This window comes from Nostoc sp. ChiVER01, from assembly GCF_034531155.1.
Classification (GTDB): domain Bacteria; phylum Cyanobacteriota; class Cyanobacteriia; order Cyanobacteriales; family Nostocaceae; genus Nostoc.
The window spans coordinates 57,672-115,342 of record NZ_JAVRBS010000025.1 but is presented as its reverse complement, the minus strand read 5'-3'; the positions used below and the strand labels follow the sequence as shown (position 1 = coordinate 115,342).

The 57,671-nt window shown below is 41.6% G+C and carries 58 protein-coding genes and 1 pseudogene (2 of these 59 cut by a window edge); 43 read left to right on the top strand and 16 right to left on the bottom strand.

The window, feature by feature from the left end; genetic code table 11:
- From RMY00_RS26975 to RMY00_RS26910, 14 genes are all read left to right on the top strand, one after another.
- A protein-coding gene (locus RMY00_RS26975) for a LysR family transcriptional regulator (RefSeq protein ID WP_322650481.1) crosses the window boundary here: on the top strand, nt 1–539 show its 3' portion. Its footprint begins 346 nt before the window's first position; 539 of the gene's 885 nt are visible here — the last part of the coding sequence; the start codon falls outside the window, past its left edge; the stop codon is at nt 537–539.
- A gap of 79 nt (nt 540–618) precedes the next feature.
- Complete coding sequence (locus RMY00_RS26970) at nt 619–3,339, top strand: DEAD/DEAH box helicase (protein ID WP_322650480.1); 2,721 nt, start codon at nt 619–621, stop codon at nt 3,337–3,339.
- A gap of 101 nt (nt 3,340–3,440) precedes the next feature.
- On the top strand, nt 3,441–4,187 hold the full coding sequence (locus RMY00_RS26965; RefSeq protein ID WP_322650479.1) for a hypothetical protein: 747 nt from the start codon (nt 3,441–3,443) through the stop codon (nt 4,185–4,187).
- 29 nt (nt 4,188–4,216) lie between these two features.
- Complete coding sequence (locus RMY00_RS26960) at nt 4,217–4,435, top strand: hypothetical protein (RefSeq protein ID WP_322650478.1); 219 nt, start codon at nt 4,217–4,219, stop codon at nt 4,433–4,435.
- A gap of 73 nt (nt 4,436–4,508) precedes the next feature.
- Nucleotides 4,509–5,507 carry a bifunctional DNA primase/polymerase gene (locus RMY00_RS26955; protein WP_322650477.1) on the top strand — a complete coding sequence of 333 codons (999 nt, stop codon included), beginning with the start codon at nt 4,509–4,511 and terminating at the stop codon, nt 5,505–5,507.
- Between the two features lie 2 nt (nt 5,508–5,509).
- Complete coding sequence (locus tag RMY00_RS26950) at nt 5,510–6,004, top strand: hypothetical protein (RefSeq protein ID WP_322650476.1); 495 nt, start codon at nt 5,510–5,512, stop codon at nt 6,002–6,004.
- Between the two features lie 5 nt (nt 6,005–6,009).
- A complete protein-coding gene (locus RMY00_RS26945) occupies nt 6,010–6,432 on the top strand; it encodes a hypothetical protein (protein ID WP_322650475.1) in 423 nt (140 codons plus the stop codon).
- Nucleotides 6,433–6,475: 43 nt separating this feature from the next.
- Complete coding sequence (locus tag RMY00_RS26940; RefSeq protein WP_322650474.1) at nt 6,476–7,204, top strand: hypothetical protein; 729 nt, start codon at nt 6,476–6,478, stop codon at nt 7,202–7,204.
- On the top strand, nt 7,201–7,923 hold the full coding sequence (locus tag RMY00_RS26935; protein WP_322650473.1) for a hypothetical protein: 723 nt from the start codon (nt 7,201–7,203) through the stop codon (nt 7,921–7,923). Before RMY00_RS26940 ends, RMY00_RS26935 begins: the two co-directional genes overlap by 4 nt.
- 2 nt (nt 7,924–7,925) lie before the next feature.
- Nucleotides 7,926–8,522 (top strand): Mov34/MPN/PAD-1 family protein, encoded by a 597-nt coding sequence (locus RMY00_RS26930; protein ID WP_322650472.1) that lies wholly within the window; start codon nt 7,926–7,928, stop codon nt 8,520–8,522.
- Nucleotides 8,510–9,349: a ThiF family adenylyltransferase gene (locus RMY00_RS26925; protein ID WP_322650471.1), complete on the top strand. Its 840-nt coding sequence runs from the start codon at nt 8,510–8,512 to the stop codon at nt 9,347–9,349. The genes RMY00_RS26930 and RMY00_RS26925 overlap by 13 nt, the downstream gene beginning before the upstream one ends.
- Before the next feature lie 62 nt (nt 9,350–9,411).
- Nucleotides 9,412–10,095: a hypothetical protein gene (locus tag RMY00_RS26920; RefSeq protein WP_322650470.1), complete on the top strand. Its 684-nt coding sequence runs from the start codon at nt 9,412–9,414 to the stop codon at nt 10,093–10,095.
- Nucleotides 10,092–10,442 carry a hypothetical protein gene (locus RMY00_RS26915; RefSeq protein ID WP_322650469.1) on the top strand — a complete coding sequence of 117 codons (351 nt, stop codon included), beginning with the start codon at nt 10,092–10,094 and terminating at the stop codon, nt 10,440–10,442. Before RMY00_RS26920 ends, RMY00_RS26915 begins: the two co-directional genes overlap by 4 nt.
- Complete coding sequence (locus RMY00_RS26910; RefSeq protein ID WP_322650468.1) at nt 10,402–11,454, top strand: SAM-dependent DNA methyltransferase; 1,053 nt, start codon at nt 10,402–10,404, stop codon at nt 11,452–11,454. The genes RMY00_RS26915 and RMY00_RS26910 overlap by 41 nt, the downstream gene beginning before the upstream one ends.
- 500 nt (nt 11,455–11,954) lie before the next feature.
- Here RMY00_RS26910 and RMY00_RS26905 read toward each other — a convergent pair whose 3' ends face one another.
- Genes RMY00_RS26905 through grpE form a run of 4 tightly spaced genes read right to left on the bottom strand, consistent with a single transcriptional unit; the run spans nt 11,955 to nt 18,618 of the window.
- On the bottom strand, nt 11,955–14,405 hold the full coding sequence (locus tag RMY00_RS26905; protein WP_322650467.1) for a hypothetical protein: 2,451 nt from the start codon (nt 14,403–14,405) through the stop codon (nt 11,955–11,957).
- 21 nt (nt 14,406–14,426) lie between these two features.
- Nucleotides 14,427–15,944 carry a J domain-containing protein gene (locus RMY00_RS26900; RefSeq protein WP_322650466.1) on the bottom strand — a complete coding sequence of 506 codons (1,518 nt, stop codon included), beginning with the start codon at nt 15,942–15,944 and terminating at the stop codon, nt 14,427–14,429.
- A 17-nt stretch (nt 15,945–15,961) separates the two neighbouring features.
- Nucleotides 15,962–17,749 (bottom strand): Hsp70 family protein, encoded by a 1,788-nt coding sequence (locus RMY00_RS26895; RefSeq protein WP_322650465.1) that lies wholly within the window; start codon nt 17,747–17,749, stop codon nt 15,962–15,964.
- The gene (gene grpE / locus RMY00_RS26890) at nt 17,746–18,618 is read right to left on the bottom strand and encodes a nucleotide exchange factor GrpE (protein WP_322650464.1); all 873 of its coding nucleotides are present in this window, start codon (nt 18,616–18,618) and stop codon (nt 17,746–17,748) included. The genes RMY00_RS26895 and grpE overlap by 4 nt, the downstream gene beginning before the upstream one ends.
- Before the next feature lie 469 nt (nt 18,619–19,087).
- Here grpE and RMY00_RS26885 point away from each other — a divergent pair, with 469 nt between their 5' ends.
- The 10 genes from RMY00_RS26885 to RMY00_RS26840 all read left to right on the top strand — a co-directional run bounded on the left by RMY00_RS26885 (nt 19,088) and on the right by RMY00_RS26840 (nt 30,004).
- On the top strand, nt 19,088–19,228 hold the full coding sequence (locus RMY00_RS26885; protein WP_322650483.1) for a hypothetical protein: 141 nt from the start codon (nt 19,088–19,090) through the stop codon (nt 19,226–19,228).
- Between the two features lie 127 nt (nt 19,229–19,355).
- On the top strand, nt 19,356–20,339 hold the full coding sequence (locus RMY00_RS26880; protein WP_322650463.1) for a DUF5895 domain-containing protein: 984 nt from the start codon (nt 19,356–19,358) through the stop codon (nt 20,337–20,339).
- An 80-nt stretch (nt 20,340–20,419) separates the two neighbouring features.
- The gene (gene dnaN, locus RMY00_RS26875; protein ID WP_322650462.1) at nt 20,420–21,796 is read left to right on the top strand and encodes a DNA polymerase III subunit beta; all 1,377 of its coding nucleotides are present in this window, start codon (nt 20,420–20,422) and stop codon (nt 21,794–21,796) included.
- A gap of 66 nt (nt 21,797–21,862) precedes the next feature.
- Nucleotides 21,863–23,224 carry a DNA polymerase III subunit gamma/tau gene (gene dnaX, locus RMY00_RS26870; RefSeq protein ID WP_322650461.1) on the top strand — a complete coding sequence of 454 codons (1,362 nt, stop codon included), beginning with the start codon at nt 21,863–21,865 and terminating at the stop codon, nt 23,222–23,224.
- Between the two features lie 247 nt (nt 23,225–23,471).
- Entirely contained in the window at nt 23,472–24,392 is a 921-nt protein-coding gene (locus tag RMY00_RS26865; RefSeq protein WP_322650460.1) for a hypothetical protein, read from the top strand.
- Between the two features lie 11 nt (nt 24,393–24,403).
- Nucleotides 24,404–26,221, top strand: coding sequence for a 3'-5' exonuclease (locus RMY00_RS26860; RefSeq protein WP_322650482.1), 1,818 nt, complete (start codon nt 24,404–24,406; stop codon nt 26,219–26,221).
- Between the two features lie 271 nt (nt 26,222–26,492).
- Complete coding sequence (locus tag RMY00_RS26855; protein ID WP_322650459.1) at nt 26,493–27,275, top strand: hypothetical protein; 783 nt, start codon at nt 26,493–26,495, stop codon at nt 27,273–27,275.
- A 144-nt stretch (nt 27,276–27,419) separates the two neighbouring features.
- Nucleotides 27,420–28,379 carry a DNA polymerase III subunit delta gene (holA, locus tag RMY00_RS26850; RefSeq protein ID WP_322650458.1) on the top strand — a complete coding sequence of 320 codons (960 nt, stop codon included), beginning with the start codon at nt 27,420–27,422 and terminating at the stop codon, nt 28,377–28,379.
- Entirely contained in the window at nt 28,376–29,251 is an 876-nt protein-coding gene (locus RMY00_RS26845; RefSeq protein ID WP_322650457.1) for an AAA family ATPase, read from the top strand. The genes holA and RMY00_RS26845 overlap by 4 nt, the downstream gene beginning before the upstream one ends.
- 78 nt (nt 29,252–29,329) lie before the next feature.
- Nucleotides 29,330–30,004: a hypothetical protein gene (locus RMY00_RS26840; RefSeq protein WP_322650456.1), complete on the top strand. Its 675-nt coding sequence runs from the start codon at nt 29,330–29,332 to the stop codon at nt 30,002–30,004.
- Here the strand turns inward: RMY00_RS26840 and RMY00_RS26835 are convergent, their stop codons facing one another.
- Entirely contained in the window at nt 30,005–30,703 is a 699-nt protein-coding gene (locus tag RMY00_RS26835; RefSeq protein WP_322650455.1) for a hypothetical protein, read from the bottom strand. It lies immediately after the preceding gene.
- 41 nt (nt 30,704–30,744) lie between these two features.
- Nucleotides 30,745–31,923 (bottom strand): hypothetical protein, encoded by a 1,179-nt coding sequence (locus tag RMY00_RS26830; RefSeq protein ID WP_322650454.1) that lies wholly within the window; start codon nt 31,921–31,923, stop codon nt 30,745–30,747.
- Nucleotides 31,924–32,160: 237 nt separating this feature from the next.
- Between RMY00_RS26830 and ssb the strand changes: the two genes are divergently transcribed.
- Both ssb and RMY00_RS26820 read left to right on the top strand, forming a co-directional pair.
- On the top strand, nt 32,161–32,544 hold the full coding sequence (gene ssb, locus RMY00_RS26825; RefSeq protein WP_029631537.1) for a single-stranded DNA-binding protein: 384 nt from the start codon (nt 32,161–32,163) through the stop codon (nt 32,542–32,544).
- Between the two features lie 73 nt (nt 32,545–32,617).
- On the top strand, nt 32,618–33,037 hold the full coding sequence (locus RMY00_RS26820) for a hypothetical protein (protein WP_029631539.1): 420 nt from the start codon (nt 32,618–32,620) through the stop codon (nt 33,035–33,037).
- A 229-nt stretch (nt 33,038–33,266) separates the two neighbouring features.
- Here RMY00_RS26820 and RMY00_RS26815 read toward each other — a convergent pair whose 3' ends face one another.
- Both RMY00_RS26815 and RMY00_RS26810 read right to left on the bottom strand, forming a co-directional pair.
- Entirely contained in the window at nt 33,267–33,557 is a 291-nt protein-coding gene (locus RMY00_RS26815; protein WP_322650453.1) for a hypothetical protein, read from the bottom strand.
- 10 nt (nt 33,558–33,567) lie between these two features.
- Nucleotides 33,568–34,527, bottom strand: coding sequence for a ParM/StbA family protein (locus tag RMY00_RS26810; protein WP_322650452.1), 960 nt, complete (start codon nt 34,525–34,527; stop codon nt 33,568–33,570).
- A gap of 1,153 nt (nt 34,528–35,680) precedes the next feature.
- On the opposite strand from RMY00_RS26810, the gene RMY00_RS26805 reads away from it, so the two are divergent.
- On the top strand, nt 35,681–35,845 hold the full coding sequence (locus tag RMY00_RS26805; protein WP_322650451.1) for a hypothetical protein: 165 nt from the start codon (nt 35,681–35,683) through the stop codon (nt 35,843–35,845).
- A 211-nt stretch (nt 35,846–36,056) separates the two neighbouring features.
- On the opposite strand, the gene RMY00_RS26800 is transcribed toward RMY00_RS26805, so the two are convergent.
- From RMY00_RS26800 to RMY00_RS26785, 4 genes are all read right to left on the bottom strand, one after another.
- Nucleotides 36,057–36,269: a hypothetical protein gene (locus RMY00_RS26800; RefSeq protein WP_322650450.1), complete on the bottom strand. Its 213-nt coding sequence runs from the start codon at nt 36,267–36,269 to the stop codon at nt 36,057–36,059.
- A gap of 41 nt (nt 36,270–36,310) precedes the next feature.
- Nucleotides 36,311–37,462: a ParB/RepB/Spo0J family partition protein gene (locus RMY00_RS26795; RefSeq protein WP_322650449.1), complete on the bottom strand. Its 1,152-nt coding sequence runs from the start codon at nt 37,460–37,462 to the stop codon at nt 36,311–36,313.
- A gap of 3 nt (nt 37,463–37,465) precedes the next feature.
- Nucleotides 37,466–38,269, bottom strand: a complete 804-nt coding sequence (locus RMY00_RS26790; RefSeq protein WP_109013390.1) for a ParA family protein — start codon at nt 38,267–38,269, stop codon at nt 37,466–37,468.
- A 281-nt stretch (nt 38,270–38,550) separates the two neighbouring features.
- The gene (locus tag RMY00_RS26785; protein WP_322650448.1) at nt 38,551–42,246 is read right to left on the bottom strand and encodes an NB-ARC domain-containing protein; all 3,696 of its coding nucleotides are present in this window, start codon (nt 42,244–42,246) and stop codon (nt 38,551–38,553) included.
- Nucleotides 42,247–42,647: 401 nt separating this feature from the next.
- Here RMY00_RS26785 and RMY00_RS26780 point away from each other — a divergent pair, with 401 nt between their 5' ends.
- The 11 genes and pseudogenes from RMY00_RS26780 (at nt 42,648) to RMY00_RS26730 (ending at nt 48,800) form a co-directional block, all read left to right on the top strand.
- Entirely contained in the window at nt 42,648–43,421 is a 774-nt protein-coding gene (locus RMY00_RS26780; RefSeq protein WP_322650447.1) for an SDR family oxidoreductase, read from the top strand.
- A gap of 92 nt (nt 43,422–43,513) precedes the next feature.
- A complete protein-coding gene (locus RMY00_RS26775) occupies nt 43,514–44,473 on the top strand; it encodes a hypothetical protein (protein ID WP_322650446.1) in 960 nt (319 codons plus the stop codon).
- 6 nt (nt 44,474–44,479) lie between these two features.
- Nucleotides 44,480–44,938, top strand: a complete 459-nt coding sequence (locus RMY00_RS26770; RefSeq protein ID WP_322650445.1) for a hypothetical protein — start codon at nt 44,480–44,482, stop codon at nt 44,936–44,938.
- A 168-nt stretch (nt 44,939–45,106) separates the two neighbouring features.
- The gene (locus RMY00_RS26765; protein WP_322650444.1) at nt 45,107–46,102 is read left to right on the top strand and encodes an alpha/beta hydrolase; all 996 of its coding nucleotides are present in this window, start codon (nt 45,107–45,109) and stop codon (nt 46,100–46,102) included.
- Between the two features lie 145 nt (nt 46,103–46,247).
- Nucleotides 46,248–46,553 carry a 2Fe-2S iron-sulfur cluster-binding protein gene (locus RMY00_RS26760; protein WP_322650443.1) on the top strand — a complete coding sequence of 102 codons (306 nt, stop codon included), beginning with the start codon at nt 46,248–46,250 and terminating at the stop codon, nt 46,551–46,553.
- Nucleotides 46,554–46,630: 77 nt separating this feature from the next.
- Nucleotides 46,631–46,804 carry a rubredoxin gene (gene rd, locus RMY00_RS26755; protein WP_322650442.1) on the top strand — a complete coding sequence of 58 codons (174 nt, stop codon included), beginning with the start codon at nt 46,631–46,633 and terminating at the stop codon, nt 46,802–46,804.
- Nucleotides 46,805–46,866: 62 nt separating this feature from the next.
- The gene (locus RMY00_RS26750; protein WP_322650441.1) at nt 46,867–47,106 is read left to right on the top strand and encodes a hypothetical protein; all 240 of its coding nucleotides are present in this window, start codon (nt 46,867–46,869) and stop codon (nt 47,104–47,106) included.
- Nucleotides 47,096–47,299: pseudogene (locus tag RMY00_RS26745) on the top strand (helix-turn-helix domain-containing protein); the annotation flags it as partial. The gene RMY00_RS26750 and the pseudogene RMY00_RS26745, both read left to right, overlap by 11 nt.
- Nucleotides 47,300–47,544: 245 nt before the next feature.
- Nucleotides 47,545–47,691, top strand: coding sequence for a hypothetical protein (locus RMY00_RS26740; RefSeq protein WP_322650440.1), 147 nt, complete (start codon nt 47,545–47,547; stop codon nt 47,689–47,691).
- Between the two features lie 24 nt (nt 47,692–47,715).
- Nucleotides 47,716–48,528 (top strand): alpha/beta hydrolase, encoded by an 813-nt coding sequence (locus RMY00_RS26735; protein ID WP_322650439.1) that lies wholly within the window; start codon nt 47,716–47,718, stop codon nt 48,526–48,528.
- A 59-nt stretch (nt 48,529–48,587) separates the two neighbouring features.
- Nucleotides 48,588–48,800 carry a hypothetical protein gene (locus RMY00_RS26730; protein ID WP_322650438.1) on the top strand — a complete coding sequence of 71 codons (213 nt, stop codon included), beginning with the start codon at nt 48,588–48,590 and terminating at the stop codon, nt 48,798–48,800.
- Nucleotides 48,801–49,045: 245 nt separating this feature from the next.
- Here the strand turns inward: RMY00_RS26730 and RMY00_RS26725 are convergent, their stop codons facing one another.
- Entirely contained in the window at nt 49,046–50,266 is a 1,221-nt protein-coding gene (locus tag RMY00_RS26725) for a ParM/StbA family protein (RefSeq protein WP_322650437.1), read from the bottom strand.
- Here RMY00_RS26725 and RMY00_RS26720 point away from each other — a divergent pair.
- The gene (locus RMY00_RS26720) at nt 50,235–50,858 is read left to right on the top strand and encodes an SDR family NAD(P)-dependent oxidoreductase (RefSeq protein WP_322650436.1); all 624 of its coding nucleotides are present in this window, start codon (nt 50,235–50,237) and stop codon (nt 50,856–50,858) included. The genes RMY00_RS26725 and RMY00_RS26720 overlap by 32 nt on opposite strands.
- A 354-nt stretch (nt 50,859–51,212) precedes the next feature.
- Nucleotides 51,213–51,596: a nuclear transport factor 2 family protein gene (locus tag RMY00_RS26715; protein WP_322650435.1), complete on the top strand. Its 384-nt coding sequence runs from the start codon at nt 51,213–51,215 to the stop codon at nt 51,594–51,596.
- 49 nt (nt 51,597–51,645) lie between these two features.
- Here the strand turns inward: RMY00_RS26715 and RMY00_RS26710 are convergent, their stop codons facing one another.
- The 3 genes from RMY00_RS26710 to RMY00_RS26700 form a co-directional block, all read right to left on the bottom strand.
- Nucleotides 51,646–52,374, bottom strand: a complete 729-nt coding sequence (locus RMY00_RS26710; protein ID WP_322650434.1) for a hypothetical protein — start codon at nt 52,372–52,374, stop codon at nt 51,646–51,648.
- A 3-nt stretch (nt 52,375–52,377) separates the two neighbouring features.
- On the bottom strand, nt 52,378–54,345 hold the full coding sequence (locus tag RMY00_RS26705) for a M23 family peptidase (RefSeq protein WP_322650433.1): 1,968 nt from the start codon (nt 54,343–54,345) through the stop codon (nt 52,378–52,380).
- A gap of 111 nt (nt 54,346–54,456) precedes the next feature.
- The gene (locus RMY00_RS26700; protein WP_265277351.1) at nt 54,457–54,765 is read right to left on the bottom strand and encodes a hypothetical protein; all 309 of its coding nucleotides are present in this window, start codon (nt 54,763–54,765) and stop codon (nt 54,457–54,459) included.
- A 130-nt stretch (nt 54,766–54,895) separates the two neighbouring features.
- Here RMY00_RS26700 and RMY00_RS26695 point away from each other — a divergent pair, with 130 nt between their 5' ends.
- From RMY00_RS26695 to RMY00_RS26685, 3 genes are all read left to right on the top strand, one after another.
- The gene (locus RMY00_RS26695) at nt 54,896–55,594 is read left to right on the top strand and encodes a hypothetical protein (RefSeq protein WP_322650432.1); all 699 of its coding nucleotides are present in this window, start codon (nt 54,896–54,898) and stop codon (nt 55,592–55,594) included.
- 107 nt (nt 55,595–55,701) lie between these two features.
- The gene (locus RMY00_RS26690) at nt 55,702–56,256 is read left to right on the top strand and encodes a hypothetical protein (protein WP_322650431.1); all 555 of its coding nucleotides are present in this window, start codon (nt 55,702–55,704) and stop codon (nt 56,254–56,256) included.
- Nucleotides 56,257–56,485: 229 nt separating this feature from the next.
- A protein-coding gene (locus tag RMY00_RS26685) for a bifunctional 3'-5' exonuclease/DNA polymerase (RefSeq protein ID WP_322650430.1) crosses the window boundary here: on the top strand, nt 56,486–57,671 show its 5' portion. The gene runs 593 nt beyond the window's last position; 1,186 of the gene's 1,779 nt are visible here — the first part of the coding sequence; it begins with the start codon at nt 56,486–56,488; its stop codon lies off the right edge, out of view.

Below are 57,671 nucleotides of genomic sequence, written 5' to 3'. Positions count from 1 at the left end.
AACAGTTTTTAGATGTGGAGTTAGTATTGCAAGAATTAACGACAACTCAGCAAGAACAAGCGCTATTCAATCGCCGCATTCATGTAGGTTTTGCTCATCCACCATTAGAAGACAACACTCTCAATCAAGAATGTATTCAGCAAGAAGGACTAGTTTTAGCTTTGCTAGAAACTCATTTCTTAGCCAGACAAGAAAATATTTCAGTGCGATCGCTCTTGAACGAAAATTTTATTATGTTCCCCCGCCATTTGGGCCCCGGACTTTACGATCAAATCCTGAGTCTTTGCCAGCAAGGGAATTTTAGCCCAAAAGTGACTCAAGAAGCAATCCAAATGCAGACAATTATCGGGCTAGTATCAGCAGGAATGGGGATTGCGATCGTACCATCTTCTTTGCAAAATCTTCAAAGGGCTGGTGTAGTTTATCGCGCTTTAGAAGAAAAAACACCATTAGTAGAAACGGCTGTAGTGTGGCGACAAGAGGATATGACACCTGTTTTACGGGAGTTTCTACAAATCGTGAGAAGTGTATGTGGTTAATTAATCAGTTATGGCAATAACAAAAACCACTACTTTTGACTAACGCCTACCTGCTAAAACAGCAAGTAGGTAACTTTTTATGACCCAGCTTGAATGGTTACAAGCAAATAAACAGGTTTATTCTAAAGAATATGGTGTTATCCATATCGCTGCTATCATCGAGAAAAATCTTTACTTCAAAAAGGGAAGTGTAAATCAAATTATTTTTGACTGGGAGCAGGAGGCAAATAGCGGTAATTTATTACCTCTTAACCAAGCACCAACAGGTAAAAGTATTCTCTACCAAGAAATAGCAGCTATTCTTGATGGCTCAGGAAAACTACAAAGTTGCGATGTAATTCCTGCTCAAGAAGCTAAACTTTGTCCCATACCAGATGATATTCACCCTCTAGTTAAATATGCCCTGAGTCAGTCAGGAATTACCCAACTATATTCTCATCAAGTCGAAGCATGGGAGGCTTACAAAAAAGGGGAAGATATCATTCTCCAAACTCCTACCAGTAGTGGTAAAAGTATCTCCTTTTTAATTCCAATCGTTCACGAGTGCCTAAAAGGTAAATCAGCTTTAGTATTTTTTAACTTGAAAGCACTTGCATTTGATCAGGTAGAGAAAATCCGCTCGTTTGTTAGCCACCTGGATGAAGAAATTCGCCCCCAAGTTCTCAATATTAATGGTGATATTCCTCCCCAGGAGCGCAAACAACTTTATAGTCATCAACCGTCGATTTTATGCGTGACACCCGATGTATGGAACCACGAGCTGAACAACTATCAGTTTGACTCAAACTGGGGATTTAGAGAAACAATCAGAAAAATTTCAATCATCGTCTGTGATGAAGCGCATTTCTATCAAGGCATCTTTGGCTCACACTTTGCCCTACTTAATCGGCGAACTCAATTAATGATAGAATCTGCTGGCAATAATATTTCTAATTTACAGTACATATTTGCTTCTGCAACAATTAGTAACAGCAGTGAAATTGCCCAGAAGATATCCAATCGAGTAGAACAAAGCAACCTTGCTATTATCGACCAAAGTGGGGCAAAACGCTCGGAGATTACTTTCCTTAGCCTCAAAGCACGAAACAATACTCTTTACCAAACTGCCCAAGTTGCAGCTATGCTTGTAAGTAAAGGAATAGTCGGGATTTGTTTCTGCGATAGTAGAGAACTGGTAAAGGTTTTAACTAATGCCATTCGTAAAGCTTTAGTGGAGATGCAACTGCCCCACATGGGAGAAACCATCTCAGCATTTTATGGCAGCATGAAGGCAAATCAGCGTAACAAAATTATTGCAGATATACAGGGTGGAAAGGTCAAGTTCATTATATCCACGAGTGCTTTAGAAGCGGGTCTGGATATCGGGTCTATTGATGCAACTATCGTACATAGTTACCCAGGCTCAATTCTTGCCTTTCGCCAAAGGGCGGGGCGTGCAGGCAGGCAAGAAGCAGGGCTATTAGTATTTATCCCGTCGAAAAGGTCGATTATGGATTCTTACTACGCCAATCACCCGGAACGCCTCTTATCTGACCCTCCAGAAATTATCAACTTTAACCACAATTATGAAACAATTTTGGAGCAGCACATTCTCGCCTGTTGCAAAGAAAGTAAACCGACACAAGCTCAAATTGCTCGACATTTTGGTAGTTCTGGTGATGCGATTGCACGACAGCTAATCGGTAATAATCAACTAATTTTCAGTTATAACCAAAAACTGACAACTAATCGAAACCTTGGTTATGTCCACTCAAAAATTAAATTCAGAGGTAACACTGACCAAAACATCAGTTATATCAATCAAGATAGCGCGGAAGAGTTTGAGGAAAGTTCGGCATCATCTGCGCTACGAGAAGTTTACCCTGGTGCTATATATCTTGCTCAAGACTTTGACGGCAACCCCGTACAGTATAAATCACAAGAGCTAAATTTAACCGAAGGGAAAGCAATTCTCAAGCCAATTGAGGCAACCAACCTATTTAGCCGTCCCGAAGGAAGCCTAAATTTCGAGGAAATCAAAATTGCAGGGGAAGCCAAAATTATCAATCTTTCCCAAGGGGCAGCTAGATTTACACCTGTTTCAGCCAAAATCAAAGAAGAAATTTACGGGTACAACTTGTACAGGCTGGAACAAAAGTGGACTTGCACTAATAACAGATGTCGCAACTTCAATTTAAATTTACCCGGACATTTACAAACTTGTCCTGCTTGTAAAACCCAACTGATTGAACGAGAATTTGTGGAACTATTGGAGGAAAATAAATACAAGGAAGCATTTGCTCTTAACTACAATACATTCTGCGTTAGGGTTGAAATTAACGCTGATGCAAGAAAATATTTTTCAGCTATTGTCAAAAATCTCCGAAAAGAGATATTCAACAAACAGAAATATATTTCCAATGAAGAGAAACAGCTATTTGAAAGCAATGAAACTCAGATTTGCGTTCATACTCTCGCGCACCAACTCATGCTCAGTTTACCACTTGTCGAACATGGGGCAAACAGTCGAGATATCGATTTCATGTTAATCGAAGTACCATCAAATCATAACATAGTAGGCTATTTCTTCGACACATGCGAACACGGTACAGGTATGTGCGATACTCTCACCAAGTATTTAGAAACTGCTTTTATGAAGGCAAAGTTTCTAGTAGATAATTGCCCTTGCAAATACGGCTGCTCATCTTGTACAACAATTCAACGCTGCCCTGATGATAACAAAGCACTGTTTAAATCAGTTGGGCTATCTCTACTGGAGGAAATAATAAATCCGACACAAACAAGAACCATTAATCAATAATTAAGATAGCCCTACCCATCTTGGGTAGGATTATTTTTTCAGTAATTAAACCACATACATCGCTTACGCACAAGATTTATGAAAATTTGTGAGAATAAGCAATGTATATTGAACTATTAGCCGATTCAAATCAAAATCCTAAACGGTTTCAAATTCTCCATGCACCAACATATCTCCTCCTAGAAACAGATTTTAAGTTAGGAGATTTTGTTGAGTCTAATAGCATCGATTTTATTATCAATCATGCTGTCAATCTAGGATATGAAGTAAAAATATCCCATCCCAAAGAGCAAGAAAATGATAAATATCCTCTTCCCAAAATCAGCGATGAACTTACTGACTTGATGATTAATTATCCATCAGACTTAAAACTGCGAACCAACGGGATGGTTTTTGAACAAAGGGCATATTTAATGTCTAAGGTTTACGATGAAGTGTGCCAAAATCTCGAATCAAAAGCTCTCTTAAAAGAAGCCGAGTATTGGCTAATAAATTACGCACGAGAAGTAATTGCCAAACAATGCCATTACTTACCAGATATTCTAATGAAATTAGATAATCCAGTTGTTAGAGCAATGGCAATAGATACACTCATGCTCTGGCAGCCAGACTGGAAAAAGGCTATCTCCCAATATGCAGGAAGCAGATTTGAAGCTGGTAACAATGAGTTTGAGGTTATCAGCTACTATCACAATAAAAAAAAGAAGAGTAAGGACGGGATAATGGTACTGTGCAAGGTAACAAAAACTATGAATAATTATCTGGATTTTCCTAAGTTTCCATTGAATACAAACTGTACTCTTGGAACTTATCAAGTCGAAAATGCCCTGAACAAAAGGTTGGCTTAAAACAGAAATCAGAAGCTGAAATATCACTCATGAGCGACCAAGAAATCAATTATTTAATAACAGGCATTTGCACGTTTCATTGGAATGCTGACTTTCATAAATTCTGTGAAATCTGCAACTTTGATCCCAATCATGCTTACTCAAAGGAGAAATGGCAGCAGTGGCAACAATTTGTATCTGGCATAAAGGCGTTTGACCAAAATACCCTTGCCAAGCTAGTTGAAGCAGGCCATCAGTTAGCACCGTAATTATAATATCAAACCACCACAGTCACTAACGCAGCTGTGCATGAATTATCGAAATAATTAGCCACATGAATTCATGCACGCCCAAATCCGTAATTTGGTATCTTCGCTTGACAACTTACCCGAAGAATGGCGAATCGTCCCTACCTTTGGTAAACGTCCTCTAGGGAAAGAATGGGAAAAAAATACTTACTCTCCCAGAGAACTACAAGCCGAACTCGTCCGCCGCCGCCTAAAAGTTTGGACAAATAACAGATTGATCACGCCCACTGGTGTAGCCTTGGTATGCGGTTCTAATCATCCCCAAGGATATTTAGTAGCTATTGACTGCGACGGGGAAACCTCCTGGCGACAAATTATTCAGATTAACGAACATACAGAACCAGAAGAACTTAATCAGGTAATACCCGTCGAAGCACGCGATACTCCTATGGAGTCGTTACACGATCGCGCTCAAAAATACCTTCCTCCCACAATTGCATTTACCTCTGGAAGGAAATATCGGAGCCAGCGCTTATACCTTATCCCAAATTCAAAAGCTTGGGAGGTAAAATCTCGCAAAATCAAAACTGGGAAGGATGAACACTTGGAGTTTCGAGGCAAAAATCTAGCCTCAATCCTTCCCCCTTCCTTTCACCCAGAGAGCAGAAATTACAGATGGCTTCCTGGCTGTAGTCCATCTGAGCGCCAAATAGAAATAGCCCCCGACTGGGTAATTGCTCAGATGCTTGCCAAACAGGAGAAAGCAAGAAAGTTTAACCTACCCCAAGAAAAATATAACCGCAGATATGGGGTAGACAGATACGCTCATTTAATTCCCTCAATCGAGACAAATATCCAAACCGCACTTGTACTACTCGAAGTTATCCACCCTCGATTTGCAGATGATTACCACTCGTGGATTCAAGTCGGAATGGCACTTCATAGTGTTAGTCCCATTTTATTTAAAGCATGGGACACTTGGAGCCAACTTTCTCCTAAGTACAAATCAGGCGAATGCGCCTACAAATGGCAGTCTTTTAACAAGACAGGTATTACTATCCGCACCTTATTTAGATTAGCCAATCTCTCTTAATCATGAGCAGTCAAATATCACCTGACGAGAATGTAACTAACCTTGAGGACAGTTATAGCAGTAAAGATTTTAATCCTGATATTCAGGAGAATAGCGATTTAGAAGAAACATTAGATGAATTAGTAAACACTGAAGTTATAAACCAAGATTCATCTACCGAGATAGATTTAGGTAATTCTGACACAAAAACCACCTTAATAACCATTCAACTAATACCAAATTCTGAAACAGTAATTGTCTCAATCGGAATCAAAGGCGCACTTCCAATTATTAAGATAATTAACGTTGCTGAGATAACATCTCATCCTGTCATAAATAACTTGCTACAGGATTTAGAAAAATCTCTCCCAGAGATGTTAAATATCTGCAAGGAAAGAATGGAAAAGCAGACTATACATCAGAATCGACAGGAACAATCAAGACAAGTACAAAAGCGTAACCTGTCTGAAGATAAAGACAAAACACCCGCGCCTAACAACCAACTGTCACTATTTTAATTACTATGAAGTACATTGCGATTATCGAAGGACAAGAAATTCCTCTTGATGAGGCGATCGCCCAAGATGACAATACCCTCAAAACAGCCATTAGCGTCTACTTTCCAGAATATGCTAATGCCGAAATTGAACGACAAACAACTGATAATACGGTTTCAATTCGTCTGGTAAAAAAAGCAGGTACTAAAGGAAGTCAATTCTCTGAATTAAAAAATAGTTCTGAAGAAATAAATCCTGCACTAAAGTTAGGGTGGCAGATAAAGCTTCTGGAGATAAAAAATCAAATTAGTCTCGAAAATTTAATTACCCTACAACCTGAGATAGAAAAAGCTATCAAACTCGGTCAAAATTGGGAAACCTACATCGAAAAAGTAACTCGAAGCCTTAAGCATCAACCTGCTGCCACTAGTAAATATCCGGTACTGTAATAACAAATTTATAGCCGCTATGAGTTATGGCGGCTGATTAATTATGCTTACAAACATCCAATTATTCAAAATACCCATTACTTGTTTAACAGCAATTATCTACCTAGAAAATCTCTCCGAACGAGTAAATCTCTTAAGCCTGTATCAAAAAATATTCCCAGAACAATGGCTAGGCTCAACCATTCGTATTGATAAACAATCACATCCAGCAAGCGCCTATATGGATAGAGAAATTGAATTTATTCAACTGGTAAATGATCATCTCTTCCCAATAGAATATATTGATGAGATTGAGTTTAGTCCCGAACATAATAGTATTCCTGTATCACCACAAAAAGTTGAATGGTGGTATGAAGATTTCGAGGAACTAGAATACTCAGAAAAGTTCCTACTGTCGTTGATGGGGCAAGGGTACAATATAAGCCAATGGGAACTGAATTTTGGTTTTACTCCTGATTACATTGCTCTAGCAGAAGAAATTTACTTCGAGAGACTTGTCAAGCTATGCCGTCGTTACAAAAGTCCTCTTCAATATTTAGATGCAGCCATACGAATTATAGATTACTCGACTGAAAATATCTGGCTAGATGTTACGTGTGAAACAAGCGATTGGCTGGAATGGACTTATGAAAATATCATATTTCTCGGTCACAAGTGGAAAGAAGCCGTCTCGATGATGGAAAAATCAAATAAGCTTACGCACTTGCTAGAAACATCTCTTCCTGCCCGAAAAGCAGCAGTCAGAATTTGGAACCAAGCATCAAAAATATGAATGTAGATACAAATATCTTACCAATAATTGACTTAGAAAATGTCTCCCAAATCCTGCTTGCCAATATTCCCCAAGATGATTTACTAGCGCAGTTAATTATCCTCAAAGGACAGTTTATCTTAGTTGAACGCGAAGGCAAACAATCTAAGTACAAGTTCCTTTCTCCTGAAGCAGTAGAGAAAGCCTTCACAAGTAAAACTGCTACATCTGGATGGCTTTCTAGCAACACGATTTGGTGGGGTAAAAATCCAGAGGGAGAGGCAATTATTCAGTTTTACTCTCCCCAAAAATATCAAATTCAAATTATGGGACAGGAAACCAAGGTAATTACTGTCCCCATGCCTGCATTCCTATTTGCTGGATGCGGTAGTAAATATTACCTGTGGGCAGTTAAAGGAAGGGTATTTAAACCAGACGCACAACTGTACAAGCCACCTCTACCTAACATTTGGGACGACTCTGGTATTTGTTTTGGGGGAAATTCTCCCGGTACATGCAGTGCTGCAAATATAAGCCAAACTTGGGATCTATTCTGGAAATCACCCTTTAACAAGGACTTGTCCCAAGGCAAGTCAAAAACTCATCCCGATAATATCTGCAATCAGCTAATCAAATTACACGAATCTAAAGCTAAATCCTACCCTTCAAGTGACCTTGTTTCCGTTCATAGCTGGAAAGTCACAACCCCAGAAGACATTATTAACCACCTGTTCAGTTAGCCATGAATTCCTTTATCGGTTATCACTTCGCTACAAGTAATAATTTTCCTCCCTACAGCCAAAAACTTCAAGAATACTGGCTGGCAGCAAATGGGCTTTTCTTGCGATCGCACCGCCGCGAGTTAGAGGTTTGCTTGCAAGTGACTCAAACTCAAGTTGCTGGACTCCAACCCCTTGAACAATACTTTCGCCTGAAAGTCCCAAAAGTCCCAAGCCTTGTAATCACGAATATTATCAATGCTGCCAGTATCAACCCCCAACAGGAAATCCTATTCTACTTGGGAGTGACAAGCAACCAATGGTGGTGTCACACGCCACTGCAAACTGCGTCTTCTACTCACGTCCTATCTTTAGAAAGCGCACTCGATAAAAGCTATACAGATGGATTAGTGGAAATACACAGTCATGGAACTCTAGCTGCTTACCCTTCAAGTGCGGACAATCAGGAAGAAAAAGGCAAATTTCGAGTGTTCGCGATCGTCGGCACACTGAATACCATTCCCACAATATACACCCGCATCGGGATATACAATCACTTTTTCGACATCAACCCCAATCAAATATTTGAACTTCCGCCACAGGTAAAATGCTCGAATTAACTGCTTACCAACAAGCTTTACCCGTCTTACCTCGCAATCATACCCGTATCAACTTCGTCTTAGTAGGAGCAGGAGGAACAGGGGGGTTTCTTGCAGAAGACTTATGTCGAATTATCCTGCAACTCCAGCGCACGGGGAAAGAAATTAACTTTACGATCGTCGATGGCGATACTGTCGAACTTAAGAATATCACCCGCCAAAATTATCAACAAGCTGAAATTGGGCTACCAAAGGTACAAACACTGGCTGCAAGATGCAGCGCCAAGTGTGGAATTGAGATTGCAGCCATTTGCGACTGGTTTAAAGAAGACATGATTCGCACCACCAATTCATGGAACACCCTAACAGTAATTATTGGTTGTGTGGATAACAGCGCCGCCAGGAGCAAAATTCACTCAGTTCTCGAACTGAACAGTGCAAATGAGCCAGCATCGCTATTTTGGCTGGATTGTGGAAACAGCAACCACTCCGGCCAAGTAGTAGTTGGAACGCACTCTAATTTTGATATAGTTCAAGCTGCCAATAACCCAGACAAACCTAAATTCTGGTTGCATCTTCCCTCTCCGGCGCTGGTTCACCCGGAATTGTTAGTTCCTCAACTGGAAGAATTCATAGACAATAGCCTCTCATGTGCAGAAATTCAAGCACGAAATTATCAGTCGCTATTTGTCAATAAAATGACGAGTGCGATCGCAGCCCAGTACTTACTAGAATTAACCCTTACGGGGGGTTTGAAAAAGTTTGCCAGTTATTTTGACCTCAAAGCAATGTCAACCCGAAGTTTATACGCAAGCATCGACAATCTGAAAAAATACTATATACCGTAGATAAATCACCGCAAATAGCTCACGCATATATATCCCAAAAAACAAATTTGGGATATATTTTTATGAATCGATTCAATCACAAAACACTTGAGTTAGCCGAACATCATCCAGAGTGTTTATCGACGAAAAATTATTCTAATCTCACTGTAAAAAGTGAATCCGAAGTTGCTGGAGGTCAGTTTCATCTCGTCATGCAACAAATTGGTTTAGGGCTAGCAGTCGAACCTTTCTTAAAGGAATACCCCCAAATTAATAACTGGGTCAATAAGGTAAAACCTTTTCTAAACATCCTTGGAAACAAACAATGGAGCGCCCAACTTCAATATTTATATCACGATATCCTTCTCTATAGTGAGTGTGACCTCATTATTTATGGTGAAAATCAAATAGTTGGATTTGACTGGACAATTCAAAAACCTCTGAAATTTGAAATCCTTGAGAGCAAGTGGCAAACCCAATTAAGATTATTTCTTCTTCACGAACGAACTGGAATGCCATTAGAACAAATTAGCCTAGTTTACTTGTTCATAAATACTGATAGTATCTACCAGTTTACTTACTCTGATAAGAAACATTTGGCTTTAAAAGAACGGTTAGAAGAAACACTCGCTCCTTTTATAGGAGACAACAATGAAAAGAAACATTTAGCCGACAAAATAACTCCTCAAGAAGCACATGATAAATGGCTGGCAAGAGAAATATCAACTACGGAATATTTAGCAGCAATTCCTGAAGTTGAATTATGAATCCAACAGAATTAAATATCACCAAAATCGAACTCACTTCTAAGGGTGGTTGGACGCTCAATATTCTCTCACGTCGGGTAGCAACTATTACTGATCCCTTGGGAAACCGGAAAACCAGCTATTTCGGGTTCGATAGCAAAGAACAAGCCGAAAAGTTTAGAGATTGGCTTGTCAGAAAAAACAAATGTAGTAGTGCAGTGATCCGTCACTCAGAACGATTAGCTACTGAATGGGAGGTAAAAACTTGGAATGTACCAACCTCCCTAATTCTTAAATGCGCCGTTAAAGATTTAAAGGAATCTAGCAATGCAACTATCTCTACTGAATCTGTCTTACAACGAGGATAACTCATCACTAGATATTTTCAATATTCCTAACTTAGAAAAAGCAGAAGCTCTCCGCAAGCTAGCTGTTTCAATGCAGTCAGCTATTGACCAAAAGAAAAATCCTGCTATTGGGAATCAAAGAGCAACCAAGCGCCGTAAAACCATAGCTCAAGGGATAATCCAAGAAGGAATTGAACTTGAGATTATCCAGTCTTGGCTATTTGCGATCGCACAAATGTGGGAAGTAGGAAATATCCCACCAATACTACGCGGTATATCTCGTAAATCACAGGTAGAAGTGCTATTTAGGATTTCTCAAAGTGGAGAAACTAGCCAGAAAGTCCAAGAAATACTAGAAGGCGAATATTACCAAGACTGGATAAAATCTCTCAGTCGCGCGGGGTTACATACATCAGGCGAAATCATATCAGCAATAACAGAAATTCAACAGGTAGTAAAACCTGAAGCAATTGATACTACCAAGCAACAACTTAATAAGCTTGAGTTAGAAATCATTGGGATGAAATCTGGAGATTTCTTTCCTACTCCCAAACCAGTCTGTCAACGACTTGTTCAACTGGCAGATATTGAAGCAAATTGGCGAATTTTAGAGCCTAGCGCTGGTAGCGCAAATATTGCTGAGTATATCATCAAAAACTATCCAAATGTTCAACTAGAGGTAGTTGAGGTGAATTACAACCTACGACAAATTTTAGAACTCAAAGGATTTAATCTCGTAGGGAAAAACTTTTTGGAGTTTAACCCCAGTCATTTATACAATGCCTGTATCATGAATCCTCCATTTTGCGAACTTGTCGAGCATATCTATCAAGCTTGGAAGTTAATTATATCAGGTGGTGTATTAGTTTCAGTCGTACCTGAGTCGGTTTTCTTCAACCGGAAGTATCAAAGCTTCAAAGAGTGGTTACAGAGCAATAATAGCTATGTCGAGTTGGTAGATAAAGATGCCTTTTTGAGTTCAAATAACCCTACAAATGTAGCTACTAGAATCGTCAAAATAATTAAACCATAGTGTACTACAAACGTATGGCGTACTGCCAAATTGATGAAACTAGGTATGTCACGTACATCTTCCCTAAATGGGGAAAGTATACGAGATACAAAACCCTTACACAGCAAGAATTAGAACTAGCAGTGAGTAAGTGCAAGCTTGCTGGTTGGAAAGTCAGTAATGTCACCAAACTTACTAATAAAATGCTTGAAATTAAACCCCAACGAACAAGGAGATAAATATGGCAATTGAAACTATTGCTTCCTACAGATTTATTCCTGGTAAAGATAGTCACATAATAACGTATGGCATCTGTGTCATTGACTTTCACAATTGAAAACACATCTGTTCTTAGACAAAATATCATCAGTTGTTGTCTATTAAACAACTATTTATCAATTTTCAATAATTAATGTCCAAATTGAAGGCTCAATATTACGCTGGATATTTGGACTCTAATTTAAAATTTTAGGATCTTCAGTACATATTATTTTTGATTACTTTTTTCAGAAGAAATCAAGTTAGTCCAAAAATTGTAAGTTTTTAAATTGATTAATTTCCTCTAACTGTAGCAATAATTTAAGCCAGTCTTCCCGATCTTCAGAATATTCAAGAATCTGTTTTAATTCAGGCCATACTCTTGATTGCTCTCTTTTAAGAAATATCCTCCACTCTTTTTCTATACCTTCAGTACGGCGAATGAGATCTACAAACTCCCTGACCATAGAGTAAGCAATTTGGTTTGGTTCACATAACAGTTCTTTGAGACTTTCTTCACATTTATCAATTACTTCATCGCAGCAAATACTTAGATAATTACGAATTTGATCCGCATAGAAAGACCCAATAACTTGTTCCTTTGATAAAAATCTGGAACTAGGAATAGAACTGGAACCAGCAGCAAGATTGCTAAAAAGCTTCAGCACTTGATCTACTAATTGTTCTAGCTCATTGCGTTGAAGCATCCCTTCTAGATAGTCCAAAGCTTGTTCACGGGAAGGCAAACTAGTGAGAGAAATAGAACTGATGCCAGATGTATATTGATTTAAGAGTGTATTACAAACCCACTCTATTGTTTTTTCTAAAACTTGATTTGTAATAGTAGATCTAAAGATTGGTAGTTCATTCTGATCGGCAGTCAATTCATCCAAATGGTGTCGGATTTGACGTTGAATAATTCCAGCGTATGAAACATTAAAGTCTGCAAGGTGTTGAAATCCTAATCTCAGTTCATTTTGCTTTCCATCATTTCGTCTTTCCGAGATAAAATGTGCCGTATCTTTTAGAAATTCAGAACCTCGTTTTGACGAAAAATCTGATAAATTTCCTTCTTCTAATAGCACTATTGTCACTTCAGCTTTTACACTTTCTAAAAACTGTTGTAGATGACCATTAAGAGAGAGAAATTGTTGTGATAAATGAGCACGAATTGCTGGGAAGTAGTTATAGTATGCCATCTTATAAGACTCTTTAAGATCTCGCTCTTTTTCAATGGCAGCAATTGAAGGAATTTTTTTGTCACTCCGACATTTAGCGATAGTTGTTTCTACTTGAGTCTTGAAGTGAGGCTCTTCAAACTCACGTTGTACCCAAAGTCTTTCAATTAAACTTTCTAGACCACTAGTGACCCTACTCCAAAGTTCTAGAAACTGATCTTCAAATAGTGAATCCTCATTGTAGGCTGCCAATAAACTGCGAGCTTCGTTTAGCTTAGAGTTAACTTTCTGTTGCAGTTGCTCTAATCCCTCTTGATAAGAACGTGCATACTCTTCATCTAGATGGGTAATATTAGCAGCTAAGTAGTTAAGAACTTGATCAAGAACTTTACTGGATGCTGTTTTGTCACTACAATCAGCAATTTCACACTGAACAACTTTAATATTTTTACTATCAATAGTTTCTTTAAACCGCTCGCAGTTGTGTAAATTATCACCGTAGTCTGAAATTGTTCTATTAAGAATCAAAAAGGAGCGACGTGCAAGGTCTCTTAATGAGGTACGAGCTTTATCATACAGATCTTCATCAAAGTCTTGCCAGTCATCTCCCAGCGCACTTGGCATACGAACAAAAAGGACAAAATCTACATCCTGTTCCAGTGCCTGGATCAGCCTTTGCTCATCTCCTAATCTGGTATCACCCAAACCAGGCATATCCATGAGAACGATTTGCCCCAAATCGGAATTTGGAAATTCGCAGAAAATATCAACTTCTCTTACAGCAAGGTAATTGAAGTAGGGATTACCTTGGCTATCATCCTGAGCCACATACTCCCGAATTTCGGCTTTTGAGATTTCTTTTGATGATTGGTTACGCAATAAAGGACGATACTCGCTAAGGTGGGAATGGTAATCGTCTATAAGATGCCCAAACATAGTTTTAAGCTTGGCACTTTCTTCAGTTGGAGGAGATGGTGGATATTTTTCAAAATCATCGATTGAGTCCAGTTGAGATGTGTTACCAAACGCTTTGTAATATAAACTAATAACCTCACTGAGAAATTCCTGCTCCAAATAGAATCGAACACTGCCGCGTGTTTGCTCACCCGGTCTATGGTGAATATTACTTCGGACACCTGTGCAAAAACCACGCTTTCCATCAGGAATCTCATCGGCTGTCAGTCCTGTTAACCTTTGCAATAAAAGACTTTTACCTTGCCTTGCTCGTCCCACCACACCAATGTTCAAAGTCTTTCGAGAGAAACGGAGCTTGAGTTTGCTAAGTTCTTCAGATTCTTTTTGAATTATTTGTTTTATTCCCAGAAAATCAAGCCTTCTCAAATTTATACTAACTTTAGTACTGCTCAAATTTTTGGTAATTTGTTCTCCTAATTGTTCAAGTTCATCAATTTTTAAATTGATGCTTTTTAGGTTTCTCTCGACACTTTCAAGTTTTCTAACCAATGGTAGACGCTTTTCAAAAATTGCATTAATACGTGCTTCTCTACTCATAAAATTTGAATTAATATTATTCATAATACTACTTAATTTACATCCTCATCTAGTAATACGGTTAGATAGTTTTTTCATGAAAGATGATACAAACTCTTCCGAACTTGGATATTTTAGTACAACTTTTTCTGCTATTGGGGGAAGAAAGTTATATAAACGCTTAACAATATGGTTTATTTCCTCTCTTAAAATAGCTGTATCCTTGGATGCGCGGTTCTGAAGTAAAGCAACAAAACTTTGAGTTGTTTTACTTTGTTCAAGTTTGTCAAAAATCTGTATATTTAAGTTATAAATGTCAGCATAATAAGATTTGAATCTTTCAATTGATTCATTAATAGATGATTTCGATAAAGTAATTATTTCTACAAAAATTAGATTAATCTGATCATCTTTATCTTTGATATAGTTATCAATACTCATATAGTCAGACAAAGATAATACAACCAGTTTTTTATAGCTATCTAAAATCAGAGAATCATTCTTTAATTTTTGGAATTGATTGAGGACTGATATTAGTTTGTCAATTTTATCATATTTTTTCTGGAGGTTATCGTCATGTAAGTTAAAGTTTTTTGCAGCTTTAAAGAATGTCAGTGATACACTGAATAAATAGAGTTGCTCAGAGAAATCAGCTTCTTCAAAGAAATCAGACTTTTCAGAAGCGATTCTGTATAATTCATCTCCATGCTCAATAAACTTAGAAGAAGCGTAAATTTTAGCATCTTCGTTTGGTATTAAAATTTTTATCTTTTGGACTAACTCTTCTATTTTATTTAATTCTCTAATTTTGGCATAAACAAGACAGAGAAAACAAAAAGCATCAAAATCTTGAAAATCAATCTTTCTATCTGCATTAATAGCACGTTCAGCCCAAATCTCTGCTTGAGAATAACTATTTTCGTTGAAATAGATTCGAGCTATTTCTAAATAGGGCTTTGAATTAGTTGCTTCTAAGTTTACTGCTTTTTTAAAGCATTCACGAGCTTGCTGATAAAGATGTGCTTGACTAATATTATTCTGCGATAAGAAATCAGCTTGAGTCTTGTAAGCTTGACCTAAGTTTGTCCAGTAATGAAAAATCTCAGGTTTCTGTGTTGTTAGTTTCTCATAGATTGCGATTGCCTCATCCCATTGACCACTGGATATATAGCAAAGTCCAAGCTGCTCCTTAATAAAACGATGATTTTCTTGTATGTAACCCCAAAATGTCTGTTGTTCCTCAATAACTTCTTTATCTTGCGGTAAAAGATGAGCAAGTTTTTGAATTTCATCTTCTTCAGGGGATTCTACTACGATACGTTTTAATATTTGAATCGCTTCTTCCCATTCCAAATGAAGAAATGTCTCTTGATAAATTTTCAAAAAACTATCAATTTGCAAAAAAGAGTCGTAAATCGCTTTAGCATCTGAATTTATGAGCATTTCATATGCTCTTCTGATCAGACTAAATTTTTCAATATCTTCATTTTTATATTTACGAACTAACTGGCTATAGCTACGCTTAATTTCCTTGATTGATGCTGATGGTGATAATTCGAGAATTCTATAAACTTCGTATGCCATTACCTTAAACCTAGCTCTTACTTTCTCAGATCAAAATTTAAGTTAACTAATTGCTTACTCGATTTCTCGATTTCCTTAGTGTTGCCAGATGTAAGTGCATTCTCTAGTTTCGTAACAGCTTGAGTAAGACGGGAACTTTCAGGTTCATGTAAATTTTTGATTAAACGTTTTGAGCTTTTAAGTAGTCCTTCAAACTCATCAAAAGTGCCATTATTTGCCTCAGTTATATTACCACGTTCTATTGCTTTCTCTATTTGTTTATCAGTCATATTGCCAGAAAAAACAAAAGGTCGCTCATATGTAATTTCTAAGCTTTTATTAATGTCAGGAATTGTAGCTTTTAATTTAACTAAGCCATTGTTGTCATAGGAAAAGTTTACTTCCACAGGATAGGGAACACCATTAGTAGCTTTAGGAATATCTTCAATCACTCCTACTATTTCTGTGTCGATTGCTTCACTTGATAACTCAGCTTTCCCTAAATGATCCTGATAAAGATGAATCTTAACTGATTCTTGCTCAGTATGTAATAAGCTATATAGTTTTGTTGTAATGTAAGGAATTGTTGTATTTGGCTGGATTAAGGAATCGTATTTCAATACAGGTTTTCCATGTTGAAATATGGGTTTTCCATGTTTATCAACTTCTTGAACTTCAATACCTAAGCCAAAAGGAGAAACATCAGTCATGATAATTCCTGTGTCTTCTTTAATTAACCCTTGCCGAATAGCGGCTTCAATTGAAGCTCCAATTGACACAGCAAGATCCGGATTGACTACATCTGATTTCGGTTCTTTTCCAAAGAATTCTGCGAGTAGTTGACGAACGGCAGGAATGTATGTGGTACCACCTACAAGTAGTACTCGATCAATAGCACTAGGTTTTAGCTGTTTAGCATTCAGCACCTGCTGAAGACACTCGCGAGCACGTTGTAATAAAGGCTCAATAGCCCGTTCAAACTCTTCACGGGTGACTTCAACATCTAAATCGATTGGTTCACCACTTCTTACAGCAAAATTAGAAATGTGTGCTGTGTGAGAACGATGAGCTGATAAAATAATTTTTGTTTTTTCTGCCTCTCCCTTTAATGCACGTTGAGAGTTCTCAGAAATTTGTATGTTTGGATATTCTTCTTGAAACTTTCTAAGAATTAACTCAATTAACTTTTCATCAAAATCTTTTCCGCCTAGATAACGATCGCCAAAACTACACTTGACATCAAGTAAGCCAGATATCATTTCTAAAACAGTGATATCTAAAGTTCCTCCGCCAAAGTCAAAAACAACAAGTTGTTCTTCAACATCAATATTTTTAAAACCAAAAGCTAGTGCCGCTGCTGTAGGTTCATTTATCAAACGAATAATCTTAAGACCTGCTAATTTAGCTGCATCCAACGTAGCTTGACGGGCGGCGTTATCAAAATTGGCAGGGACAGATAGAACTACCTCTTGAATAGTCTCGCCCAAAGCTTCTTCGGCATTATCTCTCAATTTACGAAGAATTTTTTCTGAGATTTCTTCAGGTCGATATTTCTCACCAAGAAGTTCTATCATTCCTGAAGTCCCCATTTGTCGCTTAACTTCTCGAATACCATGTTTAACACCTTTAGGTGCCTCTAAATCAACACGGTTTCGAGCACTTTCCCCGACTAAAAACTGTCCTTTGGGATTGATAGCAAAAATCGAGGGAATAATAGGAATTTTTGTTCCAGGATCAGGGATGGAGTAAGGCTGACCATCTCTAAAGACACAAATTTCCGAAGTAGAAGTTCCAAGATCAATTCCAATAGCAAATTGATTTGTCATAGGTCTGTTGTTTTATCTTGTTGAACACTGATCGGGTTTTCTGACTGAATGGAGGTAATTTCTGTTTGTGAGGGTGTTTCTTCCTCTACGGGGGAAAGACTGTGAGCATGAGTGGAAGCTTCTATAGAGGAGATTTGAGGAGTCAGATTGTCATTTCTAGTTTCTGACTCATAATTTGCTTCTGGTACTATTTGGCTCTCTGACATTGAATCTTCTTGATTCTCAGCAAATTTCTTTTCCTGAAAAGATTTCTCATTGGGAATCTCCGGCAATGTTGTTACTATAACCTGAGCAGATTCGATAATCTCAGAGCCTACTCTATAACCCCAGCTAGTACATCTACGTACAAACTCTGGAGGCGCATCAGATAGTGATATTGATTCATAACCAATTGCTTGATGCAACCTATCCTGAAATGGAGTTCCAGGTGATGGATTAATGCGTTCTAGACCAAAAACAGGGCTTACATAGTCTTCAAATTTAGATAAAAACCTCTCTGTTGCTTTTCGTTGCTCTTCATTCAGATCTGAATAACCGAGGGTTCTTTCCATTAGGCGGTAGAACTCTATAGCCACTTCCTCCCAATCTTTAATTTTGCGCTTGAGTTGCCCATTCTCCTGACGCTGTTCCATCATTTTTCTGTCAACATCAACGAGCTTATCCAGCTTTGAATTCAACACTTGGATATCCTTGTGGATCTCTTTATAGCAGTTACCGAGTGCCTTAATCTCCTCCTCTAATTTGTGGAACTTGCTTTCCATAGTTAATTTGCTTCCATCTACTGAATCGAGAGAGTTAGCTTGAATACTTGTTTTTACTTTTTCTATTAGGAACGCCAGAAACCTAAATGATTTGCTTTTCCATTGCATTTAATTCGGCACTAATATTAGTTATTGGCAAAGCTAGTAAAAATTCGGGTTAAATGACCCATTTTTAATACCTCTGTTAAAGGAGTAATTCAAAAAGTACTTAAAAAGACAATTTCACACAGTCACTAATAGGAGACAGAACCCTTTTATACAGCTAATTATTACGAATAAAGGTTCTATTTGAATTGTATTCTTTTTTCAGAGTAGCAGAGTAAATACTACTTTTTAATGTAAAAAATAGAACTTACAATAAAAATTGTTATTTTAATTAAAACAAAGTATAACTTATAATAAGAATTATTGTTTTAATTAAAATTTTGATAAAGCTACTGATACATATTAGTAGATATACTTCATAGCTTCTTCATAATTTTTTGCTACACTTAACGGCGTTGTTGCACGATTGGAGAAAATGGTAAATTATACCTATCCCAGATGCGCTTTGTACTAAGACCCCGACAGCCTAAGTATGAACACAAAAGCCAAAGCCAACTATAAAGTTCGCAACTGGAAAGAGTATGATGCAGCACTAAAGCTTCGAGGCAGTATTACTTTCTGGGTGAATGAGGAAGTGATTGAGCAATGGCACAACGAACAGAGGACAGAATGATGAAAACTGTATCTAAATAGCGAAAAATTAATAAATCTTTCAAGTCGTCTTCATAACAGACGACTTTTATTTTTTACAACGGCTTTTTGCTTTACGCATTAAAGATTGATTTCAATTAATTAAAATTATGGCAAGAAATCAAACAAAGCCTAATACTGAAGAAAGCGCAGCGTCCGAGTCAGAACCTCCTCAACAAACCGTTCAGAATGGGGCAAACATACAAAAGCGTAAATCAGCTATTTCTAAATTTGCCAATCCTGAGTACAATGCGCCGATTAGCAACATCTGCATCTGCCAAGTCATCAACCACATGGAAGCAGAAAAAGTTGGGTTGTTTATAAAAGATAAGTATTTAGCAGGAATTAACTGGCAAGGACAAGAACCTACACACAAGCACACCTTCTCCAGTGGCACGCCAGAAATGGGAGTGTTGTTGCAATCGCCCAGGATGCACATTCTTGATGTTTCTCCCAGATATATTGAACAGCGCGATGATGGCAAAATTGTGGGGGTGTACGAATCACCTGATGGGTACGAAATGTACCAAGCACTCGGCAAAGATGCCGCAGTATTGAGACGGTTCTACTTGTTGCAACTTGTCGATGAAAATAATAATAACTTGCACTCAGTACCAATTGTCTTGTCAATCAAAGGCGTTGCATCATCAAAATTTGGCGAGGCTTACAAACAGTTCCAACGCGAACTAGAGGTTGCATTCGCCCGATTTACTGATACAACTGTCGCTGAAAAACGTGCAGAGTTTCATCGCCTTGGTGCATTTCAACCCACCTTCACACCATCCCTTGAACCGAAAGAAGCAGTTAACCAAAGAGATAAATCTTGGGTAGCAGTTGTCACTTCCTACAAATCACCAAACCCGGATGGCAGCGATTTTCTCGAATTCTTCTCAGAGGCCAAAGAAATCGATATCCAAACAACGATGCAGGCAAATCCCGAATTCTCTCACCGCATCGGTAAAACATCAACCGTTGTAGCAGAACATAACCGCCTCATAGGTGCAGCCGATATGCCAATAGCAGCACTTCCTCCTAGTACAGCAGGTCATGATTATACAGCATACAGTACTGAGATGGAACAACTGCCTTACTAAAACAAACTACCTCATCTAAGCAAAAAGGGTGCTAGAAATAGCGCCCGTTAAGAAATCATCCACTAAAAACCAAGTAACAAATGAAACTAACCATTGAACAATCTAAACTCGCAGAAATTCTAGAAACCGCTTACCTCGCAATCAGTCCTAAACCCACTGACCCAATTTTAGGAAATATCTTACTGATTGCAGACGAAGACGGGATCGTATCAGCAACAGGTACAAACCTTAACCTCACAATTCATACTACAACCACCGCTAACGTCGAAACTTCAGGTCAGGTAGCACTCCCCGCCAAACTATTAACTGACACTGTTAATAATGTCAAAGGAGAAATTACCCTAAAAGTAGAAAACCAAGCCTGCATAATTACTCACAATAGCGGTAAGTGCCGACTGATTGGCGGAAAACCTGACGAGTTCCCAACACTTCCAAAGGCAGAAAATCCAATAGAGATAAACTTAAGTGCAAAGAAACTCCAAGCCGCACTTGAAGGGACACTCTATTGCGCCAGCAGCGACGAAACCAAGTTAGTTTTAACTGGTGTCAACTTTAAAATTGATACTAACAAATGGCAAGCTGCTAGTACAAATAGTCACAAATTAGCGCTAGTAACAGGAACACTCGATAGCGAATATTCTGACCCAATCAACTTCACTGTTCCAGGTAAGTCACTTGGCGAGTTAAACAAAATTCTCTCTCAAAGCGCCGATACGAGCGTCTGCAATATTCTTCTATCAGATAGAACTATCGAGTTTAGCCTTCCCAATACAAAGCTCATTTCCCGACTTCTGGAGGGAGAATATCCCAAAATCAATAGCTTGATTCCCCGGTCGTTTGAGTATGAATTTACATTAGAGCGCAAGGGATTTGAGAGCGCGCTGAAGCGGGTAAGTTATCTAGCCGAACGCAAGCAAAAGGTTGTCAAAATCCTCTGGGAATTGGAAGCTACACAGGCAACACTATACACTGAAGCTACTGATATTGGGGATGCAGTTGACTCGGTACTGATGAAGTCAGTAACTAGCAATTCAGAAAACATCAGTATTGGATTAAACATCGACTACCTTATCGAAGGATTAAAGCATATCAGTACTGATGAAATCGTGGTGCGGTGCAACAAACCCACGCAACCAGTCATTGTCTGCCCAATGGGAGGACTGCTCAATCAGTTGTATCTGGTAATGCCTGTAGAAATCAAGCAGGGGTTTGAAAAGGTAAATAGCCAAAGTACAAAGGCAAAAGTTAGCGCTCAAAGTGAGTCTGGCACTGAAGAAGTAACAGAGGTTAGCACTCAAAGTGAGTCTGGCACTGAAGAAGTAACAAATGTGCCACAGGCAACAGACGATAGTGAAACTCCTCAAATAGAAACGCAATCTGTGGTAGCCAAAGATACTACCAAAGGTAAGTTAACCTCACGATCGCCACGAACGAAAAAAGAAGCGGCGACTGCCTAAAAAATCAAACTTCCTACCAACCACACTGGTAGGGAGTAAATAAAACACCCGTTTATCATCAAAATCATGTACCAACCACTACATCTCAAGTACCGCCCCCAGACCCTTAGTGAAGTAATCGGGCAAGAACATATCGTCCGCACTCTCATAAATGCGATACTCCCAGGAGGGAGTCACTCTGCGATCGCGCAACGCCCGCCTTCTCCTAAAGGAGACGCGCAAGGGACGGCGATCGCACTCCACAAGATTGCACCCGCCTATCTATTCAACGGCCCCAAAGGTACAGGCAAGACTAGCACCGCCCGCATCATGGCTAAATCCCTCAACTGCCAGTCAACCGATGAGCCGACAACCAAGCCCTGCGGAGAATGCAATTCATGCAAGGGAATTACAGCCTCTTCTTCACTGGATGTAACTGAGTTAGATGCTGCCAGCAATAGCGGGGTAGAAACAATCCGCGAGTTAATTTCCACTACCCAGTTTGCACCAGTTGAGGGAAGGTACAAAATTTTCATTATTGATGAATGTCATGCCCTAAGCAGTCAATCGTGGCAAGCACTCCTCAAGACTATTGAAAATCCACCCCGTCATGTAGTTTTCATCTTCTGCACAACTGAAATACACAAGGTTCCTGAAACTATCATCTCGCGCTGTCAAAAGTTTGATTTTAGGAGAGTAGGACTAGAAACACTTGTTCAGTATTTATCAAAAGTTGCCCAGAACGAAAACATCAACATTAACGCACCTGGTATTTGGGCGATCGTCAAATCTTGTGGGGGTTTTATTCGCAACTGTCTTGTATTGCTCGATCAATTGAGCAACCTGGGAGTAGATGAAATCACGCCAAACTGGGTTTGGGAATTATCAGGTGTTGTTCCCGAACATGACCTACTTACCCTAACCGAAAATCTTGCTAAAGGAGACGTAACAGCTAACTTACAAATCCTCCAAGACTTAATCGAGTATGGCAAAAACCCATTCGTCATATACTCAAGTTTAACTGGGTTTCTCAAAGACCTGCTAGTGGCTAAAACTGCCCCTGATAATAGACAAATTACTCAACTGGAGGAAGACATTTGGCAGGAACTCGTTACTATTTCTCAGATGTGGGAACTAACCCAGATTCAGGCAAGTATTGCCCTGTTAATGTCAAGACAACAGTTAATGCGTGACTCGGAGGCAGCTAAACTTTGGTTGGAAGCGACACTCATTGAGTTAAGCAATATCAAAGAAGAAAAACAACCTTGGACTAATTGGAAAACAATCCAAGATGCTATAAATTGGGGTAAGGAACAACTCCCACATTTATCTCAATCTGAACTCGAAAGGCACTGGAACAATCTTACTCCCATTAAAGGTAAAAAAGCACCTGCATGGGTACAACTGGTACAAGAGCTTCAGATGAAGTCTCAATTACAAACTGCCTAATTCAAATGTTCGTCACTTTGTAAAAACACTTACTTTCCCCAATAAAAACTTTGGGGAAAGATTTTTTCAGGCTTATTCAAAAATTACATTAAATATAATAGACGTGCATCTACAGCAATATCTACCTTGTGCAGTAAGCCTCAATATTAATAAAGACTGTCCTGACTGGGAAGCAAAAAATTAAGATATCAAGCAATACCACAACAAAATTTAACAACTGGCATTGTGGAAGTATCTGATTAAAATTATGCCAGTTGCAGCAATTAGCCTTCGTACAGGACTTGAATTACCAGCAGCGATCGCAGATTTTGATACGTATATTGACGAATTACCGCGATGCTCCAAATGTTTTGGCGAATTATGCCTTGCCAAAGGTGAAAAAATGCCACCTTACTGGAGGCATTTTCCAGGCGTAGGAAATGAATGTCCCGATAAATCAGAAATTAGCGGGGTTATCTATTCCCATCCTAAAACCTTAGATCGTAAACAAACCCTCGCATTATTTAAAAAACGTTTTCTCGAAATTTTAGATATAGCCATTAATGGCACACTTACTATCGATGGACTATTCGCCACCAGACAGCTATCAGAACAGATCAAGGGAAGTTCAGTTCAATGCAGTAATGGAATAGCACATTTTAACGACTGCCTGCTAGAGATTGACAGACTTAGAAAAAACCTTGACTGTATTTTAGCGGTTGCCTCTAGCTGTGCCAAAAATTTATACAGCAATGACTCAATTAACGAATGGAAAGTACCAGAAGCAGAAAAAATCCAAATGCTAGAAATAACAATTGCTTACAAACAAACTCATGAACGATGTGTAGATGAAGCGTGCAAATATATATACAGCAATGGTAGGCAAGACCTTCTCAAAGAATTAGTAGCATTTGCATGGCTGGAATACAATTCAAAGCTTAAAAACACTTACAACCAATTAAAAGTACGCGAATTTCCAGTATGGCTGCTTACAGCAACAACATCAATATTAGCAGCAGTACCCTGGTACAAAATTATGACCGCACTATTAGAAGAAAAAGAACCACATACGCAGCCGCTTTCAATATTCGCACTTCCTAATAATCTAGACATAATTTTTGAGGTATTTTTATCGTCAAAAAAACCACCAACTAAACCACAAGGATTCATGCCAAAAAAGAGTAATTAATTTTGGATATTATGAATTACAACCACCGAGATTTTATTACCAAATCTGGTAATAAGATTATCGTTGATGAGGAAAAACTCGACATATTCTGGTCAGATACTACCCCAATACCTGAGTGGCATCCCACAGTAAGTATTCCGACCTACAGAACGCTCAAAACTCTGGTAGTCGATATTGAGACGGCAGGGATAAACCCAAGAGAAAATCGTATCTATGCAATTGGCTGTATGAGGGAGATAGGAGAGATTGCCATCTTTATGGATCAAGCCGAAAGCAAAATCCTCCTGGAGTTTTTCAAACACCTAGAAGCAAGCAAACCAGAAGTAATTTACACCTACAATGGAACAGAATTTGACCTACCGTTTCTCATCACCCGCTGCGAGTTACATGGCATTTCTCATCCATTTGGAATTGCATCTAAGAAGCGCACTATCCGAACTGCCCAAGTACGCGGCGAACCACTGGAAATTCGAGAGGTATTCATCCGCAACTGCCTGCACGTAGATATCTTTATCTGCGTTCTCAGGTGGGATTTTGTCGCCAAGGAACTAACTAACGGGCGATCGCTTAAACAGGTGGTACTAGAAATGGGATTGCGTAAGCAAGCGCGACTGGTTCTCCCCTATGAAGAAATTCTCGCCTGCTGGAAAGCCGGTTCTGGTAGTAGGGGATGGCAGAAAATCAAGGATTACCTTATTTACGACTTGGAAGATACGCAACTCATAGCTAACAGACTTGTACCCTCATACCACTATGAAGCACTGGTTGTACCGGGAATGAACCTCCAGCAATTAGCCCTCGCTGGTAACGGCACTAAGTGGAAGCAAATATTCTCGCATCACTACCCAGGATACAAACCCAAGCCCGACCGTAAGTATAAATTCCAAGGGGGGATAGCCTACTCTATTCCAGGACTATATAAAAAGGTTGGATACATTGATATCAGTTCTATGTACCCCACAACCATATTGTCGAAAGGGATTGTCTCTCGTAAGGATACAAAACGAATCGGCTTGAGCATCTTGCAATATTTGGTAAATGAAAAATCAAGGTTGGAACAAGTTGCCAGCACTGGAGACAGTGTTGCCAAGGAAAAAAGAGAATCCACCAAAGTTTTAGCTAATTCTCAGTTTGGGTTCTTCGGAACATCGGAACTCACCTTCAACGATATGGAAGCAGCCGCCTTAGTAACAGCTTACGGTCGGCGCATCCTACAATTCATGATTGAGGTAATCAATAATGCTGGTGCAACCCCTGTAGAAGTTGATACTGACGGGGTGTTCTTTACTCACCCCAACCCAGAAAAAGTATATGCCACACTTCAGTCTCAATTACCCAAAGAGATAACCGTCAAATTAGAGTTTATTGCCAATGCAATGTTTATTCCGCAAAGGGGAACTAAGAACTATCTGTTATGGCTAAAAGATAACTGGATTATCCGCAAAGGTAGTTGGAGAAGCCGTTCTCGCTCAAAACTAGAGAAAGAATTCCCTGTTGAATATCTAACCTACTTAATCCAAAACCAATCTACAGCAGAGGAATATTTCAGAGAAGTAAAATCGCAGATTTTATCAGGAAAATACCCGAGAGAAAAACTCTGCATTACTCGCAAAATTCGTATTGGTGAAAAAGAACTTCTTAAATTAGGAAAACCTGGTGATGTAGTAATTTACTATTACGGAATCAGAGGTATTACTAATACCAGCACAAATGAGAGCTATTCACGTCAATACTATCTTGACATTATCGAAAAAAGGCGAGAAGAAATCCTCAAAATAGCCGCTCCTGAAATACTAGAAGGGAATGAACGTCAGTTATCTCTTTTCTAGATCAATAAACTTGATATTTAACCTAACAACTAAAAATAATAAATATCAAGTCTTTTTTCAATTCATGAATTCTCAGCATTTTGTAAAAATAACAAATATTTACAAGCAAATCAGCTTTTATTAAAGTATTTTTAGGCATTCTCACAAATAAAAAATATATTGTCCATACTTAGATTAGTAAACACAGTATCAGTCATTATTTAAATGATTAAGTTCGTTAATTTATTGATGTATTAATGGAGATATTTTTCTTAAACTGGAAAAGTAACTAATGAAAAATAAATCCTCATATCGCAAGCCCAGGCTTAATAAAAAACAAAGGGCTTGGGTGAACTCATTCCTTGCATCTCACCCTAATGCCAGAGTTAGAAATATCTATGAATTAGATGGCGATCGCATTGTTGAAATTGAGTGGTGGGAAAATACAAACCGAATAATATTAGACCCAAAAACCTACATTCAAGGAATTATCAGCTACAAGATGCGGGTCAAACTAAGGAAATTTGGCGATGCAAGAAAAACAGCCGAGTTCTCGTACCGGATCACCCCGCCAGAAAAACGAACTGCATCATGGCACTTAACAGGTCAACTTTCTCTAGAACTTCCTCAGTGTTACGAAGTTGCAGACCCAAACAACCCAGTTATCGTTAAACCAAAAAGGAGGAATACTAAAACCAATAAAGTTAAAAAATTAATTCAGCACACTCTTCCTCTATCAGGAATTAGTGCCCAACTTCATACTATAAACATCGAAGATGGTGGTGTTCCCTTATCCGAACAAGAACTATTACTAGAAAGCGTATCACACCTAAATCTAGATACTGGTAAAGAGACTAAACTTCCAGGAGCTATAGTCAAAATTCTTTCCCATAAAAAAGCTAGCTTAAAGGAATGGGAAACAGCTATTGCGCTATATGAGGTAACTGGTTCTAGTGGAGTAATAGAATATCTCCAACAATTAGATTCTTGGCGGAAATATTTGGGTACTCAACCAGTAGAAAACCCTGCTGATAAAGTCTCAAATCAGAAGTCAGTAAAGTCAGTACAAAATTAAGTGTAAGTATTTGCTGATTGCTATATTTTGCTAGCGGCTATATAACAAATACTAAGGATATGGAAAGAGTTAATACTAACTCTTATTTTTTTAAACCACCGCTTCCGACTAACGCCTGATAAACAAATGTTTATCTAATCTATCATGACTGTATATCTATACTACGGCGAAGATAGCTACTCACTCAATCAAAGAATTGATTATTTAGTGAATCAAAATGTTCATGCGGAATGGAAAGCTTTCAATTACGTCAAGCTATCTGGAAATGAGAAAAATATTGCTGCCAAAATCTTTACTGAGGTTATGACCTTGCCCTTTGGAGAAGGTAACAAAATTATTCATACAGACAGCGACTCTCTAATTGGAAGTTTATCAAATGAAGATAATAACCAAGAACTTGAAAATCACCTTTCCCGAATACCGTCAAGCAATATTCTTCTAATTACTGGTAACAAAAAGCCAGATTCGCGCAGGACAGTAGTAAAAATTATCCTAAAATATGCCCAACAAGAAGAGTTTCCCCTGATCTCTAGTTGGGATAAAAAGGGGATAGTTAACTTGATAGGAAAGTATGCAGCTATCCATCAAGTTAAACTCACTCCAGATGTCACTGATTACCTAGCTGAAGCAATTGGCAATAATACTGCACGAGCCGATAGCGAATTCGCTAAACTTGCTGTTTATGCAAGTGGAAAAATAATCTCTGTTGAGGAAGTAAAACAGCTCGTTGGCAATCATAATACTGACTACCTAAAGCTTACTATTGCTATGTTAAGGAATCATCCAAATTTGGCAGTAGTGCAGGTATCTAAACTACTAGATAATAATGAACATCATCTCAAAATAGTAGCAACACTTACCTCTATTTTCCGCACTTGGTTAATAACCAAAGCTGGGGTAGAAACTAAATTATCTGATACGAAGATTGCAGAAATAGCCGAACTGAAAAACCCCAAAAGATTGTATTACCTCAAAGATGAAGTCAAGTTTGTAGGCGTTCAAAAGCTTAAAACCAGCCTTACTTTACTTGTACAACTCGAAGCTGAACTCAAAAGCGGAGTTGACAACCTAACCAGTCGAATTGCTGAAATTTGTACGATATGAGAAACAACCCATTTACAGAAATCACCGGACAGCATACCGCCAAACTTCTCCTGACTGAAGCAATCGAACAGAATAAAATTGCTCCTGCATACCTATTTAGCAGTCAAGTTGAGGGAGTAGGGAAAGGAAAAACCGCTTTGGCGATCGCAAATGCCATACTCCCAAGAGGGAGTCGCTCCGCGAAGGCAGGAGAAAATAACCATCTAGACATCTTACAAATCAAACCAACCCATCCCGAAAACACCCCCCAGCAGAAAGGTATACCTGCTATTCGAGTAGAACAGGTGTGCGAGGTCATTGAATTTCTATCAACTAGTGCAGTCAAGGCCAAGCAAAAGGTGGTGATTATCCACGAAGCAGATATGCTTAACCCTACCGCCGCCAACAAACTTCTCAAGACGCTGGAAGAACCGAAAACTGGAACATTTATCCTGATCTCGTCCTATCCTCAAAAGCTATTACCCACTATCAAGAGTAGGTGTCAAATCATACCTTTCCAAAGGTTAACTAATGAGGAGGTTATCTCTGTTCTGAAAGACCAACAAATTGAGGTAACAGAAAAAATACTAGCTATCAGTTCAGGCAGTCCTGGTCAAGCGATCGCCAACATCACAATGTTAGCTTCCATCTCAAAAGAAATCACAAGTCAACTGGAAGTACCTCCTGACGATATCCTCAACGCACTCAGTTTGAGTAACTCCATCTCAAGCTGGAATCACGAGACACAATTATGGCTGCTTACCTACCTGCAACACGACTGGTGGCAGAAATTAAAAAACACTCAATTGCTAGCTAAATTTACTCAAGCAAGGAAGCAATTGCTGCATCACGTTACTCCTAGAAGCGTTTGGGATAACCTACTTCTGCCATAGCAAAACACACCCATTATCAAAAAGCACTGCCAGTTATAAGTATTTCTAGCTGGCAGTATTTATTTACACATAAAGAATATGAACCAGCAGCAAAGCTTATTCGATGTCGAAGAAACCATCCGTAACAGCAAAAGCCAAAAAGCTAGCGAAATTCTTACTCCTAGCACTAGAAAGATACTTCAGTTACTAACCAGCCAAGGGATTAACAAAGTTATAACAGCCAGTCTACTTGATCTAGCAGGAGCAAGTCATGAAATTGTTCAATACATCGTCGGGCCAATTGTAACTCAGCAGAACGGCTGGCAACAGTCAATTCCGTCTTGGGTAGGAAAAGCGATCGCAGTTGATAGATTAGATGCAGCATTAGAAGATATAGACAAGGGAGAAGTAGGTAAACTCGCCTCTAGTAGCGAAGTTGTTGCACTTATGATGCCAATTGCTTTTGAAGTGCCACTATCATCTGAATGGACAGATGTTTACCTCTGGGCAAGTTATGATGCCCTCGTCAGGCACAGACCTTTTGAGAATTTCAAATACGATAAACTGTGGGAGAAAATTGGTACAACCCCGGTTCGTTATGAAAAAATCCGCTCTGATTATGAAACCCTAGCTGCTGATATCCGCTCCCGTGTAGTCAAACACGCGGCGAAAGAAGGATGGGGTAAAAAGTCGTCAAATAAGAACAAACACCCTGTTACAGCAACTTCAACTGAAAGTAATACTAAGATGGAGCAATTATCACTATTCTCATAATTAATTTTCAGTCCTTTTTTCAACACTCTTTTCAAAGTCCTTCCTCTCCTTTTCTGTGAGAGGAGGTAGTTCTTCTTTATAATAAAAATTACCTAATTTCTGACACTGATTGACATAAATTCGTCTTGCTGAATCACTCGCTCTCAAGTCCTGACGTAAAAGCAATTTAAACGATTTTTCACGCTCTTTCAATTCCTTCGCTGCCACAAGCATTTCTTGTGATATGGCAGGATTTTCATAAGTAGAAGAAAGTTCCTCACTTGATGAATAAACCTTTAGTTTATTGCCAGCAGGTTGAGTTAGAAGTCGCTGAGTGTTATACGAACGCCACAGACCCAACTTCTCGCGCCGTAGTGACTCAATTTCAACCTCACCAACTTGGTTTGGAGTACTGCGCCGCACGTAGACAAAACAACCTTTATCAGCTGCTATAGTTAAACTCACTTTCACACCATTACCATCAAAATAAAACAAGTCAATTAAATCGTTTTCTGCATTAACTTCTCCAAGCTTCTCTTTATTCGATAAATCAGGCAACGCTTCTGGATTTAGCGATGGCGTAGCATTACTAACATTAGCTGTGGATAATGATGGCGTAGGTGAAGAATTCGATTCTATAGCCGAGACTTTATCTTCTTTTTCTGGAGATGAACATCCAACGAGTAAGAGTAACAATCCTATAAATAAGTATTTATTCATAAGTAAAAATTTATATTTGTAAACTAATAATAAAATATTAATTATTGCTTCCCACTCAAGCGACCTGTTTGATAAAAATCACGCAGACTAGGGAAAACTTTTTCTAAAAGCCAGTTGCACCCAACTTCTGATTCAGGAATATTTGAAGCAGCCATGTAATAACCACTTCTGTAAGCAGCTACACCTAAACAAGCTTGTAAGCTGGATATCGCCCGTGAAGAAGCTGGAATAGCCATCAAATCTTCCAAATGACTGGGATGATAATTTTGTCCTACCAGCATGAAATAAACCAAAGTATGAACCAACCGTGATAAAACAACTGTTCGGTCTTGCCAACGTTCTAAATGAGACTCGATACAGAAGTAATCAGGTAAATCAGCCACCTGAGATTCATCATCAAGGAATAAATCGCTCTGGCTTTCGATAAAACTGGAATCCAGACCTATAACCTGTTTGAGAAAAACAAGCGTTTTCCCCCAACGTTCGTGTCCCTCAGTTTCAGGAGAAAACGCACCTTCTGAATACTGCGAACCGTACTTCTGTTGGAGTTGGACGACAGCCTCTTGATTGATATCACCCTGCCAATCAGATTCAATAAAAAACTCTTTTAAAATCTCTTGTAAATAGATGGGTGAAAACTCATTAATATCTGGAGATTCATCATCAAAATCGTCTTCATAAGTATCAACAATAAATTTCTCTAGCTCGATTTCTAGCTCTTGCTTTCCATTAACTGGTAGTAACGACTTAGCATCTTCTAACGATAGAGGAAAATCTAAATAAGGGTGGCCTTTGGCTAAGTAAGAATCACCTAAATCTGCTAAACTTTCAAGCGCGATAGTCCGGGCAAAATACTCATCTTGTGGATGCACGCATACTCGGTCTAGTTCCTTATCCACTAGCATCATGGTAATTGCCAGTAAGGCAAACCATGACGCATCGTGCAAACAAGTCGGTAAATCAGCAATTAAATCTACTAATTTCAGTTCTAGAATTTCTCTCCAAACGCCTATCCTAGCGGTATTGGAAACATCGCAAAAATGCTCTACATCTTCTCCAACAGATGTTTCTCCTAACCAGGTAAGATTTTCTACCCGCAAAGAAGATGAGTAGTCAGAAGTCAGCTGGTTTTGGCTATCCTCATCGGACTGTATCCATATCAAAGCCAAAAGCATCAGCTTACAAATACTTACTCGCTTCAGGAGAAGACATTCAGGCATAAGTCATTACTTATAATTTTTAGATACAGACCGGATTAATTGCGATACCACCATAGCACAGGGTAACTTGTCGTTCTCTAGTAAAAACCACAACTTTACGATAAACAAGGACAAAAAATAACTCATAAGTATGAATAAAAAAGAATGTGGTTTAAATAAAACAACTCGTCAAAACAATAAATCCTGAAAGAACTAATGCTGACGCAGCAATAAGAGAAATCTATAAATCCTCGCGTTATGAACTATATCAACAAAGTCATGCTGGTTGGCAGATGCGGACAAGAACCTGAACTGAAATACTTCGAGTCCGGTGCAGTTAAGGCTTCAATCTCTATTGCAGTAAGACCACCCTACAGAAGTGAACAAGCCCTTTGGTTTGATTTAGTCGCTTGGGGAAATCAAGCAGAAGTGATTGGAAATTACGTTCGTAAAGGAACCCAAATTGCAATTACTGGCGAGTTTGGATTTGATCGTTGGGCAGATAAAAATTCTGGGACTATGCGGCAAAAACCCGTAATTACAATCAACGCTATTGAATTGTTAGGTTCACCCCGTAAGGAAGAATCTACATCCACTTCTGCACCAAACGAAACACAGACTGTAGCTAACGCAAATTTCTAGGAAATTAAAAATCGCCTATGTACTATAAATCGTAGGCGATAAACCATCTAATCAATCTACAAATAAAACGAACATGATTCATAATACTGCAACTATCAATCTTAAGTCAGTGAACACTACCCACGACAAAGAAGGTTCCTTGATTGCCTTTGGGATCGCCGAATTCTACTACCGTTCCAAGGAAGGAGTAGTTGCTGACGAGATGCCATTCCGTTCCAAGGGCGCACCCGCCGTCGTTATTAACGAACAGGGGGAAGGCGTACACGGCACAGCAGAAGGATATCTCGATTTGCTAGTTGATAACAGGGGTGATTACAAAGAAAAGATTGCCACATTCGTAATCAGAAACTTTATGTCAGCACAACCCATCAACGAACTCACCCAGGTTAGTAAAACCCCTCACTCGCCTGAAACTCCCGATTTTGCCAAAGAACTACTCGAAGATAACGTTACTTCGACAGATGAAGACCTAGATCAAGAACCTCCGTTCTAGACCCAATTAACTGAATAATGCTAGTACATACAGGGTTACTTGTTAGTACTGGCATTATTTTTTTATAGAAATCCAGAATAAAAATCTACTGTTTGGTAGAATCGCTGACATTAACTCATCTTATATAGTACATAAATACTGAAATACTTACACAAAAGCTAAATTTAAAAGTTTTTTGACATAATTACCCCACGAGTTGGGAATTACCGTTGCCAACTTCATCTGACGGTTATAATTCAAAATCAAGACTGAATGTTTCGCTATCAGGCTCTTCTAGTTTTTGGTCTGTAGATAGCTGGGGAATTGGCTGCTGGAGTCTGTTTTCGTTAGTAGTAAGCGGCGTGAAAGCTACTTGTTGTGTGGCTAATCCAGCCTTTATGAAAACAAAATAGCAATCAATAATAAAATAAAGCGTCTCCAGGTAACTTTTACCTAGTTGTTGGGATTCTGCAAATATGCGTTCTCGGTAGTTTTCTTTGAGCCGAATTTTTACCGGAGCTAAGTCTTGTTTATCTGTCATTGTTATAACTTTACTTCCCAGATGTGTTTGGTGAATTCTTGCTCGTAATGGTTTTTGCCATTTCTAGAAGCCCAAAAACATTAGCTTCTACCGGGTTGTCCAGTATTTTGAACCCGTTTTTCTCCAGCAGCTTCTTAAATCCTGGTAACAGGCAGCCTCCACCTATCGCCCAGATTTCATCCCCTTGGTGCTTGGCATCAAGTGTTAGATTCACCACTTTCTTCAAGTATTTTTCATACCAATCTTTTAAAGAAGCACTGTATATATCTTTGATATCGATGTCACGGCTGTATCGGGTATGCCCCATTTCCAAACAAAATCGGATTTTGGATGGATCTCCGATTTTTCCGCCATTCAAATGCTTCATCTTTTGGGAGATATCATCGATGAGAACTTCTACACCTATAGGGTAAGCAGTGTGAACTTCTCGCTGACCCCGGTTGTAACGAGAATATAGGGTTGTTCCATTACCAAAGTCTAAAATGGTTAATTTTTTTGGCAGTGGATGCCCAAATAATGCACCCATCCCCTCTAGAACGACTTTCAGCACTTCTACTTTCACATCTGATTGTTTGCCGGCAAGTATCGGCTGATATTCCCCACTTAGTACTTTTTGTAGTTCTTCAGCCAGACCAACATCATGTAAGCTGACGACTAATTTTAAGTGCCAAGCCTTACGGTGTGGCAGATGTGCCAATGCACCGAATAATGTCAGCAATGCATTGTTGACTTTATTTTCATTGTTATCCGTGTTCCGGTCAAAATGATAACCTGTACGGAAAGCTGATTCCCCAACAGTGTAAGCAGTACCGTTAAAAACTACCCGTCCGGGTACATCTTCCATGTCGGCTGTGGAAATATAGCTTGGTACACGAACTACTTCAAAACCATCGACTAAAAGTTTTAGGCTTCCATAACCGTTATCAAAGCCAGCAGGAAAAATTTTTTGCAAGATGTGAATGTTTGACATAGGGCCAAGTCAATACGTTTTGATTTGTGAAAGTTATCTGTTCAGATTATCTAGGGAAGCAGGAAAGCAGGGGAGAGAAGAATAACTTGCTATGAGTCTTTCCCCAGAACTCTGCCCCTTCCTTCTCTAACCTCAAGAGCTTATCATAACCCCTTGGGGGCTAAGTGGGGTACAAAATGTCATTGACCAAATATACCCCACTTAGCCCCCACTTAGCCCCTGCATAGGTGTCAAATTTTCCTAAAAGTTCTAGCCTATCTTTGGGGTACATATAGCCCCCATATAGCCCCCATTAAAATTTTTAAAATCTTTTCTATGAACGTAGTAGAAATTAACTTACAAAAAAATAGAGAAGAAGGAATAGAAAACTTTAGTTGTGGTCTAAAGGCCACTTAAAAAAATATTTATTTCGAGACGCATAGCGCGAAATACAAAGTGCAGAGGCGGAGTGTCTCTGCCTCCGCTCCTTGCTTAAATCCCACGTTTCAAAACGTGGGTTCTCTACACCCTCTGAAATGGTTGACTGTTTGATTTATACTCTACTGTCAATATCTTTGTTATAAGGGAAATACCGAAAACCCTTGAGAAACAGCAACACAGTTGCGTTTTTCGTACTTCAGGCAAGGAATGAAGGCTAAAAAAGGCGTTTACGCCTGAGCCAATATATAGTACAATTGAACTCAACAGGAACGGTAATTAACCTGTATAAAAACCCAACTGCCTAACGGCAATCTGCACCTTGGCAACTGAAGATATGGGGTTCTATTCCACAGTTCTAGCTCCTTTCCAGGAATAGGTAAAATCTTCATGGAGACTAGACAATCAGAATTTAAATCAAGCAAATTTTTGGACTAATCCGACTACCGAGGGGCACTCGGAAAGTTAACGCTTGGGGAGAGAACCACCTCTGGGTTAGATACCGCAAGGGGTCTAATTTAAGTGGACTCGCTGAACCAAGAATCTCCGTGGCTTCAGCCCGGAGAGTGTCAATAAATTAGCTTCCCGCCCCACAAGATGTCTAGCCAAGCTTTGATACAGTTGGAATTTACCTACGAAAAATTGGTCGCTTTCCGAGGCTATTGCCAGAGTAAAAGATTGTCTACACAAGACTTGTAAGGTCAATGCAAAACTTGATAAGCAAAACGATTCTCAAGTGCAACGACTAGAGCGTTCCCAAACTAGGGCTGCACTAGCTATCGAGGTAAATAAAACAGAAGCACAGTTAACCCAAATCCAAAAGCTTGGTCAACTAGCTAAACAAAAAATGATTACCGCCAACCTCCGGTTAGTGGTTGCGGTAGCTAAAAAACGTCGCTGAAGTAACCTGGAATTTTTGGATCTGATTGAAGAGGGAGCAATAGGTTTGCTTTCATCCTGTGGAGAAGTTTAACCCCAATCGGGGATATTAGGACGTGGACAAGACCAAATTAAAGATTATTTGGTTTTTTGAAACCTATTTATGTCCAAGCAGAAGGAATCGCTGTTGTAGAAAGCACTTCTTCCGTACTCAGTCTAATAGCAGTTTGCTCTTAGTTGGGGCACTTAACCTTAATTTGGATGATTGAAGTCCCTCCATTATATTCTCCAACTACAGGCTCACCCGTAAACTCACAAAGTATCCTCTCTTGGCAGTCTAGCAATCTCACATGCTGAAACCGTTCGGCTGATAATTCTGGTTTGACTCTGCGGGATTCAGGCGAAAGCCGTTTGGGTAGTTTAGATGGGCACTCGATAGATTTCATGGACATCTCCGATTCAGTGAACTAAGTCGGACGAGATAGTATTAGTCCAACTTTTTCCGAATCTCTTTTGCCTTAGCTTCTAATACAGCCAATAAATCTCTCAGTTGCTCTTGCTGGATATCTTCGACCTTAGTTGCTGAGACATCTCGAATTAGAGAACTGATTTGGTGACTTGGTTTAGGTTTTGTTTCAGGAGCATGTTCAGCAATAGTTTGGGCAACTAGAAAACGAGTTTGAGCGACTGTTAGCCTTTCTTGCAAAACTTGTGATGTAGCATCTTCTCGGATTTTAAGAGCTTTAGTTTCTTCAACTTTTAAATTTTTAGAATTTAGTTTTTGGAGTGACCGAGCATGGTTTGCACCAAGTCCTGATTGTCTAATCGCAGTTTTTAAGTCTTCTGAAAGCCGTAAACAAGGAAAGACATTTGCATCTACTGATGCTGGATTTTGTTGAAAACGTAGTAATAACAGAAGAATACTTTGTTCTATTTCGTCTAAATTAAATGCTTTAATGCCTTCTGACTGCTCTTTTCTAGTTAAAATAACCAATTCAGTTAATTGGGGCAAAAGTTTTTTTGCGTTTAATCTAGCTATTGCTCTCCTAAGTGCTCTAACTACTTCTTCCTGTTCAAATTCCAAAGCTAACTTAGCCTGTTGAATCAAACCTTCGGCTAAATCTAGCTCATTCAAGCTTTCTCGGTGAAGACTAGTTAATAAAGTGCGTGCATGTAATTCCTCTTCAGAAAGAACTTTCTGAAGCATCACCGCATCAAGTGTTTCAATTTCTGGCTGTAACTCTTCTGCAACTGATCTCCATCTCCGTTCTCCATCAAAAATGAGATTTCCCGGTAGTAAAATAATCGGCTGTTGTTGCCCTTCCTGTCTAATTGAAACAGCCATACTCCGAATACTATCCGAAGTAAATGTTTGCCTTGCTTGTTTCGGATTGGGTTTTATTTCACTATAGTGAATCTTAAAAATTCCAGATGCTTTCAAATGTTCTCGTAGGTCTTCAATAGTTTGATTGAGAACTGTACGTTCTTCTTCAGCAAGCTTTCCCTGTGCTTGTTCATCTTTTAATCTTGTAATCTCTGCCTGTAAATCTTCTACTCGTTCTTCAAGCTCAAATATCTGTTGTGAATCAGCAGCAGAAGCAAACATTCCAAGTACACTCGGGTTGTTTAATTTTGTCATCGATTAACCTCTTATTAGCTTAAGTTCGTTAACTAGTGCATCAACAATTGGCAGAAAATCTCCTCTTGCCTCTTTGCCTGGTCTGTAAATTCCCAGAGGTAGCCCTCTACCAGAAGCATTAAGAATATCAGCTGATTCTCGAATTGGGCTAAAATACTGAATTCCCAAATTCTTACAGACTAGGGGAAGTTCCTCAACAATACTTCTATGCGCTCCCCAATCACTTTTCCAACGAGTAGGAACTATACCTAATATTTTCGGAGTCGGTTTCAATCTCAGCCGCTTGCAGTTGAAATAGTACCACTCAATCATCGCCGCAGCACTTTGAGAAGCCTTGTATTCAGGTTGAATGGGAATTAACACGTGGCTAGAAGCTGCAAGAGCAGTCAGTGGTAAAGGCTCCAATGTTGCAGGACAATCGATAATTACAAAATCGTGAGATAAGGGGTAATCACTCAACCGATCTGCAAGAGTATAAGCTCCACGCAGATCCTTTGAAACTTCCCGAATTGTTTCGTGTAATTCTTTTCCGCCTTTACAAACTTGAATTTTGTCAATCTTACCTTGCCAAGCTGTAACTAAAGGCCAGTTCCCATTGAAGTCTGGATGGTAAACATTAGCCATTGTTCCCTGAGTTTTAAATTCTCCCAATCCGCAAAATAATGTCAATGATTCGTTAGGATCGATGTCTAATAGTGCCACTGAATAGCCACGAACACCCAATTCATACGCAAGATTGTATGAAATAGTACTTTTTGCCACTCCTCCAGCGTTTGTTTCAATCGAAAGGGTCAAATTGGCAGGCATAATTTTTTCTCTTTCTTGATTACTATATTTCCGACTCCAGTCATGAGATAACGTTATATCAGTTTGTGCAAATAATTTTGAGATAATGTTATATCATTTTTCTAACAAGGATTGCTATCAAAAAGATGTTTACTGCAAGTAATCATCGACCTAGCTAGATGCTTAAGCCAGGAGGGTGACTTAGGCATCTAGCTAGATTTACGGATATTTGCAACTTCCACTCAATACGTTTCATCAGTTATTAGATGAGATCGAACACAAGAGCAGTTGCTGAGATCACCTTAATACTCAATTGCCCCTAATGCTTTTAGGGTAGACTTTTGAGCTACTGTCAACCCGGTCGCACCCTGAATATTCATGCCTTCATACAAGCGATCGGCTCTCAGCGTTTTGAGGCACTCACCGGTTGCCGGATTCCACAGTTTAATGGTTTCATCCTGACTACCACTGACCAAAATTTCCCCTGTACCGGACGGCAGGCTTACGTCAACCGGACTGAACTGAACGGAACAGCCCCGACTGATATGCCCTTGTAGTACTTTCTGGCAGGTGCCGTCTCGGACATCCCAGAGCCGAATGGTTTGATCGTCACTGCCACTAGCTAGGATACGACCATTGGGGCTGAAGGCAACGGAGCGAACGCCGTTGGTATGGTCGCGTAATGTTGTCAGGCAGGTGCCGTCTTGCACGTGCCAAAATCGCACTGAGCCGTCCATGCTACTCGTCGCTAGAGTCTGACCATCGGGGCTAAAGGCAACGGACAAAACCCAACACGTATGTCCATGTAGAGTTTTGAAGCAAGTACCATCTCGGATATCCCAGAGCCGCACCGTGTGATCATTGCTAGCACTTGCGAGGGTGTGTCCGTCAGGACTAAACGCGACTGCCCAAGCCCAATTCGTATGTCCTTGTAGGGTTTTGAGACAGGTACCATCTCGGATATCCCAGAGCCGCACCGTGCGATCGTTGCTGGCACTTGCGAGGGTGTGTCCATCAGGGCTGAAGGCAACGGAAAAAACCCAACCTGTATGTCCTTGTAGGGTTCTGAGGCAGGTGCCGTCTCGGACATCCCAGACCCGCACGGTTTGATCGTTGCTGCCACTCGCCAGCAGTTGACCATGCGGGTGAAAGGCTACTGCCCAGATCCAACTGGTGTGTCCTGGCAAATCCCTGGAGCCAGTTTCCTGTTGCAGATCCCAGAGCCGCACGAGGGCATCATAACTGCCGCTGGCTAACGTGGAGCCATCTGGACTAAAGCTGACTGAAGTGATCCCACTGGTTTGCCCCTGGAATGTCTTGAGACAGGTGCTATCCTGGACATTCCACAAGCGAGCGGAACGGTCTGCACTGCCACTCACGAGGGTTTGACCATCTGGATTAAAGGCAACTTTCCAAACGCAACCGCTATGATCTTGCAACTGCTTCAAGCACGTGCCATCCTGCACACTCCATAATCGCATTGAGGCATCTTCACTGCTACTGGCCAGCGTTTGACCATTGGGACTAAAGCTGAGTGAGGTAACCCAACCCGTATGCCCTTGCAGGGTTTTGAAGCAAGTACCTGTCTCGACCTGCCACAGTCGGATGGTGCGATCTTCACTCCCGCTGGCAAGCGTTTGACCATCTGGGCTGAAGCTAACAGTCCTGACCCAACGGGTATGTCCTGGCAAGGTTTTGAGGGTCGTTCCGTGAGCAACACTCCACAAGCGGATGGAAGCGTCTTCGCCGGAACTCGCCAGCAACTGTCCGTCGGGACTAAAGCAGACTGAAGTGACTCCACCCGTGTGACCTTGCAAAACCTTCAGGCAGGTGCCGTCCTGAGCATTCCAGAGCCGAATCGTTAGGTCATCACTGCCACTTGCCAGCAGTTGACCATCGGGGCTGAAGGCAATCGTCCAAACCCGATGAGAATGACCCCGCAGAGTGTTGAGGCAGGCTCCTGGGATAGGGTTGGCATCCCTTGCTTCAGACAGGTTTGCAGGATGGGACGGCTCAAAATCGAGGCTCTGCACATCCCACAACCGAATCAACCAGTCATGACTGCAACTGGCTAGCGTTTTGCCGTCGGGACTGAAGGTGACTGCCCAGATCCAACCCGTATGTCCTTGCAATGTCAAAATCGGTTGACCATCGACCACTCGCCACAGGCAAATCTTACCGTCTAAATCGCCGGTTGCCAGCAAACTACCCTCTGGATTAAGGCTGACTGACATGACGCTACTTAAAGTCTCTGCAAACACAGAGGTTGCTAAATCAGCGTTGCGAAAATTGACTCCTGCCAGGTTGACCTGCCGCAAGTCGGCTTGCCAAACGGTGAGCGCTGAAAAGTCACAGCCGCGTAAATTGCTTTGCAACTGCACCAGTAGATTGAGGAGATTACCAGCCAGATAGTTGGGCTGAGGTGCTTGCTGTTGCTGCTGCAACAGAATTTTTAACTGCTGTTCCAGGGCTTGTGCATTGCCAAACTGAAGCAGCAATTGTTCAGCGATCGGCTCCACAATCAATCGCTTTTGCATCTCTCGCACATAGTCTTTTGCCTGTGCTCTCATCAGCGCATGGGTTCTGAGTTGCTCTGGCGTTTGGCTGGAAATTTCCTCAGCAATGCATTGCACGAACCGATTGGTGGCATACTCCAGCACGACAGGTTGGAGAAAGAACTGCTCACCCTCTTTTTCGATTAGCGATCGCCGCAATAACGACTGCATTGCATCCGGTAGTCTGCGCCTAGAAGCCTGAGTTACCAAATCCTGATTCAACTTGGAAAGCGAGACAGGTTCCCGATTAATCGCTAACTCAAACAGCATTTCCTGCTCAATCTCACTCAGGCGATCGAACTGGTGCTGGAGCAAGTCGCGAATATCATCAAAGACCGCAAACCCTTGCTGCACATAGTTCAATATTTCAGCAATGCTACCAGTAAAGAGATCCTGAGTTGTGGCTGCCACCAGCTTCAGCGCCAGGGGGTTGCCACCGTAATGGGTGACTAATCGCTCCCATTCTGAGTCGGTTCCCGCGAAGTTTCCTTTACAGCGAAATAGTTCTTGTCCTGCTTCTGAGTTCAGTCCTTTGAGTAGGAATGTTCTGACTGCTTGCTGCTCCCCTTCCAGTGGCACAATTTCTCTAGGCTTTTCCCGACTGGTAAGCAGCAAGCAACTCTGATGGGGAACTCCCCCAATCTCCTTGAATAGCTGACCATAGCTCTCATAGCCTGCTCGATACTGTGCCGATTGTCCGGCACTCAGGATCGTCTCAACATTGTCCAGAATCAGCAAACAGCGCTTTTGACGCAACCCCGACCTCAGCTTCAGCAGTTTCCCATCCAGACTGCTGGGTACAGCGACATCCTCTCCCTGCGCCCGCAATAGCAGTGGCAGAACTGTCTCTAACCACTCTTCAAACGGTGGGGCATTTTGCAGCGATCGCCACACCACCACCTCAAACTTGGTTTGAATCTGCTGCACCAGTTTGACAGCTAGGGTACTTTTACCGATTCCACCTATCCCCAGCAGTGCCACGACTCGACAGCGCTCTGTCACAATCCATTGCTCCAGGGTCTGTAGTTCTCCAGTTCGCCCACAAAATTGGGTAATATCCATCGCCTCTCCCCAGTCAGCCCATATCTGAGGCAAAACGGTAACAGTAGCGGTGGCTGGAGGTGCGGCATTCGGTTGTTCAATGCCTAGAGTCTGGGTTTGGGTGGCATCAATCAGCGATCGCCGCCACTGATGTTCTAATGCCCCGCGAAAGTTAGTTTTACTAACGGGTTCCCCGCAAGCTTGCTCCAGCAGGTTCCAAAGTTTAGGGCCGACGTTGCGCTTGATATAGCTGATCGAGTAGCCAGACAATTCAGCAATTTGCTCATAGGTCTGCTCTTGTAGGGCACCTAGAAGAATGGCGACTTCTACTTCATTGAGCCGTCTACCTGCTTTGGCGAAGACAACGGAATTAGCAACATGCAAGGCATCTTCTAAATCCATCGTCTTTTACTCCATTAATGGTAGTGGACTGATTTTACCACCAGTTTAGGTGAACTTTTTGTTTTGAACACGATCAGACTAAAGCTTTGGCAAGAGAGGGGATTCAGCTAAATCAAACCAAAATTGATCGCGAAAAAGTTCACCTGTTCTTTATTTAGCCTCGTCCTATTGAGCTCAAAGTAGTGAATTTATAGGCAACGACAAACCCAAAAAACTTTTCTAATGTAGTGATATCAGGTTCAAAGGTGCGAGGGAAAGGACATAGCAGACCGCTCACTCCTAGTCGCCTGATAACCTTCACAATTCCCTGATTTCTAGCAGTAACCCAGTTCTACGATCCCAGTCCCCGATCGCTTAGCTAAGTTTCTGCTGCAAGGGATTCACTATTTAGGAGATTCAGTATGAAGATTGTGGTTATTGGTGGCACTGGACTCATTGGAACAAAACTCGTGAACAATCTGCGTCAGCTTGGTCATGAGGTCGTGGCAGCATCACCCAGATTGGGCATCAACACCATCACAGGTGAGGGACTGGCGGACGCACTTAAAGGCGCTCAGGTTGTAGTCGATGTGGCGAACTCGCCTTCGTTCGAGGATAAGGCAGCGATGGAGTTCTTCGAGACAGCCGGTCATAATCTCCTTACAGCAGAAGCCGCCGCCGGCGTGGGACATCATGTGGCGCTATCGGTTGTTGGCACCGATCGCCTGCTAGAGGGGGGGTACTTCCGCGCGAAAATGGCTCAAGAGAAGCTGATCGAGGACTCCAAGATTCCCTATACCATCCTCCGCGCCACGCAGTTCTTCGAGTTCCTCAGCAGCATTACCAGCTTGAGCAGCATCGCCAACCTGAGCAGCGACGGGCAAACGGTTCACTCGTCACCTGCCCTTGTGCAACCTGTCGCGGCGGATGACGTTGCCGCTGCATTGACCGACATTGCAGTCGGGGCACCCGTAAACGGTACGGTGGAGGTGGCGGGTCCCGAAAAATTCCGTCTCGACGAACTTATCTGCCGATTGTTGAGCGCTAACCAGGACACACGCCAAGTGATCACAGACATCCACGCCCGCTATTCTGGCGTAGAGCTAAACGATCATTCCCTCACCCCTGGCGACAAGCCGCGTATCGGCACTACGAAATTCGATCAGTGGCTTGGTCACCAAGCGAAAGCCGCCTAGCCAGCCCATGTTTCTTCAAGTGATTGCTTCCTGCCCGTCGCGACAAGGCGATGGGTGGGAGTCCCAAGGAGCTAATTTACCAGAATAACTCTATGGAAAAACCCATTCGCATTTTGCTACAAACGACCATTCCGGCATCAAAAGATGATTGGAGTATCGAACGGTTCTCCTTGTTGCGCGATTACCTCAAATCTCTAACCGATCAAAACGGTTTCCCGCTCTGTCAGGTCGTGGCACGGAACCGGGAATCAGATGCTGAGGGAAACGACCCGATTTTAAGCACCCTTGAGCACTCAGAATTCGACGAGCTATGGCTGTTTGCTGTCGATACTGGCAACGGCATCACACCAGCGGAATGTGCCAGCATTAATGCCTTTCGTCAACGCGGTGGCGGTAGCCTGATTACACGCGATCATGAAGATTTAGGTTCCTCTATCTGCAATCTGGACGGAGTTGGGGCTGCCCACTATTTTCACACGCACAATCCAGACCCAGATGAATCTCAGTGGCAGATTGACGACACCGAGACGACCTTGATTTCCTGGCCTAACTACCACTCCGGGCGCAACGGCGACTATCAAAGAATCATACCCGTTGAACCCATTCATGAACTCCTGCATACCCCGGACTCCCCTTCCAGGTATATCCAATTCTTTCCAGCTCATCCCCATGAAGGGGCAGTTGGAGTTCCCACAGGGGCTAACAATGCTTGTGTGATTGCGATGGGTAAAAGTCTCATTTCTGATCGTCTGTTTAACCTGGCTGTCGCCTTTGAGCGGGAACAGGACGCCGCAGGCAATACATTAGGGCGTACCGTCGCGGAATCCACCTTTCACCATTTTGCCGATCACAACTGGAACCTGGATATGGGTGCTCCCAGTTATGTCACTGAGCCTGTAGGGGATGGCTTTAAGCGAGAGCCACACACCCTTGAGGACATTAAGACCTACGTGCGAAACCTGGCTTTGTGGCTAGCTCCCGCTTACCTGAATGCTGATGCACGTGCGTACAATCCAGTTCGATCGCAATCTTTACTCAACATTTCAAGGTGATCGATCATGAAAGCAACTGCAAGTTCTCGAACGATTTTGGTCGTGGGATTCATCCTAATAGCGTTCAACGTTCTATTTCTGTTTGGCAACGGACTGTTTATGCTGGTCGCTCCGCTAGCGTGGTATAACATCGTTCCTGGCGTGACCCACACGGGTTCCTTTAACCAGCACTTCATCCGCGATATTGGGATGATTCAGATGTTCCTCGGTGCTGCGTTCGCGCTCGGGATGTTCCAGCCAGCGCACCGCTTTGATCTGTGGGCTGCGGCAACATCGTGGCTAATCGCCCATGCCAGTTTTCATCTGTGGGAAGTTGCAGTTGGCATTTCCGCTCCATCAACTATCCCGCAAGACTTTCCTGCTGTCACTCTCCCGGCTTTGATTGGTGTTGCACTGACGACATGGGCTTGGCGCACCAGTCTACGCTTGGCATCGACCGGTCTGATGACCAGAAATTCTTTGTGATTTAAATTGCCAAGGAAGAACCCAAATGTTCACTAAATTCCTCCACAGAGTTGCCTTCGCAGCACTCTCCATATTCGCAGCTTTTTTCGTATTCACAGCGCTTTCTGTATCCGCAGCCTCAGCCGATAACACGTCTACTGAGTCTAATTACAAATTTAAGGAGAATGTATGACTGTTCAAGCAAAACCACAAAGGCTAAACATTTTGGAACTTGCAGATGATCCACGCCTTTCTCAGGGCACAAAGGCATTCTTGAAGGAGTTAAATTCAGCCAGTGTGGCGTTAGAAACACTCACTCCACTCGAAGCACGTCAAGTACTAGTAGATATTCAGACCTCCGTTCAGGTTGATCTTTCAGGCATTGATGAGTCTGAGAAAACGATTATTGCTGATGATTACGCGATCGCGCTCAACATCGTGCGACCTGCGGGTGTCAAAGGCAGATTGCCCGTTTTCATGTTTATTCATGGTGGTGGATGGGTCTTGGGTGATTATCCAACACACAAACGTATGGTTCGCGATCTTGTTGTGCATTCAGGGTTTGCGGCTGTCTTTGTTAACTACACCCGCACGCCAGATGCTCAATATCCCCAGGCGATTAATGAGATTTATGCTGCGACCAAATGGGTTGCCGAGCATGATGAAGAGATTGGAGTGGATGGCAAAAACCTGGCGATCGTTGGCAACAGTGTCGGGGGCAATATGTCAACGGTAACGACGTTAATTGCGAAAGAAAAGGGCGGTCCACACATCAAGCTGCAAATCCTGATGTGGCCGATCGTCGATGCAAATTTTGAAACGGAGTCTTATCACCAATTTGGCGATAAACGGTTTCTCACAACGCCGTTGATGAAGTGGATGTATGACATGTACATCGCTAATCCAGAAAAACGCAAAGACATTTATGCCTCTCCCTTGCAGGCTACAGTTGAGCAACTCAAAGGATTGCCCGCGACGTTAATTCAAGTTGCAGAAAGCGATATCTTGCGGGATGAAGGTGAAGCCTATGGACGCAAGCTCGATGAAGCTGGGGTAACTGTAACCACGGTGCGTTACAACGGCATGATTCATGACTTCGGACTGCTGAATGGTTTAGCCGAGCTTCCAGGCACCCGTTCTCTTTTTGTCCAGGCAGCCGCTGAACTGAAGAAATATCTGCAATAGGGAACGATTGGGTTTCTGAACCGATTTGCTCAATCACTCGAAATGCACTGGCGGGGAGTTATACCAATGTTGCTGAAGTTACCCTAACCTTTTGCAATGACTCAATTTCCCAGCACTTTTTTAGAGAAATTAGAGGTTTTGTCTCATGGGAGTTAGTTACCAAGTCAGGCTGTTTAATGAAGCCGAAGACATCGATCAAACCGTTGCAGTTCAAGATGATCGCTACATTCTGGAAACGGCGGAAGAAGCAGGAATGGATTTGCCCTACTCCTGTCGGCAGGGCGTGTGTTCTACTTGTACGACAAAACTGATTGAAGGCACAGTTGACCAATCCGAACGATCTTCTCTCAGTGAAGAGCAGATGGCTGAAGGGTATGTGCTCATTTGCGTTGCTTATCCCAAAGCAGATTGTGTGTTAGAGACGCACAAAGAAGAGGAGTTGTTTGATTGAACACGTTGGTGAACCAGTAACGTAATGAACAAATGATAGATTTTCCAAGCTTTTCTCATACTACTCAGGAGGTACTTATGGAACGATATAAATGTCCGGTCTGTGGTCACATTTATGATCCGGCAGAAGGCGATCCAAAGTCTGGAATTGCTCCAGGAACAGCGTTTGAGGATCTGCCGGAAGATTGGAAATGTCCAGTCTGTCGCACGAAGAAAGCAAAGTTTCAACCAGAGCTATCAGCGGCAGTTTAGCGGGTTGTGTCGTAAAAGGTAATGCGTTCTAAACCGTAAAATATAGATTAAGAGACAAACTCATGAGTCGTGATTTGCAATGCCTTGACTCTACTCCTGTCGATAGCCTTGAAGTGTCGCGCAGCTTTTTGCAACAACACTTTGACTCCCGTTTGAATAGTGCGCTTACCTTTGTTGCACAAGAGGTGAGTGAATTACTTCAGCAAGCTTATTCGGTTCAGGTTGATGGCAACAACCCTGCTGGTACAATTGCTATTCGAGCGATCGAGCCAGACAGAGTGCAGGCAAATTATTACGATTGAATCGTTGACTGAGCGCGAGTTAGAGGTATTGCAACTGATTGTTGATGGGCACAACAACATTGAAATCGCCGGGAAGCTTTATATCACGGTGGGTACAGTAAAGACCCATGTTCGCAATGTTTTGAAGAAGCTCTATGTGAGCGATCGCACTCAAGCAGCAATTCGGGCACTCCGCTCTGGTCTTGTCCACTAAAGTTACATCAACGGCATGATTTATGACTTCGGCTTGCTGAATGGTTTAGCGGAACTTCCAGCCACCCGTTCTCTTTTCGTTCAAGCTGCCGGAGCTCAAGAAATATCTGCAATAGGGAACGATCGTGTCAGAGACCTAATTTGCCCAATCACTCGAAATGCACTGGCGGGGAGTTATACCCCTGTGTCCCCTTACTGGATCTTAGAAGAGAACGATGTCAGAGATCCAGACAGTGCAGACTAACCATGACTGGAACAATGGCGAGTTTTTATCGCTTCCTCCCCTTTATTGCCACCAACGGCAGGCGAAACCCTGCATCAGAGCGGTCAGAGGAGGCGATCGCCTCCGGTCATGCCTACCTGTTTAGCCCTCACGTCCTCCGTTCAATCTAAATCACTACAAAAGGAATCACAACCATGTTATTCGCAAAGAAAAGAGTTCAAGAATTTTTACTCAGTTTGCTACTTGTCGTTGGCTTTACTGTCGGTTTGGCGATACATCATTCAGATGCAGTTACGGCACAACCCTTAGCCCAAACATCGAACCCCAAACCCGCGATCGTTCTCGTGCATGGTGCCTTCGCGGATGGCTCTAGCTGGCAACGGGTTATCCCACTGCTAGAACGAGATGGCTACACGGTAACGGCTGTACAGAACCCCCTGACATCTCTCCCCGACGACGTTGCCACGACCAAACGGGTCATCGATGCCCAAAAGGGTTCTGTCGTAGTGGTGGGACATTCCTATGGTGGCACCGTGATTACAGGTGCGGCGGCTGGTAACCCACACGTGAAAGCACTCGTTTATATTGCTGCCCATGCACCAGATGCAGGTGAGAAGACTACCGAGTTGAATGGCAAATACGCCCCTCCCCCACTCAGTTCAGCACTGGTGCCTGATGCGGCAGGTTTCCTCTACGTTAATCGAGCGAAGTTGCACGATGTCTTTGCCAGGGATCTCCCAACTGCCGAGGCAAGCGTGCTAGCAGCCACCCAAAAGCCAATCAACAGTGTCGCTTTTGACCAATCAGTGACTGATGTCGCCTGGAAGAAAATCCCCTCCTGGTATCTTGTGGCTCAAGAAGACCGGTCCATTAATCCTGATCTAGAGCGCTTTATGGCAAACCGTATTGGTGCCAAAACCACCGAGATCAAAGCCAGCCATGTGCCGTTTCTTTCCCACCCTAATGAAGTTGCTGAACTGATCGAAACAGCTGCCACTGCGAACTAAAAGTTCAGCCTTGTCTGAAAGATCCAGGCATTCAATTTCTGGCACTGTTGGATGGAACGATGGCACATACACAGGAAAAATTAGCTGCTACAGCCGTTGAACATGGTGGTTTAATTTGGGCAATAGATGCCTTACAGCCAGAAAGACACGGGACACTTTTATACGTATTATATGAAGTATTAAGTGGTACACCAGTCAGTGCAATTCAGTTGCCACAAGCACAGGCATCTGGATTAATTGAGTGGCTGCAACCATATCAGATGGGGAATTAGCGATTATTACCGCCATGAATTCCAATTGACCAGATGCACCACATCAACGTTTTCAGGCACATTTTCTCAGTAATTTGAGTGAAGTGGTGTTGCCATTAGATACAAAGCTGCGACAACAATTAAAGGTAGACCTAGATGGACACTCCAATTGTCCCTGATAAGAAAGACCCCAAGACCCAAGCTCCGAAAAGCAACCCAGAAGTGTAGTTACAAGGACTGCAACTACACTACTTTTTCTGAGCTAATCAAACATTCTCGTTCACGGCAATAAAGGTACTAGGTCGCTCACAAGGCGTAAAATTATATTTACGTTTAACTTCTTCATCTGCATTATTTGTACTACCTTCAGCGGATTTAGTTAGCAGTACAACCTCAGAGCGAGTATAACCAGTCAACTCATCAAACTGAGTAATCATATATTGGTAAAGCGCCCAGACATCCGCCATCCGATTGCCAATACCGGAAGATATCTCATCAGGTATACAAATATTACCGTGCCAAGATACCTTAATCCCCTCTTTCTGGAAGTAAGCGTCTATTTCTGGACGAATGTAATCCGCAGTCCCTCCGCAAAACACCAGTTCTTCAATATCCTCATCCATCTTTGAGCGCAACCACCTGGCGATCGCACGCCAATATTCATCTCTAGCAAGCAATAAAACCTTGGACATAGACTCGCCATCAAGTAGAATCTCATCGCCTTTGCGCTTGCGTGAGAGTTTCTGCATCACCTGGGAGTCACAACTAACTCCAGCTTCTACCAACACCTCGATAATATTGGGATTATCAGGGCTTAGTCCCGATGTCTTGGAAGTAAAATTATTCACCAGCCAAGACATACCAAAATTGCTGGTTATTCCTGCGCCAATTGAACCACTGCGAAAAGTGAAAATACTTGCGTTGCGATAACCAAGCATCACATACATCGAAGGAGGCATATTATCGCCAAGCGATCGCCTACGGTGAAAAAATATCCCACTACCCTCAGAAGCTGCATCATAACGAAGTATTTTTACCCGCATCTTACCTGCTGGTGTATCAAATCCTCGAAACGCATCCTTCAACCGAACTTGTAACTGTTCTTTGTCTTGCACTTCACCGGGCGGTAGCAGAATGCTCAAGTAAGCTGCAACATCATTACCCAAGTTCAACTTCTCCTTAGCCAGCCAAAATGCACCACAAATTTTAGGGACTGCTAGTTCGTACTTTAGCTCCTTCAGCTGCGATATACCCCCAAACCGACGACGGGCAAGCTCTCCCAAGGCGCAATACTCATCACCTATTCCTACCCAAGTACGAGATTCAGGATTACCTTCTTGTTGAATGCTCTCAATCGAAGCTTTAGTAATATCTGCTACTTCTGAGTCGAAAAGTAAAACAACAGGCTTTCCCTCTGGATACTCTTGAGCGATCGCTACATTTGGTCGAATTGATGTGCTGGTCAACAATGCTGGACATGGACTCATTGCCGCACTCGAAGAAGTCAGTGATGTTGATATTCACCGATTTTTTGAAACCAACTTCTTTGGGGCGCTCCGTCTGATGCGAACGGTCTTGCCTGTGATGCGTCAGCAAGGCAGCGGTCACATTGTCAATATGTCATCCACAGCAGGATTAGTGGGATTTGGTGGAAGCAGCCTCTACTGTGGCGCTAAATTTGCTCTGGAAGGTACGTCTGAAGCCCTGGCTAAAGAAGTGGAATCCTTCGGAATTAAAGTCACTTTAATTGAACCTGGGGCGTTTCGCACGGACTTCAACGGACGCTCTCTGGCAGCAGCAGAACTTTCCATTGATGCCTATGCGACCGTGAGCGGTGCTTCATTGCAGTGGTTCAAACAGATGGATGGTAAGCAACCTGGCAATCCACGATCAGCAGCGCAAGCCATCATTCAAGCTGTGGAAAGTCCTCATCCACCGATGCGACTGGCATTAGGCACCGATGCCATGAGCCTGATTCAGGAAAAACTGTCAGGGGTCAAAACGGATTTGGATGCTTGGCGGCAGGTGACTGTAAGTACGAATTATGTAGATAGTAACAGTGAGGTAATAGTTGGGTAGCTAATACCAGTTCTCTTTGAAGGCGCACAGAATCGTAGCGACTGTCTTAAAAGTCAAGCGATCGTTAACAAAACCCAACGAGTGTTGGATTTCACGCCGTTCAAGCCAACGGTTCGGAAGGTAGATAGAGCCAGTCCACCCTCTACCCTTTAGCCTCTACCCTGTAGAATGTTATGCAGAAACTTTCGACCTATACACCCAAATGAGCGTATTATGCGGAAAGATTCGGCTTAAACAGCGGCTTTGGAGTATTATACAGAAACTTTCTGTCTATCCGCCCACTGCGGATCTTAGGCGGAAACTTTCTGTCAATCAATTGTTAGTCCCTACTGCGTATCCTTCACCACACCGCTTATGCCAGATCAACCGGCACTCCTAATCGAACTGTTCCGCGCGGCCTACGCGGCCTTTAACGCGCGGGACATTGACGCCGCCCTCGCCCTCATGACTCCGGACGTGGACTGGCCGAAAGCATTCAAAGGCGGTTCTGCCCTTGGCCATGAAGGAGTCCGCGCTTACTGGACGGAGCAATGGAGCGAGATCAACCCGCACGTGGAGCCGGTGACTTTTCACCCGGAGGAGGCCGGGCGTATCTTGGTCGAAGTGCATCAGGTCGTGCGCGACCTGGCTGGAGCCGTTCTTGCCGATGAGCACGTCGGTCATCGTTTCACCATTGCACAAGGCTTGATTCAAGCCATGGAAGTCTGTCCGCTTCCATCGTCCGGCCACACAGCCTAACACGGCGCTCGAGCGAACGCTTCAGGGCGGCCACCCCGCTTTCGAGTTATCAACTTTGGGATTTTTTACTATTAGTGAAAAGCTGACTATCAGCAAGTTGATAGCCAGTGCCATTGAAACAAAAATTCAATTGGCGTAGCTGCTCTTGCTCGGTTTGCAGTACCTTAATGCACGGTAATGCCTGACCTCGGTTCTCTCCCACTAACAACAAATGCTTACCTGGTGGCAGATTGGAATTCAAGTAACTCAAGAATACCTGAGTAATGGGTTTGTCCTTTCTGAGCCAGTAACCAGTATACAGACATCCCAAAGCACCACAGACATCAGGCGTATTCAAGTTGAAAACTGCGAATCTACCGTCTTTTCCTTCCACACTCCAAGCCAGTATATTTTTAGCAGATACTTTGGCATTTAACTCTGTATTTTCTACAATCACCTGTTCAACGACTGTAACAGGCACAACATTAGCAGCTTTGTTCCAAGTAACGGTTGCCGCATTTAAGCTACAACCCCCTAAGCTCATGAGAATTGACAGCAACAAAAAGATGCCCAAACCAATGCGAAACCAATGAATCCAGTAGCGTACCCTCATAGTCGGTGCTGGTAATTGATATGCAGTTGTCTTCAGTGGTTGAGACTGAGTAGAGGAGGCGGAAGAAGAATAAACTCCCTTTTCTTCCCCTGTTTCCCCAAGATGTATTTTTGAATGCAGCTCAGTATCCAGTATTTCTTTTATCTCATAGGGTGAAGTAATAGAAGTTTTAGATAAATCTGTCATACTCTACCTCCCATTTTCAGTATTTTTAGCAGTGCTGATGTAGCTAGAATTTACATTGGGAGAACAGGTCAGCGTTCCATTATCGCTATTACTGTTGCGATAACTAGCTAAAGCGGTTTTGCCGTAATCTTTGAGGCTGAGGCGACCGAGGGCATCTGAGCCATTTCCATCAACTTTGCTGTAATCACCACCAAAATGCTTTTGAGCCACTCGTTCAATTAGGCGTTCACCTGTAAATGGCTCTCCTGTAGCCGGATCGATTTGCTCTTGTGTCACTTGAATTTTGTTAGCCATATCAGCCATAAATGCCCTATCTTGGTCGGCTGGAGGAAAAAACTCAAATAGTTCAGCCTCTGTTGGTTGATGCCCTTGCTCCACTTGACTCAGGAACTCTTGACCTCCAGGCTTGGCAGCAATTAACTGCACTGCATAGGGGTTATAACTCATGAACTGGTAGCGACCGAGAGCGCGACCACAATTTAAACCCCCATCTGCACAGGTATGTATGCCAATGGCTTTGTAATCCCCACTACCAGCACTCTCAATTTCCGCGATCGCATTTGAGAGCGATCGCAAATCAATGCCGGAGAATGATTGACCTGTTATCGACTGACTACCATTACTAAACGTGCATGGATTAATCTTCTCTCTTACTCCAGTACCGTTGGTAGTCTTAGCTTTAGGCTCTCTCGTAGCTCCAGTTGGTAAAGATGCAGTATTTGTCCTCTGTTCGTTCAAATTGCCTACAAATATCAGGGAGTTAACCTTGTAGCTGAAAAAAGGAACAGGCCCGATAAAATAAGGTGTACAACCCATTCGCCAAGCACAAAACCGAAAGAACAAAGCCGTATCTACCGTATCAGTAGTTTCATCTGGCTCCATTACTACCACCTTAAAAGCTTTACCAAACGGTAGCCTTCCTGTTGGTTCCCGACCCTTATTCACTGCTTTCAGGATACCCCGCCCGCCCTCGACTTCTTGGTATTTACCGGAAATCCACTGTTTACCTTCCAACTTACTGCGATCGCTACGACCTGCATTTTCCAAATCATCCAATTCTAAGTAAGCGCAGTCTTTTACAGTACAAGGCACAGAAAATCCTTGCACATCTGAACCAGAAATCGTATTGTTACGGCGGTTTTCTGCTGGCCCATGAACTACATCAATCCGCATTACTAAGCTACCAATTTCAGTGATGGGATTAGGCATTAATCCTAAAGGTACTTGTCCCAAACCAGGAATATCCGAAACATTGCTATTCATCCAACCTGTAAATTGTTGTAGCTGTACTGCATCTAAGTTAGGAATTGAAGAGATAGAAAACTCTGACAAGTCGATTTCTCCCAGCTTCATTTGCCCAACTTCATACTGTGTTAGTACCTGAGCTAGTGTTAAATTAGATGCAGCAATTCCCTTTGATTTTAGTAAGGTTGCAACAGGGGTAATATTGTTTACTCGTATATTAGCTAATTCTGGAACAACCTGAGCTAAATGGCTCAATGTCTGCTCCCCAATCAGGGGAAATTCACTCAAGGCAATTTGGTTTAAATCTATACTGTTAATGCCTGTGTTCGCCTCTGGTTGTGTGCCCAGAGCGATCGCCTGGATCGCCTGTAAAGAAAACTCCTCTGCTTGTAATGCTTCACTGATATCTCCTAACTTCAAATATTGGTCAGGAGTCATACCCACATTCCAAGTACGACTCAGGTCATAACCTAGTGTTTGACTGTAGGGACTGCCATCAATTGCACCGGATTGACTGATACCTGGTAGCTGGCTTAGAGAAATGCGGCTCCAGTCTGGGAGCAAAACTTTAGTAGCAGGTAGTCGAGACTGAGGATTTGCAACTTCTACAATTCTAGTCGGTAAATTGCCATCACCAAATGTGTTGATTGTAGCTTGGGCGGCGATACTATAAATAATACAAGCAATGACAACCAGAAGAGATATCCATGCTTTTGGTATCTTCATAATTTCAGCTTTATAAATGACAGCAACTATACCCCAACAAGCAAAGTAATTTATTTAATGCAAACCATTTTTTTGTTACTTTTGGGGTATAGTTATCAGTAGAAATATGACTTATAACTCTAGCTCTGGCGATGCTGACTGTTGACTTTTCTTAGACTTGTAACCTGAGCCAGAGCCATATCCTGGTAATTGAGGATTGGGATTAGCAGCCGATTCAGTGTAAGGTGTATCCCCAAGATTGATTTCAAAAATATTCTCTTGATAACCATCCCTAAATTGGTCTGTTTGCAAGGGATTACTACTATCTCCAGAACTTAATTGCTCAACACCGTAACATAAAGATTGATAGCCACTGCCAGACTGATAATTACTACTGTCGTCAGTATCAAGATTTTGGTTAATTGTGGGTTCGTTGTTCATTGACATTACCTAAAAAAGCTGTATCAATGCCAGCATAAAAAGATTTATCTAGTATCAGCCTTCACCTATTGGACATTAATTTTTTAGCCGATTGGCTATTTTTGGTGATGCGCTCATATCGAGATGAAAAATGGAACAAATGAATTTAATTGCACCAGAAATAATGGCAGAAATCAGTAATGCTAATAGTACCAAACTGCCAAACAACACCCGAAAAATGCTGCAAATTCTGGCAAGTTTAAATACACCAAAAGAATTATTAGCAAGTCTTTTGGAAATAGCTGAATTTTCCCTACACCATGTTCGCTACCTTGCAGGGCCATTGATAATTCATCGCAGTCCTTGGAGTGATACGATTCCCCAATGGCTGAAGTTTGCTTGTATTCAGGAGCGATTGGAACTTATCTTCACTGAATACGAACAGGATCAGGTTGGTGTTTCCAGCACAGCCACAGAAGTTCTTACCTACATGATGCCTGCAACTTACGAAGCACCTCTGCATAAGGACTACGCTGACCTTTATCTTTGGGTAGGTAATGAAGTTTTAACCAAATACGATAAATTACCAAAGGGTTGCAAGAGTTTTTATGAATTTATAGGTGATGGTGATACGAACAATGCCAGCAATAATCGCATCATTCATTTTAATCAGGTAAAAAATGAATTCAACTATCTTAGCAGGTCAATTCGACGCAGCATAGTTAAACACGCAGCACAAGAGGGATGGGGTAAGCGTCATGTCACTGCCAAGACTAACTTAGACTCGACCCAAAGCACTCCAACTCCTAAACCTTCATCAAATTCAACTGTGCAAATTAGCTTGTTCTGAATTTTTAAAAAATCCTCAGTCTATTCAAATTTTCATCTGAGGATTTTTCTGTTAAATGGAAGCGATCACTTCTTTAATTATGAACATAAATTTTCAAGTTAGTCATCATGAATACTCAAGAAATTCAAGAGATTTTAAATCATCTCATCATTGGAATTACAGCCTTATATGCCATTCTTATGCTTATTGATTTCGTTGTGGGAATCGTCCACTTGTGGCAGGATTTTACACTCAATATCGAATATAATCCCAACGACACAACAGATGAAAAATCACACCTTGAATCTAGTGATATTAAAAAATCTCTCAAGTTGGAAAATCAAAATCAATCAACTAACCATATTACATCAAAACCAGAACCTCAACCAGACAACTTTATTAGCATTGATGTAGACAAAATTGATTTACGGACAGCCAGAAAAATTGCTACTGCCATAAAAAAAGCTTCAACATCCAATCCTGACTTAATTATCAAACAAAAAGTCAACAGTAAAAGTGTTCCTTTAGCCTGGTTGCAAGCACAGATTAAGCATCGTTTAGAACTGGCACCAGAAATTGTCACACCCATTATTAGAGAATTGGCTCCTACTGCTTTTACATCTGTTCGAGAGAATATTCAGCATTCTAACATTGCAAAAACAGGTAAACGTAAAGTCAGTTAATCATAGAAAGAGAGGAATATCGATATGGCAGTTATCGCTCGGATGAGAAGACAAAAGTACTTGCTGTACAATCTTTCCAGCAAAGTTTTTGTATCTCCCTAAACTGCACACCGCTATAGTATTACCTCTCTTTAATAGGTTTTCAAATCTTTGTATAAAACTAAATATTTTGAAGTTGGTACATATACAAGCTATCGCTTCTAGGTGAGAAATTCAAATTAAATTCATTATGAATACAAGCTTAATAAATACAAATAATTTCAGTATTTATACTCCAGAATATACTATCGTTTCCAATGTTTCAACTCTTAATTATGCTCTCCAACCTCTGTTTCAGGCAGAAATTTTAGCCATAGATTGTGAAACAACAGGACTTGACCCTCTAACTGATTCTATTAGACTGATTCAAATAGCTGCACCAAACCATCCAGTAGTGCTGATAGATCTACCAGCTATTCCCAAAAGCGATCGCCAACTGCTCAAAAAACTGCTTTGTAACTCTGCTGTCAAAATTGCACATAATGCCAAGTTCGACTGGCAATTTCTCACACTCGCAGGACTTCAACCCTCCGGTAAATTCTTTGATACCCAACTTGCTTATAAAGTTCTAACCGCAGGATTAAAAACAAGCTCATCCTTACAAAATATAGTTAAAAAGCTACTACACCTTCAACTAGATAAAACTCAACAAATCAGTGATTGGTGCAAACCTCTTACCAAGGTTCAATTGCACTATGCTGCTGTAGATGCTGCCATATTACTTGACCTTTACCCAATTCTCCTCAACAAGTTAAAGCAGGCAAAGTTATTCAAAATTGCCCGACTGGAATTTCAGTGTATGCCTGTTGTAGCTCAAATGGAACTTAACGGGATGCTATTTGACTTGTCTCAATGGCAGATACTGGGTGCAAAACTAGAAGCTGAAAAAACAGATGCTTTAAGCCAACTCAAGCAACTCCGTATTGCTAGCTCTCAGATATCATTGCTGCCAGAACTGACAGATGCAGTAAACCCGAATTCACCTCAGCAAGTTTTGGCTGCTCTACAAGCTATTGGTATCAAAATCAACTCAACTAATCAAAGTAAATTAGTTTCTTTAGCTGCACAGTATCCCATAATTCAAGCATTGCTAGATTACCGCCGTCTATCTAAAATTATCGGCACTTTTACCGAGAAACTACCCCAGCATATCCACCCCAAAACTGGGAGAATTCATCCCAACTATTATCAATTAGGGGCAAAATCCGGTAGATTTTCTTGCCGCAAACCACCTCTACAAAATATTCCCCGCGATCAAACAGCTCGTAGCTGCTTCATTGCTGCCCCTGGCTATAAAATTATCAAAGCCGATTACTCCCAAATAGAACTACGAATTATGGCTCGGCTTAGTGGTGATACAAAGATGTGCCAAGTCT

Coding starts and splice junctions, on each gene's coding strand:
- RMY00_RS26735 (WP_322650439.1), top strand. CDS start 47,716: ATGTTATTCGCAAAGAAAAGAGTTCAAGAATTTTTACTCAGTTTGCTA.
- RMY00_RS26865 (WP_322650460.1), top strand. CDS start 23,472: ATGCCAGTTGCAGCAATTAGCCTTCGTACAGGACTTGAATTACCAGCA.
- RMY00_RS26765 (WP_322650444.1), top strand. CDS start 45,107: ATGACTGTTCAAGCAAAACCACAAAGGCTAAACATTTTGGAACTTGCA.
- RMY00_RS26815 (WP_322650453.1), bottom strand. CDS start 33,557: ATGACAGATAAACAAGACTTAGCTCCGGTAAAAATTCGGCTCAAAGAA.
- RMY00_RS26910 (WP_322650468.1), top strand. CDS start 10,402: ATGCAACTATCTCTACTGAATCTGTCTTACAACGAGGATAACTCATCA.
- RMY00_RS26845 (WP_322650457.1), top strand. CDS start 28,376: ATGAGAAACAACCCATTTACAGAAATCACCGGACAGCATACCGCCAAA.
- RMY00_RS26970 (WP_322650480.1), top strand. CDS start 619: ATGACCCAGCTTGAATGGTTACAAGCAAATAAACAGGTTTATTCTAAA.
- RMY00_RS26800 (WP_322650450.1), bottom strand. CDS start 36,269: ATGAAATCTATCGAGTGCCCATCTAAACTACCCAAACGGCTTTCGCCT.
- RMY00_RS26920 (WP_322650470.1), top strand. CDS start 9,412: ATGAATCGATTCAATCACAAAACACTTGAGTTAGCCGAACATCATCCA.
- RMY00_RS26960 (WP_322650478.1), top strand. CDS start 4,217: ATGAGCGACCAAGAAATCAATTATTTAATAACAGGCATTTGCACGTTT.
- RMY00_RS26935 (WP_322650473.1), top strand. CDS start 7,201: ATGAATGTAGATACAAATATCTTACCAATAATTGACTTAGAAAATGTC.
- RMY00_RS26925 (WP_322650471.1), top strand. CDS start 8,510: ATGCTCGAATTAACTGCTTACCAACAAGCTTTACCCGTCTTACCTCGC.
- RMY00_RS26730 (WP_322650438.1), top strand. CDS start 48,588: ATGGCACATACACAGGAAAAATTAGCTGCTACAGCCGTTGAACATGGT.
- RMY00_RS26810 (WP_322650452.1), bottom strand. CDS start 34,527: ATGTCAAACATTCACATCTTGCAAAAAATTTTTCCTGCTGGCTTTGAT.
- RMY00_RS26780 (WP_322650447.1), top strand. CDS start 42,648: ATGAAGATTGTGGTTATTGGTGGCACTGGACTCATTGGAACAAAACTC.
- RMY00_RS26820 (WP_029631539.1), top strand. CDS start 32,618: ATGATTCATAATACTGCAACTATCAATCTTAAGTCAGTGAACACTACC.
- RMY00_RS26965 (WP_322650479.1), top strand. CDS start 3,441: ATGTATATTGAACTATTAGCCGATTCAAATCAAAATCCTAAACGGTTT.
- RMY00_RS26900 (WP_322650466.1), bottom strand. CDS start 15,944: ATGGCATACGAAGTTTATAGAATTCTCGAATTATCACCATCAGCATCA.
- RMY00_RS26835 (WP_322650455.1), bottom strand. CDS start 30,703: ATGAATAAATACTTATTTATAGGATTGTTACTCTTACTCGTTGGATGT.
- RMY00_RS26790 (WP_109013390.1), bottom strand. CDS start 38,269: ATGCCTGCCAATTTGACCCTTTCGATTGAAACAAACGCTGGAGGAGTG.
- RMY00_RS26840 (WP_322650456.1), top strand. CDS start 29,330: ATGAACCAGCAGCAAAGCTTATTCGATGTCGAAGAAACCATCCGTAAC.
- RMY00_RS26770 (WP_322650445.1), top strand. CDS start 44,480: ATGAAAGCAACTGCAAGTTCTCGAACGATTTTGGTCGTGGGATTCATC.
- RMY00_RS26785 (WP_322650448.1), bottom strand. CDS start 42,246: ATGGATTTAGAAGATGCCTTGCATGTTGCTAATTCCGTTGTCTTCGCC.
- dnaN (WP_322650462.1), top strand. CDS start 20,420: ATGAAACTAACCATTGAACAATCTAAACTCGCAGAAATTCTAGAAACC.
- RMY00_RS26715 (WP_322650435.1), top strand. CDS start 51,213: ATGCCAGATCAACCGGCACTCCTAATCGAACTGTTCCGCGCGGCCTAC.
- RMY00_RS26700 (WP_265277351.1), bottom strand. CDS start 54,765: ATGAACAACGAACCCACAATTAACCAAAATCTTGATACTGACGACAGT.
- RMY00_RS26905 (WP_322650467.1), bottom strand. CDS start 14,405: ATGAATAATATTAATTCAAATTTTATGAGTAGAGAAGCACGTATTAAT.
- RMY00_RS26915 (WP_322650469.1), top strand. CDS start 10,092: ATGAATCCAACAGAATTAAATATCACCAAAATCGAACTCACTTCTAAG.
- RMY00_RS26855 (WP_322650459.1), top strand. CDS start 26,493: ATGAAAAATAAATCCTCATATCGCAAGCCCAGGCTTAATAAAAAACAA.
- RMY00_RS26705 (WP_322650433.1), bottom strand. CDS start 54,345: ATGAAGATACCAAAAGCATGGATATCTCTTCTGGTTGTCATTGCTTGT.
- RMY00_RS26895 (WP_322650465.1), bottom strand. CDS start 17,749: ATGACAAATCAATTTGCTATTGGAATTGATCTTGGAACTTCTACTTCG.
- RMY00_RS26945 (WP_322650475.1), top strand. CDS start 6,010: ATGAAGTACATTGCGATTATCGAAGGACAAGAAATTCCTCTTGATGAG.
- RMY00_RS26955 (WP_322650477.1), top strand. CDS start 4,509: ATGCACGCCCAAATCCGTAATTTGGTATCTTCGCTTGACAACTTACCC.
- RMY00_RS26950 (WP_322650476.1), top strand. CDS start 5,510: ATGAGCAGTCAAATATCACCTGACGAGAATGTAACTAACCTTGAGGAC.
- RMY00_RS26940 (WP_322650474.1), top strand. CDS start 6,476: ATGCTTACAAACATCCAATTATTCAAAATACCCATTACTTGTTTAACA.
- grpE (WP_322650464.1), bottom strand. CDS start 18,618: ATGCAATGGAAAAGCAAATCATTTAGGTTTCTGGCGTTCCTAATAGAA.
- RMY00_RS26885 (WP_322650483.1), top strand. CDS start 19,088: ATGAACACAAAAGCCAAAGCCAACTATAAAGTTCGCAACTGGAAAGAG.
- RMY00_RS26725 (WP_322650437.1), bottom strand. CDS start 50,266: ATGAGTCCATGTCCAGCATTGTTGACCAGCACATCAATTCGACCAAAT.
- ssb (WP_029631537.1), top strand. CDS start 32,161: ATGAACTATATCAACAAAGTCATGCTGGTTGGCAGATGCGGACAAGAA.
- RMY00_RS26710 (WP_322650434.1), bottom strand. CDS start 52,374: ATGACAGATTTATCTAAAACTTCTATTACTTCACCCTATGAGATAAAA.
- dnaX (WP_322650461.1), top strand. CDS start 21,863: ATGTACCAACCACTACATCTCAAGTACCGCCCCCAGACCCTTAGTGAA.
- holA (WP_322650458.1), top strand. CDS start 27,420: ATGACTGTATATCTATACTACGGCGAAGATAGCTACTCACTCAATCAA.
- RMY00_RS26750 (WP_322650441.1), top strand. CDS start 46,867: ATGAGTCGTGATTTGCAATGCCTTGACTCTACTCCTGTCGATAGCCTT.
- RMY00_RS26930 (WP_322650472.1), top strand. CDS start 7,926: ATGAATTCCTTTATCGGTTATCACTTCGCTACAAGTAATAATTTTCCT.
- RMY00_RS26880 (WP_322650463.1), top strand. CDS start 19,356: ATGGCAAGAAATCAAACAAAGCCTAATACTGAAGAAAGCGCAGCGTCC.
- RMY00_RS26795 (WP_322650449.1), bottom strand. CDS start 37,462: ATGACAAAATTAAACAACCCGAGTGTACTTGGAATGTTTGCTTCTGCT.
- RMY00_RS26695 (WP_322650432.1), top strand. CDS start 54,896: ATGGAACAAATGAATTTAATTGCACCAGAAATAATGGCAGAAATCAGT.
- RMY00_RS26775 (WP_322650446.1), top strand. CDS start 43,514: ATGGAAAAACCCATTCGCATTTTGCTACAAACGACCATTCCGGCATCA.
- RMY00_RS26740 (WP_322650440.1), top strand. CDS start 47,545: ATGACTGGAACAATGGCGAGTTTTTATCGCTTCCTCCCCTTTATTGCC.
- RMY00_RS26690 (WP_322650431.1), top strand. CDS start 55,702: ATGAATACTCAAGAAATTCAAGAGATTTTAAATCATCTCATCATTGGA.
- RMY00_RS26830 (WP_322650454.1), bottom strand. CDS start 31,923: ATGCCTGAATGTCTTCTCCTGAAGCGAGTAAGTATTTGTAAGCTGATG.
- rd (WP_322650442.1), top strand. CDS start 46,631: ATGGAACGATATAAATGTCCGGTCTGTGGTCACATTTATGATCCGGCA.
- RMY00_RS26860 (WP_322650482.1), top strand. CDS start 24,404: ATGAATTACAACCACCGAGATTTTATTACCAAATCTGGTAATAAGATT.
- RMY00_RS26760 (WP_322650443.1), top strand. CDS start 46,248: ATGGGAGTTAGTTACCAAGTCAGGCTGTTTAATGAAGCCGAAGACATC.